This window comes from Pseudomonas sp. RL_5y_Pfl2_73, from assembly GCF_963970515.1.
Taxonomy (GTDB): Bacteria; Pseudomonadota; Gammaproteobacteria; order Pseudomonadales; family Pseudomonadaceae; genus Aquipseudomonas.
Window position 1 is genome coordinate 1 of sequence record NZ_CAXAPD010000033.1, and the last position, 57671, is coordinate 57671.

At 61.2% G+C, this 57671-nt stretch carries 45 protein-coding genes, 1 tRNA gene and 3 pseudogenes (1 of these 49 running past the window's edge); 17 read left to right on the forward strand and 32 right to left on the reverse strand.

The window, feature by feature from the left end; genetic code table 11:
- Positions 1 to 3872, forward strand: a 3872-nt coding sequence (locus AACY42_RS24405; RefSeq protein ID WP_339482855.1) for an immunoglobulin-like domain-containing protein, incomplete at its 5' end; no start/stop codon positions are given.
- A gap of 238 nt (positions 3873 to 4110) precedes the next feature.
- Positions 4111 to 4449, forward strand: a complete 339-nt coding sequence (locus AACY42_RS24410; RefSeq protein WP_339482857.1) for a tryptophan synthase subunit beta — start codon at positions 4111 to 4113, stop codon at positions 4447 to 4449.
- Between the two features lie 214 nt (positions 4450 to 4663).
- On the opposite strand, the gene AACY42_RS24415 is transcribed toward AACY42_RS24410, so the two are convergent.
- The 3 genes from AACY42_RS24415 to lapG all read right to left on the reverse strand — a co-directional run bounded on the left by AACY42_RS24415 (position 4664) and on the right by lapG (position 8379).
- Entirely contained in the window at positions 4664 to 5035 is a 372-nt protein-coding gene (locus AACY42_RS24415; RefSeq protein ID WP_339482858.1) for a DUF6124 family protein, read from the reverse strand.
- A gap of 690 nt (positions 5036 to 5725) precedes the next feature.
- Positions 5726 to 7672 (reverse strand): cyclic di-GMP receptor LapD, encoded by a 1947-nt coding sequence (gene lapD, locus AACY42_RS24420; RefSeq protein WP_339482860.1) that lies wholly within the window; start codon positions 7670 to 7672, stop codon positions 5726 to 5728.
- 14 nt (positions 7673 to 7686) lie between these two features.
- Positions 7687 to 8379: a cysteine protease LapG gene (lapG, locus tag AACY42_RS24425; protein ID WP_339482862.1), complete on the reverse strand. Its 693-nt coding sequence runs from the start codon at positions 8377 to 8379 to the stop codon at positions 7687 to 7689.
- Positions 8380 to 8580: 201 nt separating this feature from the next.
- Between lapG and AACY42_RS24430 the strand changes: the two genes are divergently transcribed.
- The 5 genes from AACY42_RS24430 (at position 8581) to AACY42_RS24450 (ending at position 15710) form a co-directional block, all read left to right on the forward strand.
- Positions 8581 to 9270, forward strand: a complete 690-nt coding sequence (locus tag AACY42_RS24430) for a GntR family transcriptional regulator (protein ID WP_339482864.1) — start codon at positions 8581 to 8583, stop codon at positions 9268 to 9270.
- A gap of 684 nt (positions 9271 to 9954) precedes the next feature.
- Entirely contained in the window at positions 9955 to 10743 is a 789-nt protein-coding gene (locus tag AACY42_RS24435; RefSeq protein ID WP_339482866.1) for a DUF3050 domain-containing protein, read from the forward strand.
- Positions 10740 to 11672: a diiron oxygenase gene (locus AACY42_RS24440; RefSeq protein WP_339482868.1), complete on the forward strand. Its 933-nt coding sequence runs from the start codon at positions 10740 to 10742 to the stop codon at positions 11670 to 11672. Before AACY42_RS24435 ends, AACY42_RS24440 begins: the two co-directional genes overlap by 4 nt.
- Positions 11673 to 11682: 10 nt before the next feature.
- Entirely contained in the window at positions 11683 to 15207 is a 3525-nt protein-coding gene (locus AACY42_RS24445; protein ID WP_339482869.1) for a non-ribosomal peptide synthetase, read from the forward strand.
- A gap of 32 nt (positions 15208 to 15239) precedes the next feature.
- Entirely contained in the window at positions 15240 to 15710 is a 471-nt protein-coding gene (locus AACY42_RS24450) for an SRPBCC family protein (protein WP_339482870.1), read from the forward strand.
- 227 nt (positions 15711 to 15937) lie between these two features.
- Here AACY42_RS24450 and AACY42_RS28840 read toward each other — a convergent pair whose 3' ends face one another.
- The 3 genes and pseudogenes from AACY42_RS28840 to AACY42_RS24460 all read right to left on the reverse strand — a co-directional run bounded on the left by AACY42_RS28840 (position 15938) and on the right by AACY42_RS24460 (position 19388).
- Positions 15938 to 16723, reverse strand: a complete 786-nt coding sequence (locus AACY42_RS28840) for a methyl-accepting chemotaxis protein (protein WP_445261582.1) — start codon at positions 16721 to 16723, stop codon at positions 15938 to 15940.
- 69 nt (positions 16724 to 16792) lie between these two features.
- Positions 16793 to 17818, reverse strand: a pseudogene (locus AACY42_RS28845) (HAMP domain-containing protein); the annotation flags it as partial.
- Between the two features lie 499 nt (positions 17819 to 18317).
- Positions 18318 to 19388, reverse strand: a complete 1071-nt coding sequence (locus tag AACY42_RS24460; RefSeq protein WP_339482872.1) for a fatty acid desaturase — start codon at positions 19386 to 19388, stop codon at positions 18318 to 18320.
- Between the two features lie 100 nt (positions 19389 to 19488).
- On the opposite strand from AACY42_RS24460, the gene AACY42_RS24465 reads away from it, so the two are divergent.
- Complete coding sequence (locus AACY42_RS24465; protein WP_339482873.1) at positions 19489 to 20493, forward strand: AraC family transcriptional regulator; 1005 nt, start codon at positions 19489 to 19491, stop codon at positions 20491 to 20493.
- Between the two features lie 195 nt (positions 20494 to 20688).
- Here AACY42_RS24465 and AACY42_RS24470 read toward each other — a convergent pair whose 3' ends face one another.
- Positions 20689 to 21375: a Crp/Fnr family transcriptional regulator gene (locus AACY42_RS24470; RefSeq protein WP_339482874.1), complete on the reverse strand. Its 687-nt coding sequence runs from the start codon at positions 21373 to 21375 to the stop codon at positions 20689 to 20691.
- 87 nt (positions 21376 to 21462) lie between these two features.
- Here AACY42_RS24470 and AACY42_RS24475 point away from each other — a divergent pair, with 87 nt between their 5' ends.
- Positions 21463 to 21987: an Mpo1 family 2-hydroxy fatty acid dioxygenase gene (locus AACY42_RS24475; protein ID WP_339482875.1), complete on the forward strand. Its 525-nt coding sequence runs from the start codon at positions 21463 to 21465 to the stop codon at positions 21985 to 21987.
- Between the two features lie 92 nt (positions 21988 to 22079).
- Here the strand turns inward: AACY42_RS24475 and AACY42_RS24480 are convergent, their stop codons facing one another.
- From AACY42_RS24480 to dibA, 9 genes are all read right to left on the reverse strand, one after another.
- Positions 22080 to 24308, reverse strand: coding sequence for a GMC family oxidoreductase (locus AACY42_RS24480; protein ID WP_339482877.1), 2229 nt, complete (start codon positions 24306 to 24308; stop codon positions 22080 to 22082).
- On the reverse strand, positions 24305 to 24817 hold the full coding sequence (locus AACY42_RS24485) for a sorbitol dehydrogenase (protein WP_339482878.1): 513 nt from the start codon (positions 24815 to 24817) through the stop codon (positions 24305 to 24307). Before AACY42_RS24485 ends, AACY42_RS24480 begins: the two co-directional genes overlap by 4 nt.
- Positions 24814 to 26175: a cytochrome C gene (locus AACY42_RS24490; protein WP_339482879.1), complete on the reverse strand. Its 1362-nt coding sequence runs from the start codon at positions 26173 to 26175 to the stop codon at positions 24814 to 24816. The genes AACY42_RS24485 and AACY42_RS24490 overlap by 4 nt, the downstream gene beginning before the upstream one ends.
- Positions 26176 to 26465: 290 nt before the next feature.
- Positions 26466 to 27434 carry a sulfate/molybdate ABC transporter ATP-binding protein gene (locus AACY42_RS24495; RefSeq protein ID WP_339482880.1) on the reverse strand — a complete coding sequence of 323 codons (969 nt, stop codon included), beginning with the start codon at positions 27432 to 27434 and terminating at the stop codon, positions 26466 to 26468.
- Between the two features lie 3 nt (positions 27435 to 27437).
- Entirely contained in the window at positions 27438 to 28307 is an 870-nt protein-coding gene (gene cysW, locus AACY42_RS24500; protein ID WP_339482882.1) for a sulfate ABC transporter permease subunit CysW, read from the reverse strand.
- A gap of 12 nt (positions 28308 to 28319) precedes the next feature.
- On the reverse strand, positions 28320 to 29138 hold the full coding sequence (gene cysT / locus AACY42_RS24505) for a sulfate ABC transporter permease subunit CysT (RefSeq protein ID WP_339482884.1): 819 nt from the start codon (positions 29136 to 29138) through the stop codon (positions 28320 to 28322).
- 131 nt (positions 29139 to 29269) lie between these two features.
- Complete coding sequence (locus tag AACY42_RS24510) at positions 29270 to 30283, reverse strand: sulfate ABC transporter substrate-binding protein (protein ID WP_339482885.1); 1014 nt, start codon at positions 30281 to 30283, stop codon at positions 29270 to 29272.
- Positions 30284 to 30415: 132 nt separating this feature from the next.
- Positions 30416 to 30598 (reverse strand): sulfur starvation response protein OscA, encoded by a 183-nt coding sequence (oscA, locus tag AACY42_RS24515; RefSeq protein ID WP_003186967.1) that lies wholly within the window; start codon positions 30596 to 30598, stop codon positions 30416 to 30418.
- Positions 30599 to 31291: 693 nt separating this feature from the next.
- A complete protein-coding gene (dibA, locus tag AACY42_RS24520) occupies positions 31292 to 33199 on the reverse strand; it encodes a phosphodiesterase DibA (RefSeq protein ID WP_339482886.1) in 1908 nt (635 codons plus the stop codon).
- A 146-nt stretch (positions 33200 to 33345) separates the two neighbouring features.
- Here dibA and desA point away from each other — a divergent pair, with 146 nt between their 5' ends.
- Positions 33346 to 34530 (forward strand): delta-9 fatty acid desaturase DesA, encoded by a 1185-nt coding sequence (desA, locus tag AACY42_RS24525; RefSeq protein ID WP_339482887.1) that lies wholly within the window; start codon positions 33346 to 33348, stop codon positions 34528 to 34530.
- A 375-nt stretch (positions 34531 to 34905) separates the two neighbouring features.
- Entirely contained in the window at positions 34906 to 35895 is a 990-nt protein-coding gene (locus AACY42_RS24530) for a GGDEF domain-containing protein (protein ID WP_339482889.1), read from the forward strand.
- 40 nt (positions 35896 to 35935) lie between these two features.
- Here the strand turns inward: AACY42_RS24530 and AACY42_RS24535 are convergent, their stop codons facing one another.
- From AACY42_RS24535 to gabD, 3 genes are all read right to left on the reverse strand, one after another.
- On the reverse strand, positions 35936 to 37153 hold the full coding sequence (locus AACY42_RS24535) for an HDOD domain-containing protein (RefSeq protein ID WP_339482890.1): 1218 nt from the start codon (positions 37151 to 37153) through the stop codon (positions 35936 to 35938).
- Between the two features lie 138 nt (positions 37154 to 37291).
- Complete coding sequence (gabT, locus tag AACY42_RS24540; RefSeq protein WP_339482891.1) at positions 37292 to 38569, reverse strand: 4-aminobutyrate--2-oxoglutarate transaminase; 1278 nt, start codon at positions 38567 to 38569, stop codon at positions 37292 to 37294.
- 173 nt (positions 38570 to 38742) lie between these two features.
- Positions 38743 to 40185 carry an NADP-dependent succinate-semialdehyde dehydrogenase gene (gabD, locus tag AACY42_RS24545; protein ID WP_339482892.1) on the reverse strand — a complete coding sequence of 481 codons (1443 nt, stop codon included), beginning with the start codon at positions 40183 to 40185 and terminating at the stop codon, positions 38743 to 38745.
- A gap of 349 nt (positions 40186 to 40534) precedes the next feature.
- Between gabD and AACY42_RS24550 the strand changes: the two genes are divergently transcribed.
- Positions 40535 to 40611, forward strand: a tRNA-Arg gene (locus AACY42_RS24550).
- A gap of 199 nt (positions 40612 to 40810) precedes the next feature.
- Here the strand turns inward: AACY42_RS24550 and AACY42_RS24555 are convergent.
- The 6 genes from AACY42_RS24555 to AACY42_RS24580 all read right to left on the reverse strand — a co-directional run bounded on the left by AACY42_RS24555 (position 40811) and on the right by AACY42_RS24580 (position 45936).
- On the reverse strand, positions 40811 to 41335 hold the full coding sequence (locus AACY42_RS24555; RefSeq protein ID WP_339482894.1) for a type II toxin-antitoxin system VapC family toxin: 525 nt from the start codon (positions 41333 to 41335) through the stop codon (positions 40811 to 40813).
- A 1-nt stretch (position 41336) separates the two neighbouring features.
- Positions 41337 to 42035 (reverse strand): hypothetical protein, encoded by a 699-nt coding sequence (locus tag AACY42_RS24560; protein WP_339482895.1) that lies wholly within the window; start codon positions 42033 to 42035, stop codon positions 41337 to 41339.
- Between the two features lie 173 nt (positions 42036 to 42208).
- Positions 42209 to 42826, reverse strand: coding sequence for a hypothetical protein (locus tag AACY42_RS24565; RefSeq protein WP_339482897.1), 618 nt, complete (start codon positions 42824 to 42826; stop codon positions 42209 to 42211).
- A complete protein-coding gene (locus AACY42_RS24570) occupies positions 42823 to 43395 on the reverse strand; it encodes an RNA polymerase sigma factor (RefSeq protein ID WP_339482898.1) in 573 nt (190 codons plus the stop codon). The genes AACY42_RS24565 and AACY42_RS24570 overlap by 4 nt, the downstream gene beginning before the upstream one ends.
- Before the next feature lie 109 nt (positions 43396 to 43504).
- On the reverse strand, positions 43505 to 45178 hold the full coding sequence (locus tag AACY42_RS24575) for a vWA domain-containing protein (protein ID WP_339482899.1): 1674 nt from the start codon (positions 45176 to 45178) through the stop codon (positions 43505 to 43507).
- A gap of 176 nt (positions 45179 to 45354) precedes the next feature.
- Positions 45355 to 45936 carry a hypothetical protein gene (locus AACY42_RS24580; protein WP_339482900.1) on the reverse strand — a complete coding sequence of 194 codons (582 nt, stop codon included), beginning with the start codon at positions 45934 to 45936 and terminating at the stop codon, positions 45355 to 45357.
- A 410-nt stretch (positions 45937 to 46346) separates the two neighbouring features.
- On the opposite strand from AACY42_RS24580, the gene AACY42_RS24585 reads away from it, so the two are divergent.
- The 4 genes and pseudogenes from AACY42_RS24585 to AACY42_RS24600 form a co-directional block, all read left to right on the forward strand.
- Complete coding sequence (locus tag AACY42_RS24585; RefSeq protein ID WP_162493981.1) at positions 46347 to 46970, forward strand: CsgG/HfaB family protein; 624 nt, start codon at positions 46347 to 46349, stop codon at positions 46968 to 46970.
- Between the two features lie 29 nt (positions 46971 to 46999).
- Entirely contained in the window at positions 47000 to 47356 is a 357-nt protein-coding gene (locus AACY42_RS24590; RefSeq protein ID WP_339482902.1) for a DUF4810 domain-containing protein, read from the forward strand.
- Positions 47353 to 48006: a DUF799 domain-containing protein gene (locus AACY42_RS24595; RefSeq protein ID WP_116643461.1), complete on the forward strand. Its 654-nt coding sequence runs from the start codon at positions 47353 to 47355 to the stop codon at positions 48004 to 48006. The genes AACY42_RS24590 and AACY42_RS24595 overlap by 4 nt, the downstream gene beginning before the upstream one ends.
- 96 nt (positions 48007 to 48102) lie before the next feature.
- Positions 48103 to 48525: pseudogene (locus AACY42_RS24600) on the forward strand (substrate binding domain-containing protein); the annotation flags it as partial.
- Positions 48526 to 48534: 9 nt separating this feature from the next.
- Here the strand turns inward: AACY42_RS24600 and AACY42_RS24605 are convergent.
- The 3 genes from AACY42_RS24605 to AACY42_RS24615 form a co-directional block, all read right to left on the reverse strand.
- Entirely contained in the window at positions 48535 to 49848 is a 1314-nt protein-coding gene (locus AACY42_RS24605; protein WP_339482904.1) for an MFS transporter, read from the reverse strand.
- A gap of 39 nt (positions 49849 to 49887) precedes the next feature.
- Positions 49888 to 50070: a hypothetical protein gene (locus AACY42_RS24610; RefSeq protein WP_339482905.1), complete on the reverse strand. Its 183-nt coding sequence runs from the start codon at positions 50068 to 50070 to the stop codon at positions 49888 to 49890.
- 155 nt (positions 50071 to 50225) lie between these two features.
- On the reverse strand, positions 50226 to 50789 hold the full coding sequence (locus tag AACY42_RS24615) for a YbhB/YbcL family Raf kinase inhibitor-like protein (RefSeq protein WP_339482907.1): 564 nt from the start codon (positions 50787 to 50789) through the stop codon (positions 50226 to 50228).
- A gap of 139 nt (positions 50790 to 50928) precedes the next feature.
- Between AACY42_RS24615 and AACY42_RS24620 the strand changes: the two are divergent.
- Positions 50929 to 52459: pseudogene (locus AACY42_RS24620) on the forward strand (FAD-dependent oxidoreductase).
- Between the two features lie 55 nt (positions 52460 to 52514).
- On the opposite strand, the gene pgaD reads toward AACY42_RS24620, so the two are convergent.
- The 4 genes in view from pgaD to pgaA are tightly spaced (at most 12 nt apart) and all read right to left on the reverse strand, a layout consistent with a single transcriptional unit that may run on beyond the window.
- The gene (gene pgaD / locus AACY42_RS24625) at positions 52515 to 53021 is read right to left on the reverse strand and encodes a poly-beta-1,6-N-acetyl-D-glucosamine biosynthesis protein PgaD (protein WP_339482908.1); all 507 of its coding nucleotides are present in this window, start codon (positions 53019 to 53021) and stop codon (positions 52515 to 52517) included.
- Entirely contained in the window at positions 53018 to 54373 is a 1356-nt protein-coding gene (gene pgaC / locus AACY42_RS24630) for a poly-beta-1,6-N-acetyl-D-glucosamine synthase (RefSeq protein WP_339482910.1), read from the reverse strand. Before pgaC ends, pgaD begins: the two co-directional genes overlap by 4 nt.
- A 1-nt stretch (position 54374) precedes the next feature.
- Positions 54375 to 56372 carry a poly-beta-1,6-N-acetyl-D-glucosamine N-deacetylase PgaB gene (gene pgaB, locus AACY42_RS24635; RefSeq protein ID WP_339482911.1) on the reverse strand — a complete coding sequence of 666 codons (1998 nt, stop codon included), beginning with the start codon at positions 56370 to 56372 and terminating at the stop codon, positions 54375 to 54377.
- 12 nt (positions 56373 to 56384) lie between these two features.
- Positions 56385 to 57671, reverse strand: the 3' portion of a protein-coding gene (pgaA, locus tag AACY42_RS24640) for a poly-beta-1,6 N-acetyl-D-glucosamine export porin PgaA (protein WP_339482913.1). Its footprint extends 1194 nt past the window's final position; 1287 of the gene's 2481 nt are visible here — the last part of the coding sequence; its start codon lies beyond the right edge, outside the window; it ends in the stop codon at positions 56385 to 56387.

Here is a 57671-nt window from a genome sequence, read left to right on the forward strand (position 1 = left end):
CCACCGGCACCGTGACCGTCGATGCGCCAACAGACGACGTCTATAAAGACGCCGGCAAAGTCGAAGTCAGCATCGACAACGCCACCGGTGGTAACTTCGAGAACCTGGTTCCGAGCACTACCCCAGCAGCGACCGATGTCACCGACACCATCGACAACACCACTGTCAGCATCACCGGCAGCACGTCGGTCACCGAAGGCCAGACGGCCACGTATACCGTCAGCCTGACGAACCCGGCACAAACCGAGGTGACGCTCAAGATCGTCTACAGCGGCACCGCCGCCGACGGCACGGACTTCACCGGTGTCTACACCGTGAAGATCCCGGCCAACGCCACCAGCGCCACCTTCAACGTAGCAACGCTGGACGACAAGATCACCGAAGGCACGGAAAACTTCGTGGTCAAGATCGACTCGGCCACCGGTGGCAACTTCGAACACCTGGCGATCAGCGGCACCAACGACAGCGTCAGCACCTCGATCATCGACAACGATGCGCCACCGGTACTCGACCTGGACGCCAACAACTCCAGCGGTAAAACCGGTGCCGATTACCAGGTAACCTTCACCGAAGGCACCACCGGCCCGGGCGTGTCCATCGCCGACACCGACCTGACCATCACGGACCCGGACAGCACCATGCTGACCGGCGCCACCATCGTGTTGACCAACCGTCAGCCCGGCGATGCGCTGAACCTGGGCAACAGCGTCAACGGCATCAGCATCAACGCCAACAGCACCGACGGCAAAGTCGTCCTGACGCTGTCGGGCAATGCGACGCTGGCCGACTACATGCAGCAGATCAAGAACATCAGCTTCATCAACAACAGCGAAGATCCGAGCACCGTACCGCGCATCATCACCGTGACGGTGACCGACGGCGCGAGCTACTCCAACACCGCCACCACCACCGTGAACGTGGTCGGGATCAACGACGCGCCAGTGACCACTGGTGGCTCGGTGACTGGCACCGAAGACACTTCGCTGGTCCTCGGCTGGTCGACGTTCGGCATCAGCGACGTGGACAGCGCCGCCGCCAGCCTGGGTGTGAAAATCACCGGGCTGCCGAGCGACGGCAAGTTGCAGTACCTGGACGGCGCAACCTGGAAGGACGCGGCCAACAACCAGACCTTCACCAAGGTTGACATCGACGCTGGCAAGCTGCGCTTTACCCCCGATGCCAACGAGTCCGGTGCCAACGGCAACCCGGCCGGCGTGGGCGATCAAAAGGCCGATTACGCACACATCAGCTTCCAGCCAACCGATGGCCAGGCGCTGGGCAATACCAGCACCGTGAAGATCGACATCACGCCAGTCGCCGACGCACCAAGCCTCAATGTGGCCGGCAACAACGTGACCTCCACCGGTTTGATCAAGGAAGTCTGGACCGGCCTGTCGGGCCTGGGCACCGATGGCAGCGGCGCGCCGTCCGGCACGCTCAAGTCGGTGATCGATGCCGCCGGCACGCCGAACAGCAGCACCAACGTGACCAACGTGCAGTCCGACAGCAACGTCAACCCGGGCACTGCGTCGAAAACCTCGGGCCTGATTTTCCTCGAAGCCGGCAAGACCTACACCTTCAGCGGCACGGGCGATGACAGCCTGCTGGTGACCATCGGCGGTAAAACCGCCGCGGCAACCACGTGGGGTGCGGGCGGCCAGTTGAACGGTTCGTTCAAGCCGACCACCAGCGGCTATTACACCCTGGACATCTACCACCACAACCAGTACGGCCCGGGCAGCTATGACGTGAACCTGTCGGTCAACGGCAGTACACCGGTCGACCTGAGCAGTGCCGGCGTGCCGCTGTACACCGGCGTGACCGACCTGGCGAATGCTGGCGTGACCGTCTCCGACCTGCACGGTACCAACGGCGAAGGCTACTACGACGGCTTCAAGCTCAACGAAGGCGCCGAAGGCACCAGCGTGAACCTGTCGAAGATCACCACCGCCCTGACTGACACCGACGGCTCCGAAAGCCTGAGCGTGAAGATCGGCGGCATTCCGGAAGGTAGCGTGCTGAGCGACGGCGCCGGCCATAGCGCGACCGTGGGCAGCAACGGCGAAACCTCGGTCACCGGCTGGAACCTGGGCAGCCTGACCCTGACCCCACCGACCTACTACAACGGCCAGTTCAACCTGACCGTGACGTCGACCTCCACCGAAGCCCTTGGCGGCTCGGCAACGAGCACGGCGCAGATCCCGGTCACCGTGTACCCGGCCACCTACAATGCCATCACCGCCACGTCGGGCAGTGACAACGTCACCGGCACCGACGGCAACGACATCATCATTGCCGACATCGGCGGGCTGACCGTGGTGCCGGGGGTCAATTACAACATCGCCTTCATGGTCGACAGCTCCGGCAGCATGAGCGACTCGTCCGTCGCAGCGGCCAAGACCTCGTTGACCTCGGTGTTCAACACCCTCAAGCAGAGCCTGGGCAGCAACGCCGGGACGGTGAATATTTTCCTGGCGGACTTTGACAGCCAAGTGAACAAGACCGTTTCGGTCAACCTCAACGATCCAAACGCGTTGACGTTGCTCAAGAACGTGCTGGACACGATGGTGTCTGGCGGTGGCACCAACTATGAGGACGTGTTCAAGACCACGGCAAACTGGTTCAAGAGCACGGAGGCCCTGGGCAATACCGACGCCAAGAACCTCACCTACTTCATCACCGACGGCCAGCCGACCTATTACCAATCCGGTGAGCAAACCAACCCAGTCCTGTACGGTGGCGTGAAGCTCGACAGCCTAATCAGCACGACCAACTATAAGTTAGGCCAGACGTTCAACGCCGACCTGGATAGCACACACCGTATCAAGGTCGATGAATCCGGCAATCTCACGCTGCTGACCTGGAAACAATCCTGGGGTGGCTACTGGAGCAGTGAGGAACTGGGTACGTTGCACGCCCAAGGTGACGGCACCTATGAACTGTCGTACCGCGACGGCAGCGGCAACAGCACGTCTTCGACGACTACCAGCAACTCCCTGAGCGCCTTTGCCTTGTTGAGCGCGGTGTCTGGCGTAGAAGCCATCGGCCTGAACAAGGACGTGACCCTGAACGACCTCAAGCCCTACGACTCGGACTCGACACCACAGACCAACATCGACCCGAGCAACCTGGCCAACTCGATCATCGGCCACACCGAAGCGACCCTGCCGGGCTCTGACACGGTCAATGGCGGCAACGGCAACGACATCCTGTTCGGCGACCTGGTGAGCTTCAACGGTATCGCCGGCGAGGGCCACCAGGCCCTCCAGGCCTTCGTCGCTCAACAGAACGGCGTGGACGTCAGCAAGGTCACCACCAGCAACGTGCACCAGTACATCACCGAGCACTACACCGCGTTCGATGTGTCCGGTGCCCACGATGGCAATGACACCCTGCTGGGCGCCGCCGGCAACGACATCATTTTCGGCCAGGGCGGCAACGACACGCTCAACGGTGGCAAGGGCAATGACATCCTGCTGGGTGGCACGGGTAACGACACACTGATCGGCGGCCAGGGCAACGACACACTGATCGGCGGCCTGGGGGGCGATACCTTTGTCTGGAAGTCCGGCGACACCGGCACCGACGTGATCAAGGACTTCAAGGCCAGCGAAGGCGACCGAATCGACCTGCGGGATCTGTTGCAGGGCGAAACCGGCAGCACCATTGACCACTTCCTGAAAATCAGCACGGTCGATGGCGTGTCATCGCTGCAGGTCAGCACTTCCGGCCAGTTCAATGCGACCAACGGTGCCGCAGCGACGCCGGACGTGACGATCAAGCTCGAAGGCAACAACTGGTCGAACGTGAACCTGAACTCGTTGATCGCCGGCAGCGACCCGACCATCAAGGTCGATCACAACAACAGCTGAAGCTGACACAAGACCGTGGCGAGGGAGCTTGCTCCCTCGCTGTAGGAGCTGCCGAAGGCTGCGATCTTTTGACCTTGGTCTCGATCTTCGCTTGAGACTCTACTGGTCTTGGAAAGATCGCAGCCTCGCTTCGCTCGGCAGCTCCTACAGCGCAACCCAGCGGGATAAGTGTTCATACTCCCCCGCAGTTGGCCTATGCTGCCCAGCATGACGCCGCTTCATATATGAGGGATGCCCGATGTTTTATGTGCAACGCAATGCACAAGGCCTGCTGGTGCGCGTAGAAGCCACCGCTTACGCCGAGGCCACCGAAACCTTGCCGGCCGACAACCACGAGATCCAGGAGTGGTTCGCCAACCAGGCAGTGGAGAACAGCCTCAAGCAGCTCAAGCAGAGCGACCTGGAGATGATCCGGGTACTCGACGACTTGATCCAGGTGCTGACCAGCAAAGGCGTGATCCGCGTCACCGACCTGCCGCCGGCGGCCCAGGCCAAGCTGATGGACCGCAACCAGGCCCGGGAAGCCTTGGGCGGGTTGAGCCGGTTGATCGATGATGATGAGAAGGGGTTGATCTAGGCTGCCCACGCCATTCCAGGCAATACACAGCACCTGTGGCCATAGACTGCTCCGCTGGCCTGCATGTAGGAACTGTCGAGTGCAACGAGGCTGCGATCTTTCGCCAGACATTTGAGCCCCAAGTGAAAGATCAAAAGATCGCAGCCTTCGGCAGCTCCTACAGGGCATCAGACGAACGGGACCAATCTCTGGGGCGTAGGCCATCGCAGGCCTGTCAGCCCGCCGCTTGCACTTCCAGCCGATCCATCGCCCGCTCCACCAACAGATGCACCCCATCGGCCATTCGACTGATTGCCAGGATCACGCTGCGGCGTGAGCCGTAGACGTCATCGGCCAGGTCGGCGGCGATGGCGCTGATGGACAGTAAGTCTTCGGAGGCATTGGCCAGGAGGGTTTCGGTGTCGATGTCTGGGGCGACCATGAAGAGCTGGGCGGTTTGGGTTTTTCCCGAGGCTTCATCGGTGGGTTTGGGATTGAGGTAATAGTCGAGGACGCGCTCGGCGGCTTCGTCGAGTTTTTTGGATTTAGAGGATTTGCTGGAGTTGTTGCCAGTGTTTTCTGGCGGATTCGGAGTTACTTTGAACATGTCGTGAAGCTCCATCTGTAGAAGTGGAACCGACACCCTTCGCTTGCACGCAAATGAGGTGGCAGTTGTACGCAGGTGTGCAAGACCGGGCAGACGGAACCCCGGCAGAATCCTTCTCACGAAGAAATCTCCCACGCACAACCGCCATAAAGCGCTTGCGCGTCATCTTTTAACCGGCTTGCACGCCAGTGTCACCGTTTTTTTCAGTGACAAACCCAGACTAGCCACGAGGCAGAAGCCGGCCCAGTCGAAAGTAACCAAAGCGCTTCTGCCACCACTCGGCACCTCGCTTAGGCTCGGTGTGCCCCAGATCAAAAACAAAAGCGAGGCGGCCTTATAGCCGACCTGGTTCTTGATGGGGACCGTGTTTCTCCTGTGGGAGCGAGCCTGCTCGCGATAGCGGTGGGTCTGCTTGCATCAATGCTGAATGTGCCACCTTCGCGAGCAGGCTCGCTCCCACAATGGGATCGGAGTACGACCGGAAGAGCCAGGTCGGCTATAAGGCCGCCTCGCTTTTGCTTTTGATCTGGGGCACACAGAGCCTAGGCGAGGCACCGAGTGGTGGGGCAAGCCTTTTTTGCTTACTTTTTTTGGCGTTTGAAAAAAAGTGAGCCGCCGTAAGGGCGGAACCATTAGCAGCCGTTACCGCAGAAACGGATATGTACTCAGTCAGAAAGATAAAAGACCACCTCACCCCCAACGCTTAGGCTCACCCACCAACTGCCCCTGAACCCCAAACAACCCCATCTCCCGAATCACCGCCAGCTCCCCTTGCGTCTCAACCCGCTCGGCAATCAAGGGCAAGTCGATACTGTGAGCCGCGCGCTGGATCGCTTCGATGAACAGACGCTTGTCGCTCTCCTGGTCAATCGCACGAATATAGCTGCCATCGATCTTCAGATAAGCCAACCCCAACCGCGACAAGTTACCGATCATGCTGAAACGCCCACCAAAACGCTGCAGGCTCAGAGAGAAGCCCAACTCACGCAACTGCCGAGTCAACTGCTCCAGCACCGCCTGCTCCGGCAGTTGCTCTTCACCAATCTCCAGGGTCAAGCGCGGCCCAAGGTTGGAATGCACCCGCAGGATTTCAAAAATCTTGTTCAGCGCCTGCGGATCGGCCAAGGTCGCCGAGGACAGGTTCAGCGCCAGGGATTGTTCGTGCCCGGCCATTTGCTTGAGCACTTGCTCGAGCATCAAGCGGTCCAGGCGCGCGGTCCAACCAAAACGCTCCAACCACGGCAGGAAGCGCCCGGCGGGGATGGTATGGCCCTGCTCGTCCAGCAGCCGCGACAGCACTTTGTAATGCAGCACCACTTGGATGTCCTGGGCGGCCACCACCGGCTGGAAGTACAGTTCGAATCGCTGATGATTCAAGGCCTGGTCGAGCAGCGTGTGCCAGGCATGGTGATCATCGCCGACGCTGGCCACCGCGCTGTGGTCCAGGCAGGCCCATCCCGGCTCGCCCTGGCTTTCGGCCTGGGCCAGGGCCTGGTCGCCGAGCTGGAGCACCGCATGCGGTGAGTCGCCATGGACGAACGGCGCCAGCCCGATGGAGGCCACCGACGCCACATCCGTCGCGCCGGTCGCATGCAGGCTCGCCAACGCAGCCTCAAGATTCTGCGCCAATTGCAGCGCTTCCCCACGCACCAACCCAGGTGCCAGCACGGCGAATTCGCCACCGCGAATACGCGTGACCAGGTTGTGGGTCTCCGGGTAGCGGGCGCACTCTCGCTGCAATTGCTCGCCCACGGCCTGGAGCAACTGGTCGGTGCGCTGCCCGCCCAGGCGCTGGTTCAAACCGGCCAGGTCTTTGACCCGCAACAACAGCAGATAGCCGGAACTGGCCTGCTCCGGGTTGCTCACCCGGGCATTGAGCTGCATTTCGAAGTAGCGCCGGTTGGCCAGGCCCGTGAGGTTGTCCTGATAGGACTCAACCCGCAGTTTCTCGCTGCGCTCGGCCTGTTCCTGGAACAGCGCCTTGAGCTTCTCGACCATCTGGTTCATCGCCTGCACCACGCGGCGCAGTTCAGGCGTGCGCGGCAGCTCCGGCAGGCTCAGGAACTCGCGACGGGCGATGGCATGGGACTGGTGCACCATGTAGTCCAGCGGCTTGAGTTGACGACGCAGCAGCAAGGCCCCCAGCACCGCGCTCACGGCGCCACACAGCAACAGCCAGCCCAGGCTGCCCAGCGCGCTCTGCCACAGCTTGGCGAGGGCGAACATCGGGTGGCTGACCACTTCGACCCGCGCCGCCTGCTCCCAGCCACGGCTGACGATGGCATCGCCTCCGGCCGGTTCCAGGCCGATCAGTTTGACGAACCATTGCGGCACACTGCCGGCGTCCGGCGTGCCGGTGCGCTCGACCAGGGTCTTGTCGGTGGCCACATCGACTACGCGGATGCTGGCGTAATAGCCGCTGTCGAAGATCGAGCTGACCATCAGTTCCACCATCGCCGGGTCGTCGATGTTCGGCGTCAGCGACAACGCCAGCGCCGTGGCCGCGTCCTGGGCGTGGGAGCGCAACTGGTTGACGTATTGGGCCCGCGAGCTCTCCAGGCTGACCATGAAGCTGCCGCTGAAGGCAACCACCAGGAACAGACAGATAGCGATCAACAGCTGTTTGAACAAGGACATCTGAGCGCGCGCTCCTAGTTAGTCGTCTCGACCGGAAAACCTTCGGCCTGCATTTTCTTCAACACATCCTGCCACCGGGACAGGCGCTTGGTATCACCCACTTTCTTGTTGCCCTTGGCGCCCGGCAGCCACAGCCCTTCGGCATTGAAAGAGTAGACCGGGAGCAAGTCGGTTCGCTGGCTGGCCGGCAGGATGCCGTCGATCAGGCTGTCGAGTACCAGTGGCATCGCCTCGGGCGTGGCGTAATAGGTGAGCACCATGTGCGCACGGTTCTGCCGCAAGGCCTTGACGTAGGTGATGCGCAGCTTGTCACTGGAGACCCCGAGATGACGCAGGCTGAAATACTTGGCAATGGCGTAGTCTTCGCAATCGCCAGCCCCTTTCCACAAGGCCTGGATCGGGGTTTCCCAGTAGTCGACCTCGCGCCACAGGTCGATGTCTTCCACGTAGCGCACCTGTTTGTTGAAAAACAGGTTCACCACCTTGAGTTGTTCCCGTTCCGGGATCTGTTTCTGGGTCGCCAACAGTTGCTGCCATGCGTCGATCCGTTGCTGACCTTGACCCAAGGGACCATATAACGCTTGCGCCCGTCGGCTGATCTGCGCAAAGTCCCAGTCAGCCTGCAAGCCACCCAGCATCAGGCCGGCCAGCAACAATGCCGAACACAGCCAGCGCAAGGACCTGAGAACAGGGAAAGGTGCAGCCAAGGGAATACGTCCGAAAAGGGCCGTTGGAAATTCATTGGATGGTGACGCTTGGCCCACTAAAAGACAATGGCAAGGTGCAATCATCGCAGGCAGACTAAACTTTAGCTCAGGAACCTCCGGTCGAGAGATTTTGACGGTTCGCTAACCTGTAACTAACGTGTGCCTGGATCCAATTTTCACTACCAATCAGGGTGCGTTGTCGTGACACAGAAGCCCAAACCCTTAAGCACTATCCCGATCAACGGTCCCATTCCCGCAGATCAGGCACGCTCGATCATCGAAAGCTCTCTGCGCGAGGCCATCCTCGACGGACGCCTGCCCAGCGGCACCGCCCTGCGCCAACAGGAACTGGCCGACCTGTTCGGGGTGAGCCGCATGCCGGTCCGCGAGGCGTTGCGTCAGCTCGAGGCTCAGTCGTTGCTCAATGTGGTCCAGCACAAAGGTGCCGTGGTGGCCCCGCTGATTACCAGCAATGCAGTCGAGACCTACGCCCTACGCGCAGTCTTGGAAGCATTCGCCTTGCGCTTGTCCATTCCCCTGCTCGATGGCGACGACCTGACGCTGGCGGCCCAGTACATCGAGCAGTTGGAAGTACAAACCGAATACGCTGAAATCGCCAAACTCAATCGGCTGTTCCACCTGTCGCTTTATCACAAGGCACCCAACGCCAAGCTGCTGGACCTGATCGAGCACGAACTCAATGAAGAAGAGCGCTTCTTGCGTTTTCATCTCTCGTCCATGGGGCTGGGCAAGCTGACCCAGGACGATCACCGCGCCATTCTCGCCGCCGCGGCGGCCAGGGATGTCGATAAAGCAATCGCCCTGCTGGAGCAGCATCTGGAAAAAGCCTCCGTCACCATGCGCCGGTATCTGGAGCAGACAGGCCACTGACCTGCCGTCGGCCAACCGGCCGGCGTAAAATTTTCTTACATATCCCTCCTACGTTTCTTGCCTGCCCTGGTGCGGCCCAGCCGTGGCTGCGATTCGCCACAGCATCAGTTCAATGGCACTGCCGGCGATTTACGCTCACTCTTGCGTCCATCGATTCAAAAAACAGACTCGCAGAAGTCAACGCCTGGCTGAGGCCTGGCGAATCGAAGCCAGTACGCAAGGAGCGTCGTCCAACCGGCGGGATGATCGGATGTCCGACCGACGTCCTGCCCATAACATAAAACTTCTCAATCCCCGATCCCTGAAGTGCTCCGAGTGAGGCATTCACTCGAACTATTCGATTCTGATACCCCTAAATCGGAAGGAGCCTCTTCGTCTCAATAAAGCTTATTTAATAAGTTTTAAAAGCCCTCTTCGCGCCCAATAAAAGCCCAACTTTAAATAATCAAAAAAGGCACTTGCAACTTACTTACTCGATGTATTAGTTTTTATTCGCCGCGTTACTTACGGCCCTTTCGACTTGCGACAAGCTCAGCAAATACAGGCATCAAAAGCTGAATTAACGATTAACAGAGAATGCTTAAGCCCCTTGGGCAATTCATGGATTCCGGTTCAGGCACCCGCTCGCCTTCATTAACTAACGAGCCGCCTTCCGGACAAAACATCATTGATGAGGACGTTCCAATGCAGCCATCCAAAGAACAACTATCTCTGAAGCTATCGCTACAAAAACGCGAACTTGGCCAACACCCGGTTTTTTCCGAGATTACATCAATCGATCTGTTACGCCGCTTTATGGAAAGCCATGTCTTTGCCGTCTGGGACTTCATGTCGCTGACCAAGCGACTGCAACGCGAGCTCACCTGCGTCCACCTGCCCTGGCTGCCGCCAGCCGACCCGCACGCGGCACGCCTGATCAATGAAATCGTGCTGGGAGAAGAGTCGGATGACCGCCCCGGCGCAGGCTATTGCAGCCATTTCGAACTGTACCTGGACGCCATGCGGGAAATCGGTGCCGATACCCGCGCGATCGAGCAATTCATCACCCTGCAACAGGAAGGCGTCAGCCCCGAGACTGCGCTGGACAGTGTCGATGTCGAACCGGCGGCGGCACGGTTTGTCCGCCAGACCTTGCACACCGCCCTGCACGCCCCGGCCCATAGCGTGGCCGCCGCCTTCGTGCACGGTCGCGAGAGTGTCATCCCGCAGATGTTCCAGCGCATGTTGGACGCTTGGGGCATTGGCCTGGATCAAGCGCCGACGTTTCGTTATTACCTGCAACGGCACATCGAAGTCGACTCCGAAGACCATGGCCCGGCGGCAGAAAAGTTGTTGGCCCGGCTGATCGATGGCGACCCGCAGCGCGAAACCGAAGTGCTGGCCGCCGCGCTCGCTGCCGTACACAGCCGCACAGCCTTGTGGGACGGCTTGCGCCAGAGCATGGCCCAGCCGGTTGCACAGGTGACGCCATGAACGCCGTCGACTACCAATCCTTCGCCGACGCTTGGGAGACCCGCGCCACGATCCGTACCCGGCCACGGCGCCGGGTCGAAGACGACGACAAGCTGATCTTCCCCATGAGCCGCCAGCCGCTGGTGCACAGCCAGACCTTCCTTAGCCACTGTCCGCAATTGCGCGACTTTGTGCTGGTGCAGAGCCTCTACAAGTTCATCAACGACGTGGTGATTTTCGAGACCGAGTTGGTCGACCACACCGCCCGGCGCATCGCCAAGAACCGCTTCGGCATCGAGTTCCCATTCGCTTGCCGCTACGACGCAATGACCGTGGTGGTGGACGAGGATTACCACGCGCTGGTGGCGATGGACTTCATGCAGCAGACCATCGACATGACCGGCATCGCACCGATCCCGTTGCCTGGGCAGATCGAACTCAGCCGCGCGATACCGGCGACCCTGGCCCAGGCGCCGGAACATTTGCTCAGCGCCGTGGAACTGATCTGCATCGCCATCGCCGAGAACACCGTGACCAACGAAGTGGCGGCTTTCGCCCGGGACGACTCAGTCAAGGCCTCGATCAAGGGGCTGATGGCCGATCACTTGCTCGACGAGGGCCGGCACTCCGGTTTCTGGACGCGACTGGTGCAGATTTACTGGCGCACCGCGCCCGAAGAGGACCGCGCGGCGATTGCGCGCTTGATGCCAGGCTTCATTGTCCAGTACCTGGCGAGCGACCTGCAGCAAGCGTTCGACTTCGAGCTGATCGCGCACCTGCCCGTCGACGAATCGGTACGCCAGTCGCTGCGTGAAGACGCCAGTGCGCTGGCCTACCCCATCAATCGTTTTCACCCATTGGTGGGCAACATCACACGCTTTTTCCGCAGCAGCTCGATGCTCGCGTCCCCCTGCGTAAACGCCGCCCTCGCTGATTACCTGACCCCATGAGGACCTTTCGATGAAACGCCTCGAAATTGCAGTGCCTGGCACCAGCCAGGCCATGGCCGAACTGGCCCGGGAACTGGAGCTGCACGGCCACGGCATCGTGGATCGGCAATCGCCGGCCAGCCACGGCGCGGTCGACCTGTTGATCGACGACGGTACGACAGCGCGAGCCATTGAAGCCCGCTCACGTCTCCAGGTGCGCGTGGTGCTGCGCACGCTGCCCGGCGAGGTATTGCCGCAACCGGTGGTGATATTCCGCGACGGCGCGCAGCAGCTGTTATGCCAGGAGGTGATTGCGCCGCAACCCGATGGCAACGGTCAGTCCCTGCGGTTGCGTACGCTGACGACAGTGGTCGAGACCGGCGCACGGCTGGTCAGCCAGTTATCCCGGGATGACACCTGCTTCGATCACTGGCCGACAGTGCACGCTGACGCTGTCGACCCACCTCTGCTCGGGCTCGATGCGCTGGAGCCGCTGGCGTTCGAACACGGCCTCAATCGGCCGCCAGTACCCTGGCTGCTGGCCGCCGCCGACGTGCCGGTGATGCACAGCATCGAACAGCGCATGCTCGACGACGCGACGCAACCGGCCCTGTGGCTCGATGGACAACTCATCGACTACAAATCCCTGCGCCGCCTGGCGCTGAGGTTGCAACAGCCGATGCTGGAAATACTGCAGGGCGCCGGACCGGTAGGAGCAACAAGAGCAGGACCTGTGGGAGCAAGGCTTGCCCGCGATGAAGACACCGATGCTCTCAAGCAAACCGCGTCACCGGTCATCGGGGGCAAGCCTTCCTCCCACAAGGTGATCGGTGTCTGCCTGCCCAAGTCCGCACACCTGTATGCGGCGATCCTGGCGGTGCTGGGCTGCGGGGCGGTGTACCTGCCGCTGGACCCACAGCACCCGGCGCAACGTCGACGCTTTATCCTGGAAAATGCCCAGGCAGACCTGCTGCTGCACGACGGCGACAGCGACCTCGGCGACCTGGCGTTGCCAACGCTGAATGTCCATCAACTGCCGGCGCCCATGCCGGGCATCCCGGCCTCGCTGATTCGCCGTACGGTGGACAGCGACGAACCGGCCGTGGCGATCTACACCTCCGGCACCACCGGCCAGCCCAAAGGCGTGCTGCTCAGCCACCGCAACCTCAGTCACTTCTGTGCCTGGTACGGCGACTACGTCGGGTTGCAGCGCGACAGCCGGGCGTTGCAGTTTTCCACCATCAACTTTGACGCGTCGCTGCTGGATATCCTGCCGACCTTCATCCACGGCGCCTTGTTGGTGGTGCCCTGCGAAGACCAGCGCCGCGATCCGCAGCAATTGGTCGCTTTGATTCACCAGCAGCACATCAGCCACGCCTTTCTGCCGCCTGCGCTGCTGAGCGTCATGCCCCTTGATGCACCGCTGGGCCTGGCGCACCTGATCACCGGTGGCGATGTCTGCGAGCCGTTCGTCATCGAACAGCTTGCACCACAATGCCGGTTCCACAACATTTACGGCCCGACCGAAACCACGGTACTGGCGACCACGCGACAGTTCGCCGGCGGCGACAACAACCGCAACCTCGGCGCGCCCATCGCCAATGGCCGGGTGCTGATCCTGGACGAACAACGGCAACCGGTTCCCCAAGGTGTCCCCGGCGAGCTGTACATCGCCGGCCCGGGCGTCGGGCTGGGTTATTTGAACGACCCGACGTTGACCGCGACGCGCTACCTCGACCTGACGCTGCCCACCGGGCAAGTGCTGCGGGTCTATCGCACGGGTGATATCGGCCTGTGGACCGACAACGGCATCGAATTGTGTGGCCGGCGCGATAACCAGGTGAAAATCCGCGGTTTTCGGGTAGAACCCGAGGAAATCGAGCACTGCCTGCGCGATAGCCAGTTGTTTCGCCAGGTGGCGGTGGGGGTCGATGAACGGCGGCGAATCCTGGCGTTCCTGGTTCATCCAGAGCACTCCGGCGACGCCCTCCAGGCGCTGCGCGAGCATGTGCAGAACAGCTTGCCCAGCTACATGCACCCGGCCGCCTACGTCGAATTGCCCAGCCTGCCCTACACCAGCAACGGCAAGGTCGATCGCCGGGCCTTGCTCGCCATGGCGGTGCAAGTGCAGGTCGATGGCCAGCGACGCCAGCCGCAGAACGCCCTGGAGACACAATTGCAGCAATTGTGGGCCGAGCTGCTTGAACTGCCGGTCGAAGACATCGCCACCGACGAAAGCTTCTTCAACCTCGGGGGGCATTCGATCCTGTTGTCGCGACTGCTGCTGAGCATCCGCCAGACGTTCGGTCGCAGCCTGTCGATCAACCGCTTCATCGAAGCCCCGACGCTGATGACCTTGGCCAAGTTGCTGGACGACCCGGAACACAGCAGCGCATCGATCCTTAGCCCCCAAGCCTTCATCGATGCCGAGGCCGAGCTCAACCTCGACCCGCTGCCCATCAGCCAATGCGGTGATGTGCACAAGGTGGTGGTGACCGGCGCCAACAGCTTTCTCGGGGTGCACATCGTCGAAGCACTGCTGGCCTGGGGCGCCACCGAAGTCGCGTGCCTGGTGCGCGCGAGCGCTGAACACAGCGCGGCCGAGCGCTTCTCCCAGGCCCTTCAGGACAATCACCTGACCCACCTGGACCTGGAGCGCGTCAGTGTGTACGCCGCCGACATCACCCAACCGCAATTGGGCCTGCCAGACGACGTCTACACCCGCATCGACCGCACCTTCGGCGCGCTGGTGCACAACGCTGCCCACGTCAACCATGTGCTCGACTACGAGTCCCTGGCACGGGACAACGTGGAGCCGATCTTCGAATGCCTGCGCCTGTGTGAAGGGCGCAGCAAGAAAATCTTCAATTTCGTCTCCACGCTTTCTGCCTCCAGTGCCCTGGACGCCGACGGCCAGGTGCTGGAACAGCCTGCCGCCGAGACGCCGCCAATCTACATCAAAAACGGCTACAACCTGTCCAAATGGGTCGGCGAACGGATCCTGCAGCGGGCCCGGGATCGCGGGGTGTGGGTCAATCTGTTCCGTCCCGGCAACATCAGTTTCAACAGCCTGACCGGGGTCTGCCAGCCCCACAAGAATCGCTTGATGCTGATGATCAAGGGCTCGATCCAGCTCGGCCAGGTGCCGGAGCTGTCACTCAACTTCGACCTGATGCCGGTGGATTTCCTGGCCCGCTTCATCGCCTTCCACGCCAGCCGATACCAGCCGACGCAAGCGGTGTTCAACCTGCACAACCCACAGCCTTTGAGCTGGGACGCTTATGTCGCGTCGTTCCGCGACAGCGGCCGGGAGTTTTCGTTGGTCAGCGTCGCCGAGTGGCAACAGCAATTGGCTCGGGTCGATGCCGACAATGCGTTGTTTGGCGTGTTGGGTTTCTACCTCAACGGCTTCGAGGAAGACATCGGCGACATCTCGTTGATCAGCCATGACAACGCCCGCGCGGGCGTGCGGCAGATGGGCGCCAGCTACCCGGAAAAATCCCCGGCCCTGCTGCGGCGCGGCGCCGATTATCTCAAGGCCATCGACTTCATCTGAAACACCCTCAACCCAAAGCAAGGAGCAAGACCATGAGTGCATTTCAACCCGACACCCTGATCAAAAAACCCCATGCCTGCCAGGTGGAAACCTCGGTGGAGGTCGCGGCTGACGCCGCGCGCGTCTGGGACGTGGTGGGTGATTTTGGCGGATTCGACCGTTTCATCCCGGCACTGGAACGCATCGAAATGACCGGCGAGGGCGTGAGGTCCCTGCGCAAGAAATTCTTCCGCGATGGGCAGAACCTGGTGGTGGAACAGCTCAACAGCCGTGACGACCAGGCCATGCACATGACCTGGACGCTGATCTACAACACCCTGGGCATCGACAACCTGTGGGCGGCCATGCGCGTCGAACCCCTGGCGGACAACCGCTGCCGCGCCACCTGGACCATCATCGCCGACCACACCGACGCCCACACGCCATCAGGCTTCAGGGATTTTCTCCAGGGCTTTGCCGATGAGGCGATGGGGAATGTGCAGGGGATGTTCGCCAGGGCGTAGCCCGCTCCAAGGAGGCCCTGAAACTCAGGGCCACCACCAATCCCTGTGGGAGCTAGCCTGCGTGCAGGACCTGTGCAGGAGCCGCGTAGGAGCTGTCGAGTGCAACGAGGCTGCGATCTTCCCTAGAACACTTGAGTCTCAAGCGAAGATCGAAAGATCGCAGCCTTCGCCAGCTCCTACAAGGCGCAGCCGAGCGAGGGCAAGCGCCCTCGCCACAGGCGGTTGGGTCAGATCTTGAAGCTGTCCACCAGTTGCTTCAGTCGGTTGGCCTGTTGCGACAAGGCATCGCAATCCTTCAGGGTTTCATTGAGGTTGGCCACGCTTTGCTGGTTCAACAGGTTGATGTGGCTGACGTCCATGTTGAGGGTTTCAACCACTGCGGTCTGTTCTTCGGTCGCAGCAGCCACCGACTGGTTCATACCGTCGATTTCACCGATGCGCTGCGTCACGCTGACCAGTCGCAGGCCGGCCTGGTTGGCCACGTCCACGCTTTCTTCGCTGGACGTCTGGCTGGCGTTCATCGTGCTCACCGCTTCACGGGAGCCGACCTGCAGCGAGGTGATCATCTTGTGGATTTCTTCCGCCGATTCCTGGGTGCGGTGCGCCAGGTTGCGCACTTCATCGGCCACCACCGCAAAACCACGGCCGGCTTCACCGGCACGGGCTGCTTCGATGGCCGCGTTCAAGGCCAGCAGGTTGGTTTGCTGGGAGATGCCCTTGATCACGTCCAGGATGTGGCCGATGTTATCGGTGCTGGCGTTCAGGGTTTCGATCTGGGTGCACGAAAGGCTGATCTTCTGCGACAGCTCGGTCATGGCCTGGATGGTTTTTTCCACCACCTGGCGACCGTCATCGGCCTGCTCGCTGGCACCGCTGGCATGTTGCGAGGCATCGGCAGCATTGCGGGCGATTTCCTGGGTCGCGGCGCCCAACTCGTTGATGGCCGCCGCCACGCTGTTGGTGCGGGCGCTCTGCTCATCCGAGCCGACGAGCGACGCATTGGACGAAGTCATCACCCGCTGCGAAAGGTCATGCACCTGGCGGGTGGCGGAAGACACTTCCGAGATCGACGCGTGAATCCGCTCCACGAACTGGTTGAACGAACCACCCAGCACCGCGAATTCATCCTTGCCCTGCACCACCAGGCGCCGGGTCAGGTCACCTTCGCCCTGGGCGATGTCCTGCATGGCGCGGCCCATGGTGGTCAACGGACGCATCAGCACCTGGATCAGCAGGCTCAGCAACAACGCAATGGCCGCCACCGCGACAAACATCGCAATCAGCGCAGACGTGCGGAACTGGCTCAACGGTGCGTAGGCCTTGGCCTTGTCGATCGACAGGCCGATGTACCACTCGGCGTTCGGCAAGCCAGTAACTGGAGTAAACGAAAGGATACGGTCCTGCCCGTTCAGCTCAACCTCCTGGATACCCTTGCCAATGCGCACCGGGGTGCCGGGATAGATGTCCTTGAGGTTCTTCATCACCTGGTCTTTATCCGGGCTGACGATCACCTGACCGTCGCCGCTGACCAGGAACGCATGGCCCAGACCACCGAAATCCACGGAGTTGATGATTTTCACCAAGGTTTCCAGGCTCAAGTCGCCGCCCACCACGCCGAGCAGTTCGCCGTTGTGCTTCACCGGCAGGGCAACGGTCACCACCAGTCCACCCACCGCCGCCAGATAAGGCGGGGTCAGCATGGCTTTATCAGCGGTCACAGCCTGTTTGTACCAAGGGCGTTGGCGCGGGTCATAGCCGTCAGGCATTTTGGCGTCCGGGCGTTGGGTGAAGACACCGTTGGCCTGGCCCACATAAGTGAACTGGAAGTTCGACGTCAGCGCCGGCTGATCGACCAGCCCTGGCAGATCAGCCGCAGCCCCCTGATGCGCGATGTTTTGCGCCAGGTTTTCCAGCACCAGTATCCGGCCACTCATCCAGTTCTGGATGCTGCTGGCCGTCAGGTCACCGGATTGCTCGATGGACGACTCAAGACTGCTGCCGATGGTGTTGCGCTGCAAATAGTCGTTGTAAAACGTGAAGAGGGCAAAAGCCAGGACCACCACACCAGAGGCGGCAAGAAGGATTTTGTGGCTGAACTTTAGATTCATCGATGGGGCTTCTTATGCAAGGAGTGGGGGTGCATTCCAGGTTTTCAACGTTCCATGTAGCAGCGCAAGCGGTTATCACTCCGCTCCACTTTGGTGCACGCATACCAGTCTTTCGGCAAGCCTTTACAAATAATTAGGGATTCGAAGAAATAGGCGACGGGAGGGCATGGCGGGCGAGCGCTGGTTGCACATTCGCCGACGGCTGGGCACGGTCGATTTGAAGGACGTGGGTGTGCGCCTGAACGCAAACAACCTGATGAACGCAACCTACGTCGCCTCGTGCGCCAGCCGGAGCTACTGCTACATGGGTGAAGAACGCAATGTGGCGGCGACGGTGAGCTATCCGTTCTAAGGCGCCCGCTGGGCTCTGTAGGCGCTGGCGAAGCTACGATCTTTTGATCTTTCGTTTGGGGTTGGGATTTAAGCGTCAGGGGGAAGATCGCAGCCTCGTTGCACTCGACAGCTCCTACATAGCTCCTACGCAGCTCCGATACAGCGCTTACCGTTCAGCGCGCGCAAGCTCCCGCGCCCCACCCTCTTGCCGCACAAACCGATTCGCCCGGCCAAACGTACCGAAATCATTGAACCGCACGCCCATCTCCCGCATCACCTTGTGGGCCACCGGCACCGTCAGTTGGCGAATGTAGAACGGCTCCTTCACCACAAAATGATGAATGCCATGGCTGCTGCCGAAGTTGAAACAGAACGCCTGCAACGGCCACAGCCACCAAGGGTTGAGCACCTGAGTCTGCTGGATGACATTGCCCGGCTCAATGTCGCCGTAGTAGTGCATGTTCGAGCTGACCAAATGCAAGCAAAAGGTGCGCAACACGTTCGGCCCGATGATCACCACCGCAGCGATGTCGATCGCCTGCATCATCGCCAGTGTGGTGGCCGACCAGTCGATTGAAGTGCCCAGCAGACTGGCGATGCCATTGGCCCCGTGGAAACCGAGAAACACATACCAGGCGCCCCAGTGCAGCAACGCCAGCGGGAAGTACACCTTCAGCGTGCGTTTGAGAATGCTGCGTTTGTGCGCCCAGGTCTCGGCCCGCAGCAGGCGAATGAAGGCCGACATCACGTTATCGCCGACCATCAGCAACCGTGCCAGTCCCCAGGGTTCGCCGTTGGTGATGGCCCGCTCCTCCATATCGGCCTCACTGCCGGACACTTTGTGATGGTTGAGGTGCAGGTGGCGGCGGATCCAAGGATTGATCGTGCTCGGCCGCGCCAGCCAGACCAACCCCATCATCAGGTTGTGGGGCAGGCGCTGCTTGCGAAAATACATGCTGTGGATCAGGTCGTGTTCCAACTCGTGGGTCAGCGAGGCAAAAAAAGCGTTGAGCAACAAGCATGCCCACCCGGCCAGGTAACCGTTGATGTAGAGCAGCGCCGAACCGATCATCCCAGCCAGGGCGAACGCCAGGATACCCGCGCCCAATGCATCCTGGTGGCGCAGGATCGGATAGCACCGACGCAATGCTTCGCCCCGGGCCAAGACCACCTGGCGAATATGGGCCGATCGTTGTTGTGCATTCAATCGCTCGGGGCTTGCGTAAGTGCCGTGCATGGCTTACATCCTCTGTTATCGATGTGCTCATCCTGCCGGGCGTAGTCCCCTGGGGTGGTAGCCGTAAACGCCAACCTGTTGACCGCAAGCGCCAATCGTCATGACTGAGCCAACCTCCCTCGCCAGCTGGACCCGCGCCCTGCGCAAACAGCTCGATGCGCTGGGCCTGGACAGCCACGCCCTGTGCGTCGAGGCCGGTCTCGACCCGCAATGGATGGACGACCCGAACGCCCGTTACCCGCTCTCGGCCACCACGCGCCTGTGGGCGTTGGCGGTGCAGGCCAGCGGCGACCCGGCGATTGGCCTGCGGGTGTCGCGCTTCGTCAGCCCCACTACGTTTCACGCACTGGGCTATGCCCTGGTGGCCAGCGCCAGCCTGCGAGAAGTGTTCGAGCGGATCGTGCGCTATCACCCGGTGGTCAGCGATGCGCTGACCTTGCAATTGAGCCGGGGCGAAGACCGCTACCGCTTCCGTCTCGATGTGCCCCAGGGCCGTCCGGCACCGGCCTTTGAAGCCATCGACGCGTTCGCGGCGATTTACGTGCGCACCTGCCGCAACCGGCTCGGCCGCGATTACGCACCGCTGGCGGTGTACCTGCGTCGCCCGGAACCGGCGGACCCCAGCCCCTGGCACAAGGTGTTCCGCTCGCCGGTGCATTTCGGCGCCGCGCAGGATTGCCTGGAGTTCAACCTCAGCGACTTCGACAGCCACCTGGACGACGCCAACCCGGAGCTGGCCGAACACAACGAAGCCGTGCTCGAACGCACCCTCGCACAGCTCAAGCCACTGACCTGGGAACGCAAGGTGCGCGCAGCCATCGAGGCCCAACTGCCCGAAGGCGAGCCCAGCGCCGAACGCATCGCCCAGGCCATGCACCTGAGCCTGCGCAGCCTGCAACGGCACCTGGCCGACGAAGGCTGTCGCTTCGACGCACTGCTCAACGAGTGCCGGGAGAATCTGGCGCTGCTGCACCTGCGGGATCCGAATTGCTCGCTGAGCGAAGTCAGTTATCTGCTGGGCTTTGCCGATGCCAGCAGCTTCAGCCGCGCCTTCAAGCGCTGGACCGGGATGACGCCGGGGCAGTTTCGGGATGGGTTGCGCTAGGGCTTTGCAGCGCCTGGGCGGGCCCTATCGCACAGACAACCCAAGACCCGTCGCTCGACCTGTAGGAGCTGTCGAGCGGAGCGAGGCTGCGATCTTTCCCCTGACGCTTGAATCTCAAGCGAAAGATCAAGAGATCGCAGCCTTCGTCAGCTCCTACAGCGCAGGCCAGCGGGAGCACGCTCGCGCCCACCTGTTTCAGGGCGTGGTCAACGCTCGCAACCGCTCGATGTCGAGGATTTCGATCTCGCCGTAACCCAGGTGGACAATGCCCAGGGCCTGCAGGTCTTTGAGGATCAGGTTGGTGGTCTGACGTGACAGCGCGAGCATCAGTGCCAGTTGTTCCTGGGGCAGTTGCAGGACCCGTCGCGGCGGTTCGATTTCGCCGTAGCCTTCGGCGATCATCAGCAGGCGGTGAGCCAGGCGGGCCGGGGCGGGCATCAGGCTCAGGTGTTCGAGGTTGATGAAGGCCAGGCGCAGTTTGTGGCTCATCAATAACGCCAGATGCCGCCAGTAGATCGGCTGCTCTTGCAGGAAGGCCAGCAATGGCGCCTGGGGCACATGCAGCAGCGTACCTTGACCGACAACCACCGCATCATGAGTGCGCGGCTGGCCATCGAACAGGCAGATTTCACCGAACCAGTGGGGCGCCTCCACCACGCTCAGCAACGCCTCCTTGCCCTGCTCGTTCACCGCACCGACGCGCACCGCGCCTTCCAGCACGGCATACAGCCCGCACGGTGGGTCGCCACGCTGGAACAGCCGATGACCCGGCGGCAGGCGGCGCACCCGCGCCATGCCCAGCAGACTATTCTGTAACTCGGTAGGCAAATGGCTGTACCAGTGGCCTGCCATCAGCTGTGAGTGCCAGGGATGCGAATTCATGGAAACTCCGGGACAAGTGTCGGCTAACTGACAGAACGCCTTGTGATACCTGGGCATCATGCAGGCATCACCTCAGGAGGAACAACAATGAAAAGCCTCGTCGATCATCTCAGTCAATACGCCGCCTATCACCGCGACCCGCGCAACATCGCCAGCCATTTCATCGGGATTCCCCTGATCTTCATTGCTGTCGCCGTGCTGCTGTCGCGCCCAGGTTGGCCAGTGGGCGCGGTCCTGGTGTCGCCAGCGCTGCTGGTGGCCGTGGCCAGTGCCTGGTTCTACCTGCGCCTGGAGTTGCGCCTGGGGACGCTGATGACGGTGCTGCTGGGCCTGGCGCTATGGCTGGGCCAGGTGCTCGCTGCGCAAAGCACCCTGGTGTGGCTGGGCAGTGGCCTGGGGATGTTCGTGGTGGGTTGGGTCATCCAATTCGTCGGTCACTATTACGAAGGCCGCAAGCCGGCGTTCGTCGACGACCTCACCGGACTGATTGTCGGGCCGCTGTTTGTGGTGGTGGAAGCGGGCTTCCTGCTGGGGCTTCGCGGCGAACTGAAGCGCGCCATCGAAGAGCGCGCCGGGCCGGTGGCGTTGCGCAACCAGCGTTCGGCGGCCTGAAAACAACGCAATACCCCCACCTGCCCCCCGTGTGGGAGCAAGCCTTGCTCCCACACGCTCGCTCCCACAAGAGTCAGGCCTTAGCGCTCAAGTTACAGCGCACCAAACTCGACCCGTATCGTCAATGCGCCGGTGTTATCTTTCAAGCCAGACCCGTACTGCCCGGTCAGGTCATCGTTGATGCACAGTTGCAGTTCCCCTTGCTGGTCGCCCGGAACCTGCCCCAGATCACCCACCAGGAACGGCTTGCCACCGTTACCCACGCGACCGATCAAGGCGCCTTCGGCGGCACCGGGCAAGGCATAGCTGCTGTAGTCGATGTGCCTCGAACCACCATTTCCATCGACATTGCCGCCCTGCGGGCTGGCACACCATAACCCACTGACGTAGCGCACCAGGCGCGGCACCAACCCGTTGACCTGCACGCCAGTGCCCTGCCAGGCGATGTTGGATTGAACCTGCATCGTCACCGCCCGCAGGTCATTGGCCAGCGTATCCCCGGCCTGGAACGACAGCGCCGCAATCGTCAGGCTCGGGTTCGAGGTGCCGGTGCTGGGGAACACGCCATCACCCACCAGGAACAGGTTCTTGTGGTCCCAACTGCGCTGGTACTTGTCCACCACCGACTTGGTGGAATCATCGCCCATACGATAGGTCCCCATCAGGTGGCCGGCGCCCTGGAAGCTGTAGGGCACGCCTTCGTAGGTAAAACATCCAGGTCCGATGATGTGCGTCAACTCCTGGGCACCGAGCAGGTCCTTGATGATGTGCGTCGCCAGTGTTTTCGCCTGCTGGAAACCCTTCTTGGTGTACTCGGACAGGCCGTAGTGGATTTCCGGTCGGGGGATGCCGAGCCGGTCCGTGTATTCGGCCGAAGGCACGATGTAGCATTGCGGGTGGTCGGGATCCTTCTCGAATTGAGTCGAGGCCACGACGTGGCATTGCGCGAGGTCGGAATCCTCCTCGACCTGCTCAACCAGGAAAGCGATCCGGAACTGGCGAGTGAAGACGTCGTTGAGCTTTCGTACCAACGCCGTTCCGGATAGCAATTGATTGCTCGGGTTGGCGCCGCCATTGTTCTTCCCATCGATAAAGTCAGCGACCGTGGTGTAGGGATCACCGGCCGGCCAGTTCCAACCTTCGTTGCCAATCTCGATACGCCACGCCGCACGATCGCTGCGAAAGGCACCGTCGCGCAGGCTTTCGATGCCGGCCGTCGATAGCGGTCCCCGGTAGGGGAAAATCGCCTTGCCCTCGGGCATCAACCCCCACGCCAGATAAATGGGATGGTCAGCCAGGTGGCGCCCCACGTGCCCGCTGCTGTTGGCCACGCCGGAGTGCAGTAGCAGCTTCGGTGTTTCGATCGCATGGGCGGCGATCACATAACGTTGTCCTCTTGCCACGCCGGTCCCAGTGACGGGGCCATCTTCCAATTGATACTGCTTGAACTCGATGCCATTGACGTTGCTATCAGTACCCAGGGTTACTTTGCTGGCCACGGTTCGATAAAGCACTCGCACCTTGCCCGTGGCCAAGGCCTTGTTCATGGTCACGGTGGCGTCGTACTTGGCCTGGATCGGGCAGATCGGCGTGCAGTTGGTATTGCCGGCGCATACCCGGCGACCGGCATAAGGTTGAGAGTTGCGCCCGGCCGGCGTCGGGCTGACCACCAGCGGCAAGCTATCGAACGTCTTCCCCGTGACAGCCGTGACAAAGCTGCCATCGACCAGTGACAACGGAATGCTGCGCATCGGGAATGCATAACCCTCAGGAAAGGTCATGCCCAGATAGGCTTGGTCGGCGACGTTGGCCGACACCCCGATTTCCGCTTCCGCCCGGCAATAGGCGCTTTGCAGATCGTCATACCCTATTGGCCAGTCAACCCCGACACCATACTTGGACCGCAGGCGAAAATCGTTCGGCAGCATGCGCAGACAGGTTCCGACCCAATGCCATGTCGTGCCGCCACCCACCCGTTCGTAAGTGCTTGCAAAGGGCACCAGGCTTTTTTGGACCAAGTAGCTGACCGCCGGGTTGTTCCAGTTACCATTGAGCAGATCGGCAATGGTCGCCCGTGGAGCGTTCAGTTCGGCCGGCCCCTTGAGATGTGGGTCCAGTGTCGTGCTTGGGGGATAAGGGGACTCTGGGGTTTTCAGCGTCGCGGTATAGAAACGCTCCAGGTACTGGGCACGATTGACCGGTATCTCCGGCCCCGATTCGAGTACCAGCACATCAATCCCGGCCATGCCCAACTGATAGGCAATGATGCTACCGGCCAGGCCTGCACCAACGATCACCACTTCGGTTTGTTCGGTACTCATGACAACGCTCCTTGCTGTCCGTTAGCGGATACGCCGGTCAAATCTTTAAGGCTGGAGGGCGCGCTGTTCCAATACCCAAAAAACGATTCGCTGTAGCCCATCGGGTGGGCCTGGGCGATCTTCCAGGCCCAGCTGTTGACGTAGGCCTGATCGGACACCACCGCCGAATCATCTTTCTTGAAAGGCGCCATATCGAACGGTTGATACCAGACGCCCAACAACCACAGCTTCATGATCGAGCGGGCGGTGAGTACCGTGTGTGGAATCGTCGGTTGCATGTTGAACTTCAGTATCTGCTGGGCGATCTGGTCGGGCGGTACATGGTCCGCCACCAGCGTGGCGTATTGAGTCAAGAGCGCGTTGAGCACGTCGGAAGGAACTCGCGCAGTGACGTAATCGAGAAAGATCGGCGGCAAACCGACCGGGTCGATCTGCGGTGCCAGACGATCCGCCGAGATGCCAATAAGGGCCGACGACAGGCCTACGAAATTATCCAGATTGCTGCTCATTGCTGGGCTCCTTGTCCACTGGTGGACTGTGCGCGTTCGAGCAAATAGGTGAAATCCGCGAAGCTGGTACGCGGTGATTCGGTGACATGGGTGGCCGCATTGCCGTGGCAAGCCATGCAACTGGAAGACGCCTGGGGCACGGTGCCCTGGATGTAGGTCTCCAGCGTGGCGTTGGCCAGGAACGAGGGCGCAGGACTGCCCAGCGGGTTGGCGGCCGATATCTGGCAGTTCTTGGTCGGGTCTGATGGCCACTGGGTACTGATCAGTTGATAGTTCGCCCAGACGCTCTGCGGGTTCACCTTACGCAACAGCTCTTGATACGTAGCGTTCAGTTTTCTGGTGGCATCGGTGAGCGGCACGTCGCGCACGATCTGCGAGGGCGTCGCCTTGACCGCCGGGTTCCATGGCCGTGGCGGCGGTTGGTTGATGTCGCTTGTGCTGGCTGCGTTGTAGAACAGATAAGGCCCCGTCCGCTGGGCAACGGGCGTGGTTTTTTCCGGCACGTTTTTTACATGCTCAAACGTTGACCAGACCCATTGCGCCGCGCTGGTGGTCTTATGGACCATGTGCAATCCCACCAACCCGACCGGCTCGGACACGCACGACTCCGCGACAATCGGCCCATGGCTTGGGTCGTTGTTCCCCGGGGTGTAGACCAGCGCGTCGACGGTGTGAAAATCCTGCCGCTTGTCGTTGGGGCCCAGCACTTTCCACGACGCCTTCACCATCACCGCACCGACCTGTTTGGTGTCGGTGGAACCACAACTGAACGCCACGGTGTTGTTCGCATTGGCGGCAAAAAATTTCTGCTGGCCTTCGATGCTGTACAGGCCGTTGTCGACGATGCTATTGAACATCGATTGGTTGACCACGATTTCGTTGCGCGTATAGGTGCCGTTCTGGTCCACCAGCGGGCCGCTCTCGAAGGGCTGGATAAATTCATCCAGCACATCGGGCACCTTGCCCATTTGCTGCAACAGGCGACCGGGCTTGAGCGACTTGCACGCTTCGGGCAGGGTCGCCGGGGCGTTCCAGGGCAGTGGGGCCTGGCCCTTGGCGCGGAATATCTGGTAGCTCTCTTTCCAGCTTTCCCACACGGTGGCGCCATCCTGCTTGCCGATGGGGGTACCGGTATTGGGATCGCCGTTATCCAGCGCTGGCCAGTTCAGGGCAATGAAGGTCTGCCACGACAACTCATCGAAATTGGCCTGCAGGCTGACCAGTGAAAGGGGCTCGGTCACGGTGACATTGAAGGGTATCTGGGGGGACAACGAGGGGGCGGCGCTAGCGGCCGGGGCCAGCAAGACGCCTAACAATGCACAGCCAAGCGGGCCATGCCGACTGACTTCCACTCTCATGTTTTCTCTCCTTGGCATCAGGGCGCCAGGAGAGATAACACCGGTCCGTCATGGACTCTTACTTGCCTCCTGGCCTGTCAGAGTCTAGGTAGGGTTTCGGTGGGGAAAAGGCGTTGGCGTAGAACCAATCGAAGCAAGATTGGGCGGGGTTATTCAGATTCGGATCGAGGTTTGCGTGAGGACGCCATCGCAAGCAGGCTCGCTCCCACAATGGATCTGCGCCATACACAAATCCCCCTGTGGGAGCCTGCTCGCGATGTCTTTTGCTTTTAGAGGTTGGCGACTTTCTGCTAGACCTTCGGTTTGAAGAACAGCGTCTCGCCTTTCGCCAGGCCCACTAGGCTGTCATGGTCCTTCACCACTTCCGCTTCGATCAGCTCGCTCTGGCCTTCCACCTTCAGGGTCACCCGAGTGGTGGCGCCGAGCGGACGGATGTCGCGCACTTCAGCGCCATGGTGGCCTTCCAGCTCCGAGCGCGACAGCGAGACTTCGTGAGGGCGGAACAGCACATGCCGATCCTCCCCCAAGTGCAGGCGGTTCGAGTCGCCGAGGAAGTGATACACAAAGTCGCTGGCCGGGTTTTCGTAGACGTCGCCGGGCGAGCCGATCTGCTCGATCACGCCTTTGTTCATCACCACGATCCGGTCGGCGACTTCCATGGCTTCTTCCTGGTCGTGGGTCACGAAAACCGAGGTCAGGTTGATGTCCTCGTGCAGCCGCGCCAGCCAGCGGCGCAGTTCCTTGCGGACCTTGGCGTCGAGGGCGCCGAAGGGTTCGTCCAGCAACAACACCTTGGGCTCCACCGCCAGGGCGCGGGCCAGGGCGATGCGCTGGCGCTGGCCGCCGGAGAGCTGCTCCGGGTAGCGGTCGGCGAGCCAATCCAGTTGCACCATGTTCAACAGCTCATGGACCTTGGTCGCGATCTGGCTTTCGTTTGGGCGCTGGTGCTTGGGCTTCATGCGCAGGCCGAAGGCAACGTTGTCGAACACCGTCATGTGGCGGAACAAGGCGTAGTGCTGGAACACGAAACCGACGTTGCGATCACGCACGTCGTGGCCGGACACGTCCTCGCCGTGGAACACGATGCTGCCTTGGTCCGGGGTTTCGAGGCCGGCGATGATCCGCAGCAATGTGGTCTTGCCGCAGCCCGACGGACCCAGAAGCGCTACCAGCTCGCCGCTCTGGATATCCAGGCTGATCTCGTCCAGGGCCTTGAAGGCGTGGAAATTCTTGCTGACGTTACGGACTTCGATCGACATGACTTATTCCTCCGCGGCGCTGGCGCGCAGGCGGTTGATTCGGTTTTCGCTCCACTGCTTGAGCAGCAGAATCAAGAGCGCCAGGATCAGCAACAGGCTCGCCACAGCGAACGCAGCCACGTGGTTGTATTCGTTGTAGAGAATCTCGACGTGCAGCGGCAGGGTGTTGGTCACCCCGCGAATGTGCCCGGACACCACCGACACTGCACCGAACTCACCCATGGCCCGGGCTGTACACAGCACCACGCCATAGATCAGGCCCCATTTGATGTTCGGTACAGTGATATGCCAGAACATCTGCCAACCATTGGCGCCCAGCAGGCGTGCGGCCTCTTCTTCCTGGGTGCCCTGCTCCTGCATCAGCGGAATCAGCTCCCGAGCCACGAACGGCACGGTGACAAAAATCGTCGCCAGGACGATGCCCGGCAGCGCGAACACGATCTGGATGTCGTGATCCGACAGCCACGGCCCAAGCAGGCCCTGGGCGCCGAACATCAGCACGTAGACCAGGCCGGCGATCACCGGCGACACCGAGAACGGCAGGTCGATCAGCGTCACCAGCATGCTCTTGCCGCGGAATGAATATTTGCTCACGCACCACGCGGCACTGACGCCGAACACCAGGTTCAGCGGCACCGAGATCAGCACGGCAACCACCGTAAGCTTCAACGCCGACAGCGCGTCGGGTTCAAAGATCGCCGTGAAGAACGCCCCCAGCCCGAGCTTCAGGCCCTGGGACACCACGATGAACAGCGGCAACAGCAGAAACAGCGCAAAGATCAGCCAGCCGAGGCCGATCAGCACGCGCCGCGACGTCGCACTGCCGCGACGGGCGGCGTTGGTGGAGGCTGCGTAAATAGACGATTGGGACATGTTCGCGCCTCCTTATGGGGTTTCAATGCGCCGCTGCAACAGGTTGATCAGCAGCAACAGGACGAAGGAAACCACCAGCATCAGCACGCCGATGGAGGTGGCGCCGGTGTAGTCGTATTGGTCGAGCTTGACCATGATCAGCAGCGGCAGGATCTCGGTTTTCATCGGCATATTGCCGGCGATGAAAATCACCGAACCGTACTCGCCCACGCCACGGGCAAAGGCCAGGGCGAAGCCGGTCAACCAGGCCGGCAACAACGCCGGCACGAGAATGTGGCGGAACACCTGCCACGGCTTGGCACCGAGGCAGGCGGCGGCTTCTTCGACTTCACGGGGAATATCGGCCAGCACCGGCTGCACCGTGCGCACCACGAACGGCAGCGTCACGAAGGTCAGCGCGAGGGTGATGCCCAACGGCGTATAAGCGATCTTGAAGCCCAGGTCAGTGGCGAACTGGCCGACCAGACCGGCCGGCGCATACAACGCCGTCAGGGCAATACCGGCCACAGCGGTGGGCAACGCGAACGGCAGGTCGATCATCGCGTCGATGATCTTGCGGCCGGGGAAGGTGTAGCGCACCAGCACCCAGGCCAGCAGCGTACCGATCACGCCGTTGATGATCGCGGCGTACAGCGCGGTGCCGAAACTGAGCGTCAAGGCCGCCAGCACACGCGGCGCCGAAATGATCGCCCAGAACTGTTCCCAGGTAAGTTGGGCGGCATGCACGAACATCGCCGCCAGGGGTATGAGCACAATCAGGCTGAGGTACACCAGGGTGTAGCCCAGCGTCAGCCCAAAGCCGGGTATGACCGGGGATATGCGACGCGACATAAAGGTCCTTGGTTAAAAACACTAAACATGGAAGCAAGACAAGCCTTACTCCCACACAATCCCCTCACCAAAAATTCGGTGTCTGGCTTTAGCTTTGCAACTGTAGTCAGTTCATTCAGGCGTATTTCAGCTTACTGCGCCTGATAGATCTGGTCGAACACACCGCCATCGTTGAAGAATTTCGGTTGAGCGCTTTTCCAGCCGCCGAAGTCCTTGTCGATGGTCACCAGCTCCACCTTCGCAAATCGCCGGGCGTACTTGGCGGCCACGTCCTTGTCACGCGGGCGATAGTAGTTTTTCGCGGCGATTTCCTGGCCGGCCGGGCTGTACAAGTGCTTGAGGTAGGCGGCGGCGATCTCCAGGTTGCCCTTTTTCTCGGCGTTCTTGTCCACCACCGCCACCGGCGGTTCGGCGAGGATCGACAGCGACGGTACGACGATGTCGAACTGGTCGGCGCCGCCGTCCTCTTTCAGCGCCAGGAAAGCTTCGTTTTCCCAGGCCAGCAACACGTCGCCCTGACCGTTGTTGACGAAGGTAATGGTCGAGCCACGGGCGCCGGTGTCGAGGATCGGCACGTGCTTGAACAGTGCCTGCACGTATTCCTTGGCCTTGGCTTCGTCGCCCCCGTTGGCCTTCAGGCCGTAGGCCCAGGCGGCGAGGAAGTTCCAGCGCGCACCGCCGGAAGTCTTCGGGTTCGGGGTGATGACCGACACGTCGTTCTTGATCAGGTCGCCCCAATCCTTGATGCCTTTGGGGTTGCCCTTGCGCACCAGGAACACGATGGTGGACGTGTAGGGCGTGCTGGCTTCCGGCAGGCGTGTTTGCCAGTCGGTCGGCAGGGACTTGCCCAGCTTGGCGATTTCATCGATGTCACCGGCCAGGGCCAGGGTCACCACGTCGGCCCGCAGACCATCGATCACCGCGCGCCCTTGTTTGCCCGAGCCACCGTGGGACTGCTGGATCTTCACGCTGTCGTCCGGGTGGGCTTTCTTCCAGAAACTGGCGAATTCGGCGTTGTAATCCTGATACAGCTCACGCGTCGGGTCGTAGGACACGTTGAGCAGCTCGTAATCCTTGGCGACAGCGGAACCTGCAAAAACAGCACTGGCCAAGGTGGCCAGGGCATAACGACGAATGGACGACATGGTGAAAGCTCCTGGAGTTCTGGTTTTTATGGCTTCGAAATCGTTGTGGTCCTGAAAAGATCGCAGCCTTCGGCAGCTCCTACGCCTAGCCCCCAGTAGGAGCTGCCGAAGGCTGCGATCTTTTTGGCTTTCTCAAGACGGCTTATGACTGGGTTGTTGCAGCCGGAATTTTTCCTTGCGTTCGATCTGGACCACCTGTGCGTTGTGCACGGTGATTTCCACCGCCCCAAAACGCAGATCGCGCAACGCGCTCTGGATCTCGCGCAAGATGGTTGCTTCGTCCTGGCCGTCAACACTACGTAGAGATGCGCTCATGCTGCTGCTCCTTGAATGAATGCCTGGCAGTGGGCGGCACTGCTTGCGGCGTGGGAGCAATACTAGATAAGCGCTGATATTCTTAAAAAGACTATTTGAGAATTTTTATATAACCAAAATTACATGAAGTAGTCGATGTCCTACGGCAGGGGTGACTGGGAGCTTTTTCCCTGCCAAACCCTCGGAGATTTCCTTCAAAACGCCGGGCTGTTCATGAACTAGGCAGCGCTCTATGGCGCGGCTAACCTCTGTTCGTCATCGCAAAAAACGGTGACACGGACGTGCAAGTCCGGCGGAGGACACAATTGTCGATGGCTATTCATCGGGCATTTTTTTATGCTCGCGAGTCGTTATGGCAGCTGTGTATGGGAGATCTTCGGGTCTGCCGGGTACTCCGACCGGTCTTGCACACCTATGCATAGCTGCCACCTCTCTCGACTGTGCAAGCGAAGCGGTGTTGGCTGAGCCGACACCATCGCGAGCAAGCTCGCACACAAAGTTCTGTGTCGAACCGAATCTCAAGTTCAACACCATTCCACTGTGGGAGCGGGGTTCGTCTGGGCCGGCTTCCGGGCTTTTCGAAAGTGACCCGTCGTCAGGGCGGAACCATAAGCCGCCGTTACCGAAGAAATGGATATGTACCCGATCACAAATCCTGGCCAGTTGCCAGGCCAACATCAACACCCCTGACGATCAAGCAATAACCGGCGCCCGATCCCAATCCAACTGCGCCGCCGCGACAGGCCGGCCAAACCAGTAACCCTGCCCCAGCTCACAAGCCTGTCCAAGCAAAAATGCCGCCTGCTCACGCTGCTCGATGCCCTCGGCGTGCACCTGCATACCCATGCTGTGGGCCAGGGCGATGATCACCCGGACGATCGCCGCATCATCCTCATCCCACGGCAACCCCGCGACAAACCCCTGGTCAATCTTGAGCTTCTGCACCGGCAGGCGCTTGAGCCGCAGCAGCGACGAATAGCCCGTGCCGAAATCGTCGATAGCCAGGCGCACGCCCAGCTCCCGCAGGCGATGCATCTGTTCCAGCGCCACCTCCGGGTCTTCCATCACCGCGCTTTCCGTCACTTCCAGTTCCAGGCAGGCCGGGTCCAGGCCCGTGTCGTGCAACACCTGGGCGACCTGCTCGTACAACTCGCGACGGGCAAACAGCCGACTCGAAACGTTGACGGCGACAAACGACAGCCCCACGCCGGCCTGCTGCCACTGGCACATCTGCCGGCAGGCCTGGTCCATGACCCAGGCATCGACCTGGGCAATCAGGCCGGTACGCTCAGCGATGGGGATGAACTCGGCCGGCGGCACCAAGCCACGCGTGGGATGTTCCCATCGCACCAGCGCCTCGACACCGATCAGACGACGGGTCGCCAGCTCGTAGACCGGCTGGTAGTGAACGCGCAACTCCTGTTGCTGCAGCGCGCGCCGCAATTGGAAGGCAATCTCGACCCGCTGCTGGGCGTGGGCCGTGAGTTCTTCGGTGTACAAAGCGTAGCCGTCACGTCCGGCGTTCTTGGCCTTGAACAACGCCGAATCGGCATTGCGCAGCAGTTGCCCAGCGTTCAGGGCATCGCCGGGGAACAGGCTGATGCCAATGCTGGCATTGATGAACAATGCGTGGTCATCGAACCGCAGAGGCTCTTTCAACGCGTCGAGGATGCGCCGGGCCAACGCCGCGGCCTGGCCTGGCTGCGAGCAGTTTTCCACCAGCACCGCAAATTCGTCGCCCCCCAGTCGGGCCAGGGTCACGCCCGGCGCAAAAAGCCCGCTGAACCGCTCGGCCACGCCTTTGAGCAATTCATCGCCCACGTTGTGACCCAGGCTGTCATTGATGTTTTTGAAGTGATCCAGGTCCAGCAGCAACAGGGCACAGCCACGCTTGTGCAACTGCGCCGACGCCAGCGCTTGCTCGGTGCGATCAGAAAACAGCAGGCGGTTGGGCAAGCCTGTCAGCGGGTCGTGATGGGCCAGGTAGGCCAGTTCGTGCTCGGAGTTCTTGATGGCGCTGATGTCAGAAAACACCGCGACATAATGGCTGACCTGGCCGCTGTCGTCGCGAATGACGCGGATCGTCTGCCATTGCGGGTAGATCTCACCGTTTTTACGCCGATTCCAGATCTCGCCGTTCCATTCGCCCAGGCTAGCCAGGGAGTCAAACATGTCGCGATAGAAATCCGGCCCATGGCGACCGGACTTGAACAGGTTGGGGCGCTGGCCCAGCACTTCGTCCCGCACATAACCGGTGATCGCCATGAAGGCCCGGTTCACATGCACGATCAGGCCGTTGCGGTCCGTCACCAACACCCCTTCGCGGGTGCAATCGAAGACGGCGGCGGCCTGGCGCAGGCGCTCGTGATCGGCACCGTGCTCGCCCTTGGCGAAAAACCGTGAGATTCGCGCCCGCGCCAGGAAGATCAACCCGGCGCTGAGCAGGACCCAGGCATAACCGTTGATCAACAGCCAGCGTTGCCTGTCGGCGAATTGATCGAAGAAGCTGCTCAATAAATAACCAATCAGCTGCAGCCAGACGACTGACAGCACGAGGTAAAGCAGCGCTACGCGCATGGCACTGCGTTGATAGGCAGGCATTCGGCCATCCATGTCCCTACAGAGATGGGGGAATTATAGAGGAAGAAACATCCAGCCACTCTTATCTGAAAGGCCGACTGGTTTTATCTGTAGAGCTTGTGATAATGCTGCGGTAGTTTCTATTTTTATCGAGGGCCCTACAGCCTATGTGGTACGAAGGTTTTCTTGGCTTGTCGGCCTGGTCACTGGTGGCAGTCACCCTGCTGATGACTCACGTCACGATCATTGGCGTCACGGTCTACCTGCACCGTTATTCGGCGCATCGCGCCCTGGAGCTCAATGCCGGTCTCAAACATTTCTTCCGTTTCTGGCTGTGGCTGACCACAGCACAGAACACCCGCGAGTGGACCGCCATCCACCGCAAGCACCACGCCAAATGCGAAACCGTCGACGACCCCCACAGCCCGGTCATAAAAGGCTTGTCCACCGTGCTGCGCAAAGGCGCCGAGCTGTATCGCGCCGAAGCGGAAAATCCGGAAACCCTGCGCATCTACGGCAAGAACTGCCCTGACGACTGGATCGAACGCAAGCTCTACAGCCGCTTCCCGCTGCTGGGCGTGGCAATCATGGGCGTCATCGATCTGCTGCTGTTTGGCACCATCGGCATCACCATCTGGGCCATCCAGATGATGTGGATCCCCGTCTGGGCCGCCGGCGTGGTCAATGGCCTGGGCCATGCCGTGGGCTACCGCAACTTCGAATGCCGCGACGCGGCGACCAACCTGGTGCCCTGGGGCATCCTGATCGGCGGCGAAGAACTGCACAACAACCATCACACCTACCCCAACTCGGCCAAGCTGTCGGTACGCAAATGGGAGTTCGACCTGGGCTGGGCCTGGATCCGGGTGTTCAGTTTCCTACGCCTGGCCAAGGTCCAGCGGGTTGCGCCGATCGCCCACCGGGTCGAAGGCAAGGGCAACCTGGACATGGACACGGCCATGGCGATTCTCAACAACCGTTTCCAGATCATGGCGCAGTACCGCCGGCTGGTCATCGCGCCACTGGTCAAGCAGGAACTGGGAAGGGTCGATCACTCGGTGCGTCACCAGTTCCACCGGGCCAAACGCCTGCTGTCGCGGGAGACCAGCCTGCTGGACGACCGTCACCACGTACGCATCCAGAACATGCTCGAACACAGTCAGGCACTGAAGGTGATCTACGAGAAACGCCTGGCCTTGCAGCAGATCTGGGTCAAGACCAGCAGCAACGGCCACGACATGCTCGCCGCCATCAAGGAATGGGTCCACGAGGCCGAGGCCAGCGGCATCCAGTCCTTGCGCGAGTTTGCGGACCAACTCAAGACCTACTCGCTACGGCCTGCCACGGCCTGACGATGCAGCTCCAGCGCAAACCACTGGCCGTGAAGAAAGGCTTGCGCTGGGCTCTGTAGGAGTTGCCGGAGGCTGCGATCGTTTGCTCCTGATCATTCGCTGCGACTCAATTGTCTGGCACAAGATCGCAGCCTCGCTGCACTCGACAGCTCCTACGGGGGCTGCGCAAGCGGGGCGGGCGACGTTTCACTAAATCCCCTCGCCACAGGTTCAGCCCCCCATTATTTGACTCGCTGAATCCCCCCGCCCTTCGTCGCCTGCAAAGGAACTTCGCCCCAAATCCCCTATCTCAAAGAGCACTTCGCCATCCAGGCGGGCTTTGGAGAAAAGCGCGTGCCAACCCACAGCAGTGCACGCTCTTTGAGATTTGTGCCGATGGTCGACAAGAACCTACAGGATTACTCCCTCCCTCATTGGCCCGAGGCAGCCCAGACGCTCATGGCGCTGATGCATGCCCAAGGCGAAGTGGCGCGCCTGAGCGAGCGTGAGCAGCTGTTCAGCTCGTTGCTGGTCAGCGTCAATGCCGTGCTGTGGGTGTTCAACTGGGAAACCCGACAGGTGCTGTATGTCAGCCCCGCCTACGAGCGGATCTTCGGCCGCCCCGCCGGCCTGGTCCTGGCTGACTACAACGAATGGCGCGACGCAATCTACCCCGACGACCTTGAGTACGCTGAACGCAGCCTGGCCGAAGTATTGGTCAAAGGCGCCGTCGAAGACCGTGAATACCGCATCATCGCCGGCAACGGCCAGATCCGCTGGCTGAGCGACAAATGCTTCATCAACCGCAAGGCCGAGCCAGGGCAACCGGTGATTGTGGTGGGCATTGCCGAAGACATCACCGAAAAGAAGCTGCTGGAAAGCGAACTGCAGCGCCTGGCGACCACCGATGTGCTGACCCAAAGCAGCAATCGCCGGCACTTTTTCGAATGCGCCCACCGTGAGTTCGAGCAGGCACGGCTACAAAGGATGCCCATGGTGTTCCTGTTGCTGGACATTGATGATTTCAAGGTGATCAACGACACCTACGGCCATCAGGAAGGCGATACCGTGTTGCAGAGAATCGCCGAAAGCGGGCGCTCCGTGCTCCGACGCGGCGACCTGTTCGGGCGGATCGGTGGCGAAGAGTTCGCCGCCGTGTTCCCCGGCTGCGCGCCCGACATGGCATTGCAAGTGGCCGAGCGGTTGCAACGGGAAATCCAGCGCCTGTTGTTCCGCTGCGGTGAACAGAGCTTCGGCATTACCGTCAGCCAGGGCCTGACCTCCATTACCCCTGAAGACCACTCCCTCGACAGCCTGTTCGCCCGTGCCGACGCGGCGATGTACGAGGCCAAGCGCAAGGGGAAGAACCGCATTATTGCGGCGTGAATGAGTTGCCCCACCGCTCCCACAGGGTTGGGTGGTGGCTTTATTTACGGCGCAACCGCGTCAACTCCGGCAAGCCGATCTTCAGCAACCGCGCCGTGCGACCACGGGCCAGCTCTTCAAGGCCTTCATGGGCGGGCAGACGCGCCATCTGCGCGGCCATGTTCATCACCAAGGCTTCACGGGAATACACCCCGCCCCCCAGGCTATAGACCGCCGCGATCAACTCCCGCAGCTCCAACGGCAGACGCCAGCGAGCACGCAACGCCGAGCCGAAACTGGCGCCGAACGTGTCCAGCGAGTCGCCGACTTCCTCCGGCTCATCCAGCTCGCCACCGGCCTGTTTCCACTCCTCCAGGCAGCGCAGCAACGCCAGGTCGCCCAGCCGATGCAGCAACCCGGCGCAATAACAACGCTCCTGCTCCAGGTCCAGCAACCGCGCCATCGTCCGGGCGTATTCGGCCGTGTGCAGCGACAGCGCCCAGTACCGCTCGGCATAATCTGCCAGGCACGGAACGCTGAGCCGGGCGCAGCGCTTGAGGGTCAGGCCGAGGATCAGGTTCATGCTTTGCCCGGTGCCGAGCTGGTGCAACGCTTGGGCCACGGTCTGCACCGGGCCACCACCCTGATGCTGGGCAGCGCTGTTGGCCGCCGCGATCAGTACGGCAGTGATTTGCGGGTCGGTGCGGATCTCTTCTTCGAGCAGTTTCAGATCCAGGTCGCCGGGGTTGAGGCTGCGCCTGACCGCCACTTGCACATCGGTCATCAAGGGCGCGCCCTCGGACAGGTCACGCCGACGTTCCAGGAAAGTCGGCAGGGTCAACCCCGGTCCTGGGTTCGGCGCTTCGTTGGACGTTTCCTCACCGCCGCCCACTAACAACCCCTGCAAACGTTGGGTCAGGTCTTCCCGGTTCAACGGCTTGGTCAAATACGCGGCCGGCGCCAGCGGCAAGACTTCGCGCACGCTGGCGCTGTCGTTGCGCTGGCTCATCAGGATGAACGGCAACGGCGGGGTGCGATGCTGCTGGCGAAGGCCACGCAGAATCGCCAAGCCATCGACCTGCGGCAGCTCCCAATCGGCGATGACCAGGTCGTAAGGGCGGCTGGCCAGCAAATCCAAGGCCTGTTTGCCGTCGCCACAGGTGTCCACCCGGGCATCACAGCGCACTCCCGACAACACCTGCTCAAGCAGCTCACGGGACGCCGGATCGGCCTCGGCGATCAACACACGCGGTACAGCGGGTAAATCCACAACAGTCATGCAGCATGCTCCCTTGCCATACTTGCACCTTAGACGTTGGTGGCCGTTCCAGACAGTTCAAAATGCACCAGGCAGGTTCGCCGATATGAAAAAACCCGCCAGAAGGCGGGTTTTTGTGGATCAGCGCACAACCGTCACTCAGAGTTCGGAGAAGCACTCTTCGATGATCGCCAGGCCTTTTTCCAGTTGCTCGTCCGGCGCGGTCAGCGGCACCAACACCCGCAGAACGTTGCCATAGGTACCGCAGGACAGCAGGATCAGCCCCTTGTCACGCGCCTTGGCCACGACTTGGGCTACCGCCGTAGCGTTCGGCTTGTGGGAGTCACCGTTTTCGAACAGCTCCACGGCGATCATCGCGCCCAGGGCACGCACTTCACCGATGACCGGGTACTTCTTCTGGATCGCCTTGAGGCCGGTCACCAGACGCTCGCCCACAGCCTTGCAGCGGTCCAGCAGGTGTTCTTCTTCGAACACTTCCATCACCGCCAGCGCCGCCGCACAGGCGATCGGGCTACCGGCGTAGGTGCCGCCCAGGCCACCCGGCGCGATGGCATCCATGTATTCGGCCTTGCCGCAGACACCGGCCAACGGGAAGCCACCCGCGATGGACTTGGCAAAGGTGGTCAGGTCGGCGGCAACGCCCATCTGCTCCATGGCGAAGAAAGTGCCGGTACGGCCGGCACCGGTCTGCACTTCGTCAGCGATCAGCAGGATGCCGTGCTGGTCGCACAAAGCACGCAGGCGCTTCATGAATTCCTTGGGCGCTACGTAGAAACCACCCTCGCCCTGTACCGGCTCGATGATGATTGCCGCGATGTCACGCGGCTCGGCGTCGTTCTTGAAGATACGCTCGATGCTGGCGATGGAGTCGTCGATGCTCACGCCGTGCAGTTCGTTCGGGTACAGCGCGCGGAAGATGCCGCCGGGCATCAAGCCCATGCCGGCCGAGTAGGGCACGACTTTACCGGTCAGGCCCAGGGTCATCATGGTGCGACCGTGGTAAGCACCGGTGAAGGCGATCACACCGGCACGCCCCGTGGCGGCGCGAGCGATTTTCACGGCGTTTTCCACCGCTTCCGAACCGGTGGTGACCAGCAGGGTTTTCTTGGCGAAATCACCCGGCACCTTGGCGTTGATTTTTTCGCACAGTTCCACGTACGGTTCGTAGGCCAGGACCTGGAAGCAGGTGTGGGTCAGCTTGTTCAACTGTTCGGTCACGGCGGCGATGATTTTCGGGTGCACGTGACCGGTGTTCAGCACGGCGATGCCACCGGCGAAGTCGATGAATTCACGACCTTCAACGTCGGTTACCGTGGCGTTCTTCGCCGATTCGGCAAAGATCGGGTGAATCTGGCCAACACCGCGTGGAACAGCGGCGGTACGGCGGGCCATCAGGTCTGCGTTGGTCTTGCTCATTAAAGTGTCCTCATTCGCCGCTCATCGGTCGGCGTGGCTCAAGGAATACATGGCGGGGAGGCAACTGCGACAGCATGCGATGATCGACTGCCACAGCGTTCCGGCCACAAGAAACAGAACGGGTGAAACGCGCAAAGGGACAGCGCTCTCGTGCCCTTTGCGCTTGAAGCAGATCAGATACCCAGGCAGAGGTATTTGATTTCCAGGTAATCCTCGATGCCGTACTTGGAGCCTTCACGCCCCAGGCCCGAGGCCTTGATGCCGCCGAATGGCGCGACTTCGTTGGAAATCAACCCGGTGTTGACGCCGACCATGCCGTATTCCAGGGCTTCGGCCACACGGAACACACGGCCCAGGTCGCGGGCATAGAAGTACGAGGCCAGGCCGAACTCGGTGTCGTTGGACATCGCGATCACTTCGGCTTCGTCTTTGAAACGGAACAGCGGCGCCAGCGGGCCGAAGGTTTCTTCCTTCGCCACGGCGGCGTTTTTCGGTACGTTGGTCAGGATGGTCGGTTCGAAGAAGTTGCCTTCCATCGCCTTGCCGCCCGACAGCACGGTCGCGCCTTTGCTGACGGCATCGGCAATGTGTTCTTGCACCTTGGCGACCGCTTTGCCGTCGATCAACGGACCGGTGGTGGTGCCATCGTCCAGACCGTTGCCGATCCTGAGCTTGGCAACCGCTGCCTTGAGCTTTTCGGCAAACGCGTCGTACACCGAATCCTGGATGTACAGGCGGTTGGCGCAGACGCAGGTCTGGCCGTTGTTGCGGTACTTGGAAATGATCGCGCCTTCGACGGCCTTATCCAGGTCCGCATCGTCGAACACGATGAACGGCGCGTTGCCGCCCAGCTCCAGGGAGACTTTCTTGATGTCCTTGGCACATTCGGCCATCAACTGGCGACCGATCTCGGTCGAACCGGTGAACGACAGCTTACGCACGATCGGGTTGCTGGTCAGCTCGCCACCGATGTCGCCGGCGCTACCGGTAACCACGCTCAACACGCCTTGCGGGATGCCGGCACGGTGCGCCAGTTCCACCAGGGCCAGGGCCGAGAACGGGGTTTGCGAAGCTGGCTTGATGACCATGGTGCAACCGGCAGCCAGGGCTGGGCCAGCCTTGCGGGTGATCATCGCGGCCGGGAAGTTCCACGGGGTAATGGCCGCGGTCACGCCAATCGGCTGCTTGATCACGATCAGGCGCTTGTCGGGCTGGTGGCCGGGAATCACGTCACCGTAGATGCGCTTGGCTTCTTCGGCGAACCACTCAATGAAGGAAGCGGCGTAGACGATTTCGCCCTTGGCTTCGGCCAGCGGCTTGCCTTGTTCCAGGGTCATCAGGCGACCGAGGTCGTCCTGGTTCTCGATCAGCAGTTCGTACCAGCGGCGCAGCTTGTTGGCGCGCTCCTTGGCCGTCAGCGCACGCCAGGCCGGCAGCGCCTTGTCGGCGGCTTCAATCGCACGACGGGTTTCGGCAGCGCCCATCTTCGGCACAGTGCCCAATACTTCGCCCGTCGCCGGGTTGGTGACCTTGATCGTCTGACCATTGTCCGCATCGACCCAAGCGCCATCGATAAAGGCTTGCTGGCGGAACAACTGGGTGTCTTTAAGCTGCATGTCGGCTTTCCTTAACAGCACCGCGCACGCGCGGAGCGAATTAGATTTGTAGAAAGGCGCCTCGGGGGCTGCCGTCAGGGAAATCATTCACCGGGCTGAAGCACAGAAATAACGCACAAAAGCACAGACGTGCGGTTCAGCACCCAGACAAGAGCGTTTGAAATCTCAAACGAATCCTAGGGCCGATAGGGGTGAAGGACAATAGGATGTTCGAAAAAAAGAACGAAAAAGCCGCATTTGCCCGCTTTTTCTGATCAGCGTAGCCGATGCCCGCCCAGGCTTATGAAAACACCGGCAAATCAGCAGCATGGACGCCCGCGATGCATATGAGTATCATGGCGCCCGCGTCGCACCAGTAGCTCAGCTGGATAGAGTACTGCCCTCCGAAGGCAGGGGTCGTGGGTTCGAATCCCGCCTGGTGCACCATCTTCAGAATCAAAAGCCCCAGGTCGCAAGACCTGGGGCTTTTTTGTGGGCGTCTAACCTTGGGAGCCTGCAAGTAAGCAATTCAGGCATTAAAAAACCCCTGAGCGGTATCAGCGCCGCAGCGCATCAACCGACAGGGGCCGTGTTGCAAATAACTAAAGAGGCCAGGTTTCCATCGCCAACCGACTCGGGCAGACACTCAGTGGTCGAGATCGGCCTCGAGTTGCTCAGGAGCCGGCTCAATATCTCCTAAGGACTTCACCACAAGTCCGCATTTCTGAGCTTTGGAGTAAAGACCCACATCATGAGTCCAGACTTCATCAGCGTTGGTTGCGAGAGCAGTAGCAATTATCTGGCGATCAAACCGTAACTTGGCTTTCGTTGCTGCCGGGTCAAGCACCTTCAGCTCATTGTCATCGACCATACGAGCACATTCGACCGCGGCGATCTGATCGAACGATATGATTTCAAAACACGAAAAGCCGTTTATGACATCTAAATGGCTCTGGTGAAAATTCCGATCAATGCCCACCAGATACTCAGCCAATGCAGGTGTTGGTATCAACACCGTCCCACCTCTTGCATCGACCATTTCGATCAGGGCTTCAGCCCTAGCCTCGGCCCTATCAACGTTATGACCAGTGGCGGGATCAACCAAGACGATACCGTCCTTGGCATTTCCCAAGGCTTGGACGAGAACGTTGGTATCGAGAACTATGCGCACCTCATCCCCTTAGGTTCTGAATCGTTCCATGGGGATCATCCATCTCGCTCCAGGTGATACCACCCAGTTCCTTGAGCTGGGTAACCGCACTGCGCAAAGAAGTTTTTTCAAGCCTCTCGTAGGACTGAATGAACATTTTTCGCAGCCGCCAGCCGCCATGCGGTCGACTTTCCCACTCACCCTTTCCATGAACGCGAACATACTTGAACAAGAGCTTGCCCAGTTGTTCAGCCAATACCGTATCGGCTTCACAAAGAAGAGTTTCGCCACCAGCGCCCTCAAGCCGAACAGGAACCGTCTCGTCCTTTCCACCAACGACATACAGGCGCCCTTGAACGCTACCCTGCTTGATGACGACCATGGGAGGGGGAGCGGTCTTTGCTTTGGGGAATTGAAGGATGTTCGCATCTGCGGCTTGCAAGACACCATCCACTCGATCTTGCTCCATCAATGCAGAGAGTTGCAGGTACGCCTTTCTTGCACGCTTGGGCCCAACTCCCTGAGCGGCCTCACGCACCCTGTTCAGGACGTGGGGATACTTGTCGTCTTCCACCCAAGTATTCAGGCAAACGCAACCTTCGGTGACAGAGTCGAAATGAACATTATCTTGCGAGCCGAAAAGCTCTGCGAGCTCGCACAGATAATCCGTCAAGCGAGCCATAGAGAGCTTGCCAGGGTCGGTTCCGTCGAGTTCGAGCATCAGCTTTTTCATGCTGGCGAGTATAGTTCCGCTCATGTGATCCTGCTATGCCTGCATTTGTAACGCGACTCCCGAGTGTCGTCCGCCTGGCAAGTGCCCCTTCAACTTTTGGAATCAGTGACGTTCGAATACCCGGCCTTTATGACCGAGAGTTTTGTATGCGTTGGTTTCACTCAACGCTTTCGCAACGCCTCCAACCGCGCCGGCAAGTCTTCCTGGGGGAAACGCTTGTGCAGCGCCAGCAGTTTCTCATCCGCGGCCTTGCTCTCACCCGCCTCGCGCAAACGCAGGATTTCCATCAGGCCCTGCTCCAGCGATGGCAGTGCAGCCGGCGCCGATTTGCTCATTTTCGCCGCAGGCTTGTCCGCCAAGGACTGCATCGGGCTTGCCGGGGCTCGGGCCCGTTCGCCCTGGGGCGCCATGCGGGTGATCGGTGCGGGAGCAGGCATGGCCGGCGGCGGTGCGGCGGCAACGGCGGGTTCTTGCCGATCGGCGGAAAACTCCATCGAGGCGGGTGCGGCCAGCTCGTCGTGGGGCACGGGCGAGCGCAGCACCAGGCCAATCATCAGCGCCACGCCGGCGACCGTGGCGAATGCCATTTGCCAGCGCGGCCGTTGGCAGGCTTGTAGCCAGCGCTGCCACAGGCTTGGCGTGGGCGTCGGGGCTTCGCGGCGGGCGGCGGCCAGGACGAAGGCGTCCAGGGAGGCCGGCGGCTCGGCGCTGGCGTGTTGGCGGAAATGCTCAATCAGCATTTCATCGTCAGGGGCCGGGATGTGTTTGGGGTCGATCATGCAGGTACCTCCTCGGCCAGCAGTCGATGTAATTTCTGCTGGGCGTAACGCAAGCGGCTCTTGACCGTTTCCAGTGGGGCGCCGGTCAGGGCGGCAATCTGTGGCAGCTCCAGGTTACCGTGCAGGCGCAGCAGGAAGACTTCCCGCTGATCTTCGGGCAAGACCTGCAATGCAGCGTCGAGACGCGCCTGGTCGCGACTCAGGCTCAACTGTTGCTCAGGGCTGCTGGTGTCGTCGGGTTGGACGTGAAGCTGCTCGTCGTAGCTATCGTGCAACGGGTTGTGGACGCCGTGCTTGCGCCAGTGGTCGATCAAACGGTTGCGGGCAATCTGGAACAGCCAGGTACGAAAACTCGCTCGGCCTTGTGGCTCGGTGGCACTGCGAATCAGGCTGAGCCAGGTCTCCTGGAAGACTTCCTCAGCCAGTTCGGCCTTGTTGCTCAAGGACACGAGGAACCGGTAAAGCCCTTGCCGATGGCGGGCGTACAGGGCCTCGAAAGCAGCCCCGTCGCCGTTGCGGTAGCGGGCCAGCAGCGATTCGTCGCTGGGAGAATCAAGCACAGCGGGCATATGGGTGACGAACTCCTTTCGATGTAGAACACGGTCTTGCCGATTGCAGAGGACTCTGTGGGAGCCGGGCTTGCCCGCTCCCACATTTTGATCCCCGTTGTGGCCAGGATCAGCGCTTGGCCGCAGGTTCAAGGCTTTTGGCCAGCTCCACCAACTGCACAAACTCGGCACGCAGCCCAAACGGATCGTCACCTCGGGCCGAGCGAGCCAATTGCGCAGTGTCCTTCAAGCTCATGTTCCCAGTGTAACGACCATCCCCCTTGAGCTGCTGGGCGAAGGCGGCCACGGCGGCCGAGAAACGCAGGTCATCGCTGGCCTTGTGTTCGTCCTGCGCGCCCGCAATCGGATGTTCAATCAATCGACTGCTACCGCCCTCAGCGGGTTTGTAGCGTACGCGCAGCATCGCCAATTCTCCTGACTTACTCGCCGGCTGGGGTGTGCTGGCATAGCGCAGCGGCTCCAACCAGCCCGGCTCGCCTTTCGGGACAATTTCATACAACGCCGTCACCGTATGCCCGGCGCCGATCTCACCCGCATCGACCTTGTCGTTGTTGAAATCCTCACGCTTGAGCGCCCGGTTCTCATAACCCAGCAGACGATATTCGCTGACTTGGGCGGGATTGAACTCCACCTGCAACTTCACATCCCGCGCCACCACCGCCAAGGTGGAACTGAGCTGGTCGACCAAGACCTTGCGCGCTTCGAGCAGGTTGTCGATGTAGGCATAGTTACCGTCACCGGCGTCAGCCAATTGTTCCATCAGGTGTTCATTGTAGTTATCCACACCGAAACCCAGTGTTGTCAGGGAGACGCCGCTTTTACGCTGGTCCACGGCCATCTGCTTGAGGCTGTCGAAGTCACTGATGCCGACGTTGAAGTCGCCATCGGTGGCCAGCAGAATGCGGTTGATGCCCTTGTCGATAAAGCTTTCCCGCGCCATCTGGTAGGCCAGTTCAATACCCGAGGCGCCCGCCGTGGAACCACCGGCGTTCAACTGATCGATGGCGTTGCGGATCTTCACCTTGTCGCGCCCCGAAGTAGGCTTGAGCACCATCCGGGACTCACCGGCATAGACCACCAGGGACACCCGGTCCTGGTCGCGCAGTTGATCTACCAGCAGTTTCAGCGTGCTCTTGACCAGCGGCAGCCCTTCGCGACGGTCCATGGAACCGGAAACGTCCACCAGGAAGACCAGGTTGGCCGGCGCCAGATCCGCCACGGCGCGATCGCTGGCCTTGATGCCAATGCGCAGCAAGCGAGTGTGGGGGTTCCACGGCGATGGGGCCACCTCGGTGGTCACGCCAAAGGGCGAACCGTCGGTGGGCAGAGCGTAGCTATACGGAAAGTAGTTGACCATTTCCTCCAGTCGCACGGCACCTTCGGGCGGCAGGCTGCCTTGATTGAGCCACCGTCGCACATTGGCGTAGCTGCCGGTGTCGACATCCACGCTGAAGGTCGAGACCGGCGTTTCGGCCACGCTGTGAATCGGGTTGTCCGGCAGCTTTTCGTACTGTTCGCGCGGCTCGGCGCGGTACCCCCCGGCAACTGCATTGTTCGCCACACTTGGGGCGGGCATCGATGCCGGCTTCATGAGCATGCGCCTGACCGTCGACTTTCGTACTTCGGCGATCTCGCCTTGCGGCACAACGCTGGGCGCCACAGGCAGCGGTTCGGACGGCTTGGCGGCCTCCCGGGAAGACAACCCACAACCGGCCAACGCCACCAGCAAAGTCACGGCGAAGCCCTGGGCAGCAGGACGCATAAAGGGATGTGGACGGAACATGGGCTGAACCTCGTGAATGAATGATTCGTACACAGGGTCAGACGCAGGGCGCACGGGGTTCGGGTTAACGACCAGGAAATTTTTTTAATGCGCTGAAAAGACAGCCCTGGCCAGCCAAAAGTGCCCAGGGCGCGACGGCGATTGGAGCAATCGCCAACACCTTGTAGCAGGTATTGCTAGCGGGACGGAATGCCCCGCAAATCATCGGCGATGAATCCGCTCAAATGACCGGTGTAATAGTCCTCGACATCGGAATTGCCTCTGTTCGTCAGAGCTCCTGTCATGCCTTTCAAGACCTCAAGTTGCCCGATCGTCCCACCCGGCATCAGCCCCTGGCGGGCCTGGGCAAAGTGCAGCACTTCGACACCGGCCTTCTTCACCTTGACCTGATAATTGAAATCGACACTGGCCAGATACGTACCGTCGGCAACGATCTTGTTCATGAGACCACCTTGGGTGTCTTGAATCCGGCGCGCATAGACGGCGTTGACGTCCAGCAGATAGTCAGCGGTTTCCTTGCTGGAGGCATAACGATTGCCGTCGAGCAGGCGGACGATCAGGTCGGTGTGGAGCTGGTCACGGACTTTTTCGTCGGGCAGAAAACGTTCGTTTTTACCGACGACTTCAACGTTGAACGTGTCGATCCAATAGGTAGCGGTCTCGGGGATCGCCACCGGCGCAGGGGAGATGTAGTAATCGGGCCTCGAAGCGCAACCTGCCATAAGGCAGAGGGCCAGCAAGAGGGTAAAAACTCGCATGTTTGAATTCGTCCTTGAGAGGTAGCGGCATAATGGCGGCTGCATTTTACGGAGTTTGAATGAGCGCTCAAGTTGTTTGGCCTTACGGCATGCGCTCGGTCCCCCAGCGATATCCAGGAAGCGGAACTCTATAGCCTTGAGGGTGGCATCGCTAAAACCCGGGCTTTCAAGAACGGGTGTTGCCGGGACAAGTCAGTTGCGGCAAACCTCACTGAAGCGAAAACAGTTTGAGAAGCGATACGAACCTCGTAAGATCCCGCCGCCATTGTGCTATCACGTCTTCAAGGACGACCTCAGCATTCTTTCCCGCATACCTGCTGCAATTTGTTGACTCTTCACTTCAGGAGCATCACGTGAAACTACCGTCTCCCATCCTGCTGTCGGGCCTGATCGCCGCAGCGCTGCTAACCATGGCCGGTTGTGCCTCGGAGAGCTCCCGGGCACTGCCGGTGGAAAAAGTCGCCAGCGCCAGTATTGCCTATGCCGGCCAGCGCGTACCGATCGCCGTGGGCAAGTTCGATAACCGCTCCAGTTACATGCGCGGGATCTTTTCCGACGGTGTTGATCGTCTTGGCGGTCAGGCCAAGACTATCTTGATCACCCACCTGCAGCAGACCAACCGCTTCAGCGTGTTGGACCGCGACAACATGAGTGAGATATCCCAGGAAGCCGCGATCAAGGGTACAGCTCAGAAGCTCAAGGGCGCTGACTACGTAGTGACCGGCGATGTGACCGAGTTCGGTCGCAAAGAGACCGGCGACCGCCAGTTGTTCGGCATTCTCGGTCGCGGCAAGACCCAGGTGGCCTACGCCAAGGTCAACCTGAACGTGGTCAACATCAGCACTTCCGAAGTGGTGTATTCCACTCAGGGCGCCGGTGAATATGCCCTGTCCAACCGTGAAGTCATTGGTTTCGGCGGCACCGCCAGCTACGACTCCACCCTCAATGGCAAAGTCCTGGACCTGGCCATGCGCGAAGCGATCAACCGCCTGGTGGATGGCATCAATGCCGGCGCCTGGAACCCGCGCAACTGAATAACCCGTACTCAAGGAGTTGTACACGGATGAATAAGGTAGTGAAGTTGGCGCTGATGCTGACAGTCGCGACGGTCGCCGGGTGCCAGACGGCGCCTCAGGGTTTGTATCAATGGGAAAGCTATCAGCCGCAAGTCTACGAATATTTCAAGGGTGAGCCCAAGGAAGCCCAGGTCGAAGCATTGGAGCGGGACCTGCAAAAGATCAACGCCAGTGGCCGAAAAGCGCCGCCGGGTTACCACGCCCACTTGGGCATGCTGTACCTGAGCATGGGCAAGGATGACCAGATGGTGCAAGAGTTACGCACCGAGAAGGCGCTGTTCCCTGAGTCTGCCGTATACATGGACATGCTGCTCAAGAACGCCAAGACCGGAGACGTCAAATGAGCCTTTTGAAACTGACGGGCGCCCTGCTGGCCCTGGCGTTGCTGGGCGGCTGTGCCGCCCCCAAGACCATTGACTATTCGGCCTTCAAGCAGGCTCGACCCAAGTCGATCCTGGTGTTGCCGCCGATCAATGAATCACCTGAGGTGCAAGCGTCCTACAGCCTCGTGTCTCAAGTCACTTACCCGTTGGCCGAAGCCGGTTACTACGTGTTACCGATTGCACTGGTGGACGAAACCTTCCGCCAGAATGGCCTGACGACGGCAAATGACATCCAAGGCGTGGCTCCGGCCAAACTGCATGAGATTTTCGGCGCCGACGCGGCGCTGTACATCACTATCACGGAGTACGGCACCCGCTACATGCTGATCTCCAGTGAAACGGCGGTCACCGCTTCGGCCAAGCTGGTGGACCTGCGCACAGGCATCACCCTGTGGACCGGCTCGGCTCGCGCCTCCAGTGAAGAGGGCGGAAACAACAGCGGTGGCGGGCTGGTTGGTATGCTGATCACTGCGGCGGTCAAGCAAATCATCAACAGTTCCACTGACGCTGGCCACCCGATTGCCGGTATTACCAGTGCGCGTCTGCTGTCGGCGGGTCAGCGCACTGGGATCCTGTACGGGCCGCGTTCGCCAAAATATGGTTCGGATTGATTTATCTGCGATCAACCGCCTGGCCACCATTGGGTGGCCAGGTACTGTCTTTTCAGTGCTCAGGATTCGCTCGATTCGATTCTGGTGTTCGTGCCGGTGGTAGCGATTTCCCTCGGCGATAGCCCGCGCCGGGTATACCCCTGCCCCGCCTATCTGCAACAGCATGGCACGCCCCTCGTACCAGCTGATCGGCCTCGTCATAACGGTTTGGCGTTCACGCTGCTGGAGCATTACGACCTCTGGCGGTTCGACCAGGATGGCCGACAGCACAGTGTCACGATCAAGGGCAACGTCACCTGCAACAGCCGCGAGGCGATTCGGGAAATGGTGCTGTCGGGGCTAGGCGTTTCGCTGTCGCCGCAGTGGTTGTTCGCGGCCGATGTTCGCCAGGGAACCGTCTGCACCGTGCTTGCCGATTACCAGCCACTGGCGCTGCCCATCAGCGCCGTGCTCAGTCAAGACCGACGCCGCTCGGCACGAACCCGGGCCCTTGTGGATTTTTTGCGCGAGCGTGTTTGAACAGCCGGATCAGGACTCACAGGCCAATGACGCCTGCGCAGCCTTCCCATGCCGCCCCGGAAAATACGCCGCCGCAGCCACGCCCACCGCCCCCATTACCCCGCAATACGCCACGCACACCCACGGGCTCCACGGCACCAGTGCAATCAGCATCAACGGGGTCATGCTGGCCCACAGTGCATAGGCGATGTTGTAGGTGAGCGAGATGCCGGACACGCGGATCTTCGGCGGGAACAGGCTGACCATCACCGAAGGCACCGCGCCGACCACGCCGCAACCCAGCCCGGCCACGGCGTAGGCCAGCCCCAGCCAGGCGCCACCGCTGATCAGGCTGGCGTAGAGCACGGCGATACCCACGGGCAACAACAGGCTATAGAGCATGACCGTGCGCCAGGCGCCGATGCGGTCGACGATGAGGCCGGCCAGGACGCAGCCGATGTTCAGGAACACGATGCCCAGGCTGCTAAGGGCGAAGGTGTGGCTGGGGGTCATGCCGAAGCTTTTCTGCATCACGGTCGGGGTGATGACCACGAACACCACCACGGCAGAGGTCAGCACGCAGGTCAGGATGGCGGCGGGCAGCAAGGCCTGGCGGTGGTCGCGCAGGACCGTGCGCAACGGCAGTTCCGCAGCACCTTCGCGATTGGCTTGCAGGGCCATGAAGATCGGCGTTTCACTCAGCCAACGACGCAGCCAGACGCCGATCACGCCGAAGACGCCCCCCAACAGGAACGGCAGGCGCCAGGCGTAATCGAGAATTTCTTCCGGCGTATAGATCCGTGCCACCGCTGTTGCGGTCAAGGCACCCAGCAAGTAGCCGAAGGTCAGGCCGGCCTGGAGGAAACCCAGGGCATAGCCGCGATGATGCCGCGGCGCATGTTCAGCCACGAACACCCAGGCGCTGGGCACCTCTCCGCCCACAGCCGCACCCTGCAGGATACGCAGCGCCAGCAACAGCAACGGTGCGAAGTAACCGATTTGCGCGTAGGTCGGCATCACGCCGATGAGCAGGCACGGCAAGGCCATCATCAGGATGCTCAGGCTGAACACGCGTTTGCGCCCCAGGCGATCGGCAAAGTGCGCCATGAGAATGCCGCCCAGGGGCCGGGCCAGGTAGCCGGTGGCGAAAATCCCGAAGCTTTGCAGCAAGCGCAGCCAATCGGGCATTTCCGGCGGGAAGAACAACTGGCTGAGGGTCAGGGCGAAGAAGACGAAGATGATGAAATCGTAGATCTCCAGTGCGCCTCCCAAGGCAGCCAGGCCCAGGGTCTTGTAATCGGATCGGCTGAATCGGTCACTGGGTAGAACAGGGGTGGCAGTCATAGGCAGATTTGAACAATACGTTTGAGAGAGAACGACGGCTCAGTCGTCGCGATCATTAATCACCGGTTGAACCGGCAGCAGCCCTGGCTCGGCGTGTTCGGCGTCTTCAGCCTCGTCGACAGGCAGGAAATCTTTGCGACTCTGGGCGATGGCACGGCGCATCTCGTCGCCCTTGGTGGGGCAGTTCAAGAGGCGGGCGATGCCGTCGGGTTTCTGCGTCATCGCCATCCTCCGGCATGAGTGAACAGGGGCTCGATAGTGCTCGCTTTTGGCGCGTGATGCCAATGTTGTGGCGGGACGCCAGCGCCATTGTAGGGGGCTGCTTCACGCCCAGCGGGAGCAAGTTCCCTCGCCACAGGGGTTTTGTGCTGTTCGGGTCAGCGGTGGTAGCGGCGCACTACGCTGCTGTTGCGCAGGACGTGGCCTTTGATTTTCTCCATCAGTTGGGCCCGTGTGAGGTCGGCTGGCAGGGCTTCCGGCGGCAGGTCCAGGGCGAAAAGCTGGATCAGGTAGTGGTGAGCGCTGTCGCCGACAGGCGGGCAAGGGCCGATGTAGCCGTGGGTGTTCTTGCTGTTGATACCGCTCATGCCTTCCAACGAGGACTTGGTACCGGCGCCCGTCGGAACCTGCCGCGTAGTGGCCTTGATGCCGTAGTGGATCCAGTGGTCGACACCTTGGCCTTTTTGGCCGTCCGGGTCCAACATGACGATGGCGTAGCTGAGGGTGCCGGGCGGGCCGGCGTTCCAGCTCAGGGCCGGAGAAATGTTCTTGCCACCACAGGTGTTGGCGTCACTGGCTGCCGCTGCCGTGAAGAGACGGTTGTCCGACACGCCTGGAATGCTGAGGGTAAAACGCTCTTCGGCCTGGGCAGCCCCTTGTGCGCACAGCACCAGGGCGACGGCCGCCAACCAAGGGGAGAAGAGGGAGTTCAATCGGATCATACCGGGGCACCTCGTGCGTGTCTGGCCATGGGCGGCTTGCAAACTATAGCCGCAGCTTTGCCAAGGTTGCAGTGACAATTATGCTGAACCTCGTTCCGGCCCTGCGACTCCAAAGGGAAACGTCCGCCGGAGAATGACCATGTCTCTGCATCAAGTCGCCCGTTTCGCCGATGTTCGTGAAGACCGCGGCCTCGAAGTCAAAATCGACGACACGTCCATCCTGCTGTTGCGCTCCGGCGATCAGGTGCGCGCCTTCCAGGGCAAATGCCCGCATGCCGGCGCACCACTGGCCAAGGGCGCGGTGTGCCACGCAAGGCTGATTTGCCCGTGGCACAAAGCCGCGTTCCGGGCTGAAGACGGTGCCCTGTGCGAACCCGGCCCTCGACAGCCTGGCGCGCTATCACGTCGAGGTCCGGGACGGTGACGTCTGGGTCGACGATCAACCGCTGCCAACCGATAAAGTCCCGCCGGCCGATGACCCGCGCACGTTTGTCATCATCGGTGCCGGGGCTGCCGGCACGGCTTGCGCGGCGGCGTTGCGCGAGAAGGGTTTTGGCGGGCGAATCCTGATGATCGACCGCGAAGCTGAAGCCGGCTACGACCGTACGGTGCTGAGCAAGTATGTGTTGGCCGGCGATATGGCGGTCAACGAGACGGCGCCGCTGCGCGATGAAACTTATTTCACCCAGCAACACATCGAAAGGCTCCACGCCGAGATCACCCATTTGGACCCCAATGCTCGTCGCATCCAACTCGCCGATGGCCGGCGCCTGGACTACGACGCCGCGCTCATTGCCACCGGCGGGGTACCCAAGATGCCAGCACTGCCCGGCATCGATTTGCCGCAAGTCTTCGTGCTGCGTTCGATCGCCCACGCCCGACAGATTCTCGACACGGTCCGGCCAGGGCAACAGGCGGTGATCATCGGCGACAGTTTCATCGCCATGGAGGTCGCCTCGTCCCTGCGCAAGCGCGAGCTGGACGTTACGGTCCTGGCCCGACATCCGGTGCCGTTCGCCGCACAATTGAGCGAGAGCGTCGGCCAGGCCATCCTGGCCCGACACCGGGCCAATGGTGTGGTGTACCGCACCGACAGCGAAGCGGCGCAGATCGAGGGGGCGGGCAAGGTCGAAGCCGTGGTGCTGGATAACGGCCAGCGCGTTGCTGCGGACCTGGTGATCATCGGCGTCGGCGTGCGCCCGGCCACCGAGCCCTTTGCCGGGTTGCCACGGGAACAGGACCAGTCACTGTCCGTTGACGCGGGCATGCGAGTGACTGATGGCTTATGGGCCGTCGGTGATATCGCGACCTTCCCCCTGAACGGCCAGCCCCAGCGCATCGAGCATTGGCGCCTGGCTCAGCAACAGGCCCGCATTGCCGCTGCGAACATGCTCGGCGGCGACGAACACTATCTGGACGTGCCGTTTTTCTGGACCTATCACTTCGGCAAACGCTACGACTACCTTGGCCATGCCGAGCACTGGGACGAAGTGGAATTCAAGGGCACGCCCGAGCATCCGCCGTTTATCGCCCTGCTGGGCAAGGACGGCCTCGTTGCCGCCGCAGTGGCCTGTGATGAAGGCCGGGCCATGGCGGCGTTGGCCCAACGCATGAAACAACCGTTGCCGGTGGACGAGGCTTGGCGGCTGATCCGGGATTTTTCGTCCTAGCCCCAAATCCCCTGTGGGAGCGGGCTTGCTCGCGAAAGCGTCGGCACGGCTTGCGTCAATGCACGGAGTGATCGGCCGGCAGGTGAGTCACCCGGGGGCGCTCCTGTGGCGCCAGGGGCGATGGCTGCATGTCGCAGCTGAGCAAATGGAAGTGCGGCACAACGTGGCTGATGTCGCCGTCCTGGTTGTTGTGAATAGTCTTCGAGCCGGGCTGGCGCAGCGTGTCCAGGCGCTCGTCGGTCAACTTGAAACTGGCGCTCAAGCCCTGGTCATTCACGACGGGGGCCGGCGACCGGCGCTGGGCGAAGCTGCGGCTTTTGCGCTGTTGGTAACGCGCCCAGGTAATCAACAGCATCGCGTTGACCAACGCGATCCAACCATAAATCTGCAAGGTCCCCAGGGTATCGAACAGAGCCCCTCCCGGGCGCGGACCGGCCTGACTCGCAAACAGCGGCCACAGCCCATTGACCAGCAAGTACAACAGCCCCACCCACGCCAGTACGGTGAAAAACGCGTCGATGAGCACTAGAAAAGGCCGTTGCCGGGTCCTGATAATTTTCATCGGATCACTTCCTCTTCTTCATCATCGAACGGTTTGATGCCGCGATCCGGGCTGACCCAGCGTGCACGCTGCTGATGCTGTCCAAACAACACTTTTGGAAAACTCACCAGCGTGGTGAACAAGCTGATCAACCAGAACACCAACGGGTACCAGATCACCCAGAACATGATGTGCCACAGGCCTTTTTCGTAACGCCGATCGATCAGGATGCTCACCGCGAATTGCAGCATGCACACCACCGCCAGCAACAGCCCGGTGAAGGCCGGCGGCATCAGGTTATCCACGGCAATGGCAGCGGGCATTTCGACAAATTTGCCGGCGCCCCAGAAAATCACCGACAGCAGGAACGTGAACGCCCAACCGGTGGACAGGCAATATTCGAACAACAGCGGCCACAGGTAGCGGTGGCGGTATTGCCAGATGCCACGGATGTTTTTGAACAACACCTCGGCGCCACCCTGGGCCCAGCGCAGCCGTTGCCGCCACAGGCCGCGCAGGGTTTCTGGCATGAGGATCCAGCACAGGGCGCGTGGCTCGTAGAAGATGCTCCAGTGATCCAGTTGTAGCTTCCAACTGATGTCGATGTCTTCGGTGATCATGTCCGGGCTCCAATAGCCAACCCGGTGCAGGGCCGTGCGCCGGAATGCGACGATCACGCCGGACACGGTGAAAATCCGCCCGAAAACCCGCTGGGTGCGCTTGATCAAGCCAATGATCGAGGAGAACTCGCCAACCTGGACCCGGCCCACCAGGGTCGAACGGGTGCGGATGCGCGGGTTACCGGTCACCGCACCGAGGCGGGCGTTGTCCAGCATCGGCGCCACCAGGTAGGCACAGGTGTTCGGCGCCAGCAGCGCGTCACCGTCGATGCACACCAGGTATTCGCTGCGCGCCGCGATGGCGCCCATGCGCAGGGCCACGGCCTTGCCCTGGTTTTCTGCCAGGTGCAGGACGCGCAGGCGCGGGTCTTGCGCTGCCAGCTGATCGAGCATCTGGGCGGTGTTGTCCTTGGAGCCGTCGTTGATGGCAATGACTTCGATGTTCGGGTAATGCTGGCCCAGCGCCGCGTGAATGGTGTCGGCGACGTTATCGCCTTCGTTGAAGCACGGGATCAGGATGCTGATCAATGGCTCGCCGGCCAGGGGCGGTGGCAAGGTGTCGTCCTTCCACGGCCAGTGGCGCTCCCAGTGCAGCCAAAAGTACAAGCCGCCGGCGATCCACAGCCCGGACATGAACAGCGGGTAAAAGAACACGAAGTCCATCAGGAATTGCCCGGTGACCAGGAAGATCAGGCCCAGGGGCACCCCAAGGACGATCGCCAGCACCAGCAGAGCGAGCAGTCTGTCGAGCATGTCAAGGATTCCACTTGTTGGAGAGCGCCGGCCGCACGACCTTCACAGCAGGCTGGTCTTCGATGAAGTTGTCCGGGTAGTAGCCGAAACTGGTCACGCCTTTGCGCTTGAGGCGCCCCATCCAGTCGGCCAATTGTTCACCGTCGATGTCGCTGACCGGCTTGCTGTGCCAGTCCCGGGCCTGCAATTCGAACACCGTGCGCTTGAGCGCGCCGGGGCGAGCCTTGACCGTGTCCACCAGGCGATCGAGCCAGGGGCCGGATTGCTGGAGGGTCTGGTTTTCCATCAGCGGCATGGCCATTGGCGCCGTCCAATCATAGGCGCCGAGAAAGTCGTCGAGGTTCTGGGCGAACCAGGCTTCGCTGTCAGGATTGAGCATCGGTTCGGCAAAGATATTGCGCGCGGTGCGAACCTGCGGGCCACGAATCGCCCGGACCTTGGCGGTCAGCTCATGGGTGAAGTCGATGAGATAGCGGCTCTTGAAGCGGGTCCAGCGTTGCATCGCCGCAGGATCGGCCCGCAGGGTGGCGATGGACGTCGGCAGGCCGTTGGCGGCATAGACTTTCAGGGCCGCAGGGCTGGCATCCTCGAAGTCGGAGAACACCGCGTCGTCATGGTACAAAACGCCTTCCAACGAGCTCATCCGCGCCAGGTCTTCGTAGATCTCGCCGATGACCTTGCGCACGTTCGGGTCGAACGGCGACAAGCGCACGTACTGGTCCGGGGCAACACCCGTCTTACCGGTTTCCGGATCCCAACGCTGTACCCGCGAAAGCTTCGCGTCCAGGGCGAAACTGAGCACCGGCATCCAGGCATAGACCTTGGTGTTGGCCCGGGTGCGCAACTGCCATGCCACCCGATCGAACAGGTCGGCGCGTACCGGCAGGTGACGGTTGGGGAAGTACAACGAATGCACGAGGCCGTCGCCTTTCGGATCGGCGAAGGCTTGCAGGAACACTGTATTGGCGCCCAGGTCGGCAATGCGCTGGACCAACTGGCCGACATTGGCTTCCTGCTGCACCGGGTCCGGATCGTAGACATAATCCAGATCGGCATGCACCACGCGCATCGGGCCAACCGTCTGCACGGACACGACGCTTTCGGCGAAGTGGGCGCCATCCGGATCGGACGCCACCAGGAAGCGAGGACCACTCATCAGGTTGCCCAGGCTGTCGAGACCGTCCTCCAGGGTCAGGGCCATTTGATAGCCCTCGCTGCCAATCACCTGCAACGCGGTACCGTCGGCTTCACCGTAAGGCCAAACCCAGACGCGCGGGCTGTAGCCGGTGACCTTGCGAACTTTCTCGGAAATGGCCACCACGTCCTTGCGTAGGCGGGTCTGGAAGTCGGCTTCGGTCTCATAGCTACGGGTGACGGGGTCATAGCGGCGGGTGGTCGCGGCGGGTTGCTGGTTGCCTTGCGGGTTGGCGAGGATGCCTTTGTGGTTGGCATCGGTGTGGGCGGCGATTTCCACCAGGCCCGATTTGGAAACCTCGCGAATCTGCTCCCAGGTCAGGAACTCGGAACGCTTGCGCGGTACCCCGGCGAAATCCACCGTTTGATTCAGCGGCGTGTCCACCCAACTGCCGACCGGGGCGAGGATCGCCGGCCAATTATAGGCGCGCAGAATGGGCATGACGCGGGTATAGAAGCTTGAGTAGCCGTCGTCGAAACTCAGCAGCACCGCACGCGGCGGCAGTTCCGGGCCGCCATTGCGGGCCGTGATGATCTGATCCACGGTGACCGGCTGGTAGTTGTTTTCCCGCAGCCACGCCAGCTGTTCGATCAGGCGTTCGGTACGCACGGCCACTAGCGCTTGGTCCGGGTCCCGGTCGTCGACATCGTGGTAGGCGATGCCGAGCACATGGTTCTTGGGCCACGGGGCGTCATTGGCCGCCAGCGGGCGCTGCGAGGGCGGCGTGAACGCCGGGGCTTGCTGGGCACAAGCGCTGATCAGCAAAGCCCCCAGCAGAAGGATGAATCGCGAAATGACAGGCATTTTCAAACTCTTCTAGAAGCGATAGGTGAGGTCGACAAGCAGGCGCAGATCGCTTTCACGATCGCCGTCGTAGGGGCGGTTGAGCCAACTCAGCGCGGCGCCTGTCTCCAGCACGTCGTTCCAGATGAAACGCTGGCCGTAGCTGAGCAATCCCACGGCCGCGGTGTTGTGGTCGCGCTGGCTGTAGGTGCCAGCACCGATCTGGAACTGCTGGCTCCACGCGGTCTCGTAGCGGCGGTACAACACGTGGTTGGCGCTCACGGTCGGCATGACGCTGAAGTCCGATTTCGGGTTGAAATAAGGCACTTCGTTGGAGCCGCTGTTACGGCTGGCACCCACTTCCAGACCCAGCTCCACTTGCACACGCGGTGTGCTGTAGATGCCTTCACGACCGGTCAGCTGGGCTTCGAGGCGGTTGTTGCCATCGCTGAAATGGGACGGGCTGACAGCCAGTCGCCACTCGCGACTTTCATTGGCGCGCCAGCGTACGAAGCCGCTACCGCCGTTAGCGCGAATGCCGCTGTTGAGCGCCCGCAACGGGGTATTGGCCGAGAGATAATCCAGGCTAGCGCCGTACTGCCAGTGGTCGTCGATGTCCCGGGCCACGGCCAGGCGCGCGCCCTGCTTGTCACCTGAGCCATAGGAATGATTGGATATCTCGGCTTCCAACGTCATGTCCCGGGTGCGACGCTCCACACCCAGACGCTGCCAGCGGTGGTGGCCGGTGCCTTCCTCGAAATCACCGGTGGCGTAGCCGGCACCGCCGAATAGCCGCCAGTCTTCATCAATAGGCGGGCTGTAGAGCAGCGTCTCGACTCCAAAGTCCCGACTGCCAGTGACGGCACCGGCGCCACCGTTACCACCGCCATAGCTCTTGCCGGTGTAGGCCTCGATGCGCAGTTCAGCCATGTCGTGCACGTCGCGTTGGCGTTGCAAGCGTTTGGCATGGGCGTTTTCCGGATAGCGGGCGACCACGTCGTCGGTCAGTGCATCCATCTGCCGCCATTCCTGCAAATCCATGGCTGCGCGGGCCTGGGCGATTTCCAGGTCACGGCTGCGCGGGATCGTGGTCTCGACTTCCTTGAGCAGATTTTCCGCACGGCGCGGCCAGTCACGGACCTGGAACAGATCGGCTTGGGCCAGGCGCATGCCGGTGTTGCCGGGGCCTTGGTTGACCAGCGTTTCCAGGCGCGCCTCGGCAGAAGACAGGTCGGCGCCGTACGTGCCGGCCTGGGCGGCGAGTTGCTGGGCGTCCATCCACTCATCGTTGGGGTTGCCGATCGGCAGACCCTTGAGCTC

Bases quoted from the DNA above. Each gene is read 5' to 3' on its own strand.
- AACY42_RS24410 (WP_339482857.1), top strand. From the start codon at position 4,111: ATGTTTTATGTGCAACGCAATGCACAAGGCCTGCTGGTGCGCGTAGAA.
- AACY42_RS24415 (WP_339482858.1), bottom strand. From the start codon at position 5,035: ATGTTCAAAGTAACTCCGAATCCGCCAGAAAACACTGGCAACAACTCC.
- lapD (WP_339482860.1), bottom strand. From the start codon at position 7,672: ATGTCCTTGTTCAAACAGCTGTTGATCGCTATCTGTCTGTTCCTGGTG.
- AACY42_RS24435 (WP_339482866.1), top strand. From the start codon at position 9,955: ATGCAGCCATCCAAAGAACAACTATCTCTGAAGCTATCGCTACAAAAA.
- AACY42_RS24440 (WP_339482868.1), top strand. From the start codon at position 10,740: ATGAACGCCGTCGACTACCAATCCTTCGCCGACGCTTGGGAGACCCGC.
- AACY42_RS24445 (WP_339482869.1), top strand. From the start codon at position 11,683: ATGAAACGCCTCGAAATTGCAGTGCCTGGCACCAGCCAGGCCATGGCC.
- AACY42_RS24450 (WP_339482870.1), top strand. From the start codon at position 15,240: ATGAGTGCATTTCAACCCGACACCCTGATCAAAAAACCCCATGCCTGC.
- AACY42_RS28840 (WP_445261582.1), bottom strand. From the start codon at position 16,723: ATGACTTCGTCCAATGCGTCGCTCGTCGGCTCGGATGAGCAGAGCGCC.
- AACY42_RS24460 (WP_339482872.1), bottom strand. From the start codon at position 19,388: ATGCACGGCACTTACGCAAGCCCCGAGCGATTGAATGCACAACAACGA.
- AACY42_RS24465 (WP_339482873.1), top strand. From the start codon at position 19,489: ATGACTGAGCCAACCTCCCTCGCCAGCTGGACCCGCGCCCTGCGCAAA.
- AACY42_RS24470 (WP_339482874.1), bottom strand. From the start codon at position 21,375: ATGAATTCGCATCCCTGGCACTCACAGCTGATGGCAGGCCACTGGTAC.
- AACY42_RS24475 (WP_339482875.1), top strand. From the start codon at position 21,463: ATGAAAAGCCTCGTCGATCATCTCAGTCAATACGCCGCCTATCACCGC.
- AACY42_RS24480 (WP_339482877.1), bottom strand. From the start codon at position 24,308: ATGAGTACCGAACAAACCGAAGTGGTGATCGTTGGTGCAGGCCTGGCC.
- AACY42_RS24485 (WP_339482878.1), bottom strand. From the start codon at position 24,817: ATGAGCAGCAATCTGGATAATTTCGTAGGCCTGTCGTCGGCCCTTATT.
- AACY42_RS24490 (WP_339482879.1), bottom strand. From the start codon at position 26,175: ATGAGAGTGGAAGTCAGTCGGCATGGCCCGCTTGGCTGTGCATTGTTA.
- AACY42_RS24495 (WP_339482880.1), bottom strand. From the start codon at position 27,434: ATGTCGATCGAAGTCCGTAACGTCAGCAAGAATTTCCACGCCTTCAAG.
- cysW (WP_339482882.1), bottom strand. From the start codon at position 28,307: ATGTCCCAATCGTCTATTTACGCAGCCTCCACCAACGCCGCCCGTCGC.
- cysT (WP_339482884.1), bottom strand. From the start codon at position 29,138: ATGTCGCGTCGCATATCCCCGGTCATACCCGGCTTTGGGCTGACGCTG.
- AACY42_RS24510 (WP_339482885.1), bottom strand. From the start codon at position 30,283: ATGTCGTCCATTCGTCGTTATGCCCTGGCCACCTTGGCCAGTGCTGTT.
- oscA (WP_003186967.1), bottom strand. From the start codon at position 30,598: ATGAGCGCATCTCTACGTAGTGTTGACGGCCAGGACGAAGCAACCATC.
- dibA (WP_339482886.1), bottom strand. From the start codon at position 33,199: ATGCCTGCCTATCAACGCAGTGCCATGCGCGTAGCGCTGCTTTACCTC.
- desA (WP_339482887.1), top strand. From the start codon at position 33,346: ATGTGGTACGAAGGTTTTCTTGGCTTGTCGGCCTGGTCACTGGTGGCA.
- AACY42_RS24530 (WP_339482889.1), top strand. From the start codon at position 34,906: ATGGTCGACAAGAACCTACAGGATTACTCCCTCCCTCATTGGCCCGAG.
- AACY42_RS24535 (WP_339482890.1), bottom strand. From the start codon at position 37,153: ATGACTGTTGTGGATTTACCCGCTGTACCGCGTGTGTTGATCGCCGAG.
- gabT (WP_339482891.1), bottom strand. From the start codon at position 38,569: ATGAGCAAGACCAACGCAGACCTGATGGCCCGCCGTACCGCCGCTGTT.
- gabD (WP_339482892.1), bottom strand. From the start codon at position 40,185: ATGCAGCTTAAAGACACCCAGTTGTTCCGCCAGCAAGCCTTTATCGAT.
- AACY42_RS24560 (WP_339482895.1), bottom strand. From the start codon at position 42,035: ATGCTCGAACTCGACGGAACCGACCCTGGCAAGCTCTCTATGGCTCGC.
- AACY42_RS24565 (WP_339482897.1), bottom strand. From the start codon at position 42,826: ATGATCGACCCCAAACACATCCCGGCCCCTGACGATGAAATGCTGATT.
- AACY42_RS24570 (WP_339482898.1), bottom strand. From the start codon at position 43,395: ATGCCCGCTGTGCTTGATTCTCCCAGCGACGAATCGCTGCTGGCCCGC.
- AACY42_RS24575 (WP_339482899.1), bottom strand. From the start codon at position 45,178: ATGTTCCGTCCACATCCCTTTATGCGTCCTGCTGCCCAGGGCTTCGCC.
- AACY42_RS24580 (WP_339482900.1), bottom strand. From the start codon at position 45,936: ATGCGAGTTTTTACCCTCTTGCTGGCCCTCTGCCTTATGGCAGGTTGC.
- AACY42_RS24585 (WP_162493981.1), top strand. From the start codon at position 46,347: ATGGCCGGTTGTGCCTCGGAGAGCTCCCGGGCACTGCCGGTGGAAAAA.
- AACY42_RS24590 (WP_339482902.1), top strand. From the start codon at position 47,000: ATGAATAAGGTAGTGAAGTTGGCGCTGATGCTGACAGTCGCGACGGTC.
- AACY42_RS24595 (WP_116643461.1), top strand. From the start codon at position 47,353: ATGAGCCTTTTGAAACTGACGGGCGCCCTGCTGGCCCTGGCGTTGCTG.
- AACY42_RS24605 (WP_339482904.1), bottom strand. From the start codon at position 49,848: ATGACTGCCACCCCTGTTCTACCCAGTGACCGATTCAGCCGATCCGAT.
- AACY42_RS24610 (WP_339482905.1), bottom strand. From the start codon at position 50,070: ATGACGCAGAAACCCGACGGCATCGCCCGCCTCTTGAACTGCCCCACC.
- AACY42_RS24615 (WP_339482907.1), bottom strand. From the start codon at position 50,789: ATGATCCGATTGAACTCCCTCTTCTCCCCTTGGTTGGCGGCCGTCGCC.
- pgaD (WP_339482908.1), bottom strand. From the start codon at position 53,021: ATGAAAATTATCAGGACCCGGCAACGGCCTTTTCTAGTGCTCATCGAC.
- pgaC (WP_339482910.1), bottom strand. From the start codon at position 54,373: ATGCTCGACAGACTGCTCGCTCTGCTGGTGCTGGCGATCGTCCTTGGG.
- pgaB (WP_339482911.1), bottom strand. From the start codon at position 56,372: ATGCCTGTCATTTCGCGATTCATCCTTCTGCTGGGGGCTTTGCTGATC.